The following is a 56,703-nucleotide window of genomic DNA, read 5'->3' as shown; positions in this document are numbered from 1 at the left end:
CGCCGAACGAATGAGAAGCGTCGGCGGCGAAGCGGAAACGAAGCTCTACGACCGTGTAAACCACCGCACGCTGATCGGCGCGTTTGCTCCTCCGTTGCGGTTCCTGGCGCCGGTTCTCGACGATGTCGCGGGTTTTGCGCTGAAGCATACCGATCAACAACTGCCTCCCGGCAGGCCGGCGGCGCAGGAAAGGAGCGCATGACCGCAGCGATCTTCGTTCTCGCATTGGCAGCTTGCGTCTCGGCGACGATGATCGGCGCCTGGCTTATTGCGCTTCGTACTGGCCGGTCGGGCTGGATCGATGCGATCTGGTCTTTCGCCACCGGCGCGTTTGGCGCGGCAGCGGCCCTTGTCCCGTTTGCTGATGCCGAGATCACAGTCCGTCAGGTGCTTGTTGCATTGCTGGCGCTCCTCTGGTCACTGCGACTTGGCATTCACATCGCGGCACGCACCGCTCGTGGCGGCGATGACCCCCGTTACAGCCAATTGCGTGAAGAGTGGGGGAAAGCCTTCAACACACGCCTGTTCTGGTTTCTGCAGATACAGGCGCTGGCCGCCCTGGTGCTCGCGCTGTCGATCATGCTCGCAGCCCATAATTCGGCGCCCGGTCTCAGATTTTTCGATTGGCTCGGCGTCGCCGTCCTGATCGTGGCAGTCGCCGGCGAGGCGCTTGCCGACCGACAGCTCTCGGATTTTCGCTCGGATCCTGCGAACAAGGGCAAGGTCTGCGACGTCGGGCTCTGGGGGGTCTCGCGACATCCGAACTATTTTTTCGAATGGTTGGGCTGGTCCGCCTACGCAATCATCGCAATCGATCTTTCAGGTGCCTACCCCTGGGGCTGGCTGGCGCTCGCCGGGCCATTATTGATGTACTGGCTCCTCGTTCACGCGTCCGGCATTCCCCCGCTCGAAGCTCATATGCTGCGCTCGCGAGGCGAGGCATTTCGCGACTATCAGCACCGCGTCAACGCGTTCTGGCCGGGCCCGCAACGCGCCGCAGACGCGAAACCCGATGGAGACATTCGATGAGCTTGATTGCCTCAGTGATCCGCGCCGCTGAACGCTCCCCGCTTCCCGACCCGTTGGCGCGAATCGGCATTGAGTTCCTGGTCGGGCGTACGAGACGAAAGCTCACCTTAGCATCGCAACGGGAGGAATGCGATTTCGCGCGCGCCATGAGCGAACACCAAATCGCCGAACATGCGGACGCTGCCAACGAGCAGCACTACGAATTGCCGCCCGAATTCTTCGCGCTCACGCTCGGCCCGCATCGCAAATATTCTTGCTGCCTTTATCCGACGGGTCAGGAAACGCTTGCGGAGGCTGAACGTCTGGCGCTGGAGGAGACGGTCGCGCACGCCGGTTTAGCCGATGGGCAGTCGATCCTTGAACTCGGCTGCGGCTGGGGCTCGCTCACGCTTTTCATGGCGGAGCGGTTTCCGCATTCGACCATTACCGCCGTCTCCAACTCCAGCCCGCAGCGGCTTCATATCGAAAGGCAGGCGGCGGCGCGCGGCCTTACCAACCTCCGTGTCCTCACCGCAGACATGAACGCCTTCGAAGCCAATGGCGGCTATGATAGAATCGTTTCCGTCGAAATGTTCGAGCACATGTCGAACTGGCGGGTTCTGCTCGAACGTATCAAGACGTGGCTTGCGCCCAATACGGGGCGGCTTTTCATTCACGTTTTCAGCCACAAGCACAGCCCGTATCGGTTCGATCATAAGAACGAGTCGGACTGGATCGCCCAGCATTTCTTTACCGGCGGTATCATGCCGAGCCACGGCCTTATCAGGCATTTTCCGGACTGCTTCATGGTTGAACGGGATTGGCGCTGGAGCGGGATTCACTATCAGAAGACGGCGATAGACTGGCTGGAGTGCTTCGATGCGAACCGTCAGCAGATAGATCGCATCCTCGGCGATGTTTACGGTGCCGACGCCGCGCTCTGGCGCCAGCGCTGGCGTCTCTTTTATCTGGCGACGGCAGGCCTGTTCGGGCACGCCAGCGGTGAGGAATGGGGCGTGAGCCACTACCTCCTGCGTCCAGCATGACGGGCGTGTTCATGAGATTTGTTCGCCACATTTGGGATCGCGTTGCCGCCTATGCCGCGCACGACGATCCTATGGTCGCGGCCTGCAATCTGGTTGCTTTGGTGGTGGCGTCCAACCAACCATTTTATCCTCTCTATGTTTATTGGGCTGTCAGCGACCATGTCTGGCCGACCTTCTTGACCTTCCTATCGACACCGTTTTTCCTGGCAGTGCCAGCCGTTGCCCGACGATATTCCAAGACAGGCCGAGCGCTTCTTCCCCTTGCCGGCATAGGCAACACGATCTTGAGCGCACAGGTATTTGGCCCCGCGTCGGGCGTGGAGATTTTTCTGATCCCGTGCGCCTTGATTGCGGCGACGTTTTTCAAAGCCTCGGAGAGGGTTATCGCATTTGTTTTGATCGGCGCGGCCTTGCTTGCCTACCTCGGGCTGGAAGGGAGGTACGGCGTACCAATGCACACCTATACCACTTCCGAATATCAGGCGTTTTTTCGGTTGAATTCCATGAGCGCTGGCACGCTTACTGTTTTCGTTGGGCTTATTGCGTCAGGCTTGATAAGCGAAATCAAAACGCGGACCTGATGGCGCGCGTGATGAGGAAGCCGGCCGTTGCGGCAACCGCGGTCACAAATGTTCCCCAGCAGAGATCAGCGATCGTCACGATGATAGGCCAATTCTTCAGTGTGGCCTGGTTGGTCAGGTCATAGGTCGCGTAGGCGAAAAGGCCAAGAAACGCGCCATATGATGAGGCTGTCATCCATCGATCGCTGGTAAGTGCTGGAGCGATCGCGAAAACGACGATGCCGGCAATATAGATGAGATAAAACAGCGCCGCTGGCGCCAGCCTGAAACCGTCGACCAACATGTCACCCATTAGCGGACGGTAGAGCCGTTGCGCAGCTAAGCTCAGCCAGATTGCATCAATGGCCAGAAACACCAAGCCGGTCGCGATGTAGGCAATTCCATATGTTTTCAAGGGTTGGCCTTTCTTTGACCGAGATTACTCCTGTTACGCCCTTGAGTGATCGTCGGATCACAAAGTGCTGCTCGTTATGGCGGCCAGGCTCCGAAAGCCGGCTCCATGCATGGGATGTGATCCAAACACGAGACTCCTGCGTAACCATCGTAATTGAAGTTAGAATTTTTGGGAGCCTGTGCCGTGATATTGCGTGTCGCAGCATTGTCGGTTGTGTCATTTATAGGTTGCACCGCGCTCGCCGCCCAGGAGCGTAATCCTGATGGGGTTTGGTTGCGCGATGACGGCAATGCCCGGGTCAGGATAGCGCCGTGTGGCTCGAAAATTTGCGCAACTAATCTCTGGATCAGGGACACGAGTAAGGGCGAGGAGGTCGGCGACCGACTGGTGATGACACTCAATCGTAAGTCGGATACGAAGCTTGCAGGAACCGCCTATGACCCGAAACGAGACAGGAGCTATGCTATAACGGTGATTGTCGGTCGCGACAGCTTAACCACACGCGGATGCATCCTAGGTGGACTGCTTTGTCGGGATGTGAATTGGGCACCGGCAGGCGGAGGTTGAAGGTTGTTGATTGCCTTTCCCCATCGTGAAATCCGAAATATAAAACGGTGCCCCTCTGTGCAGTTCATCCCTTGGCCCCAGTACCGGCAGCAGGCCACACTCTCGGTGAGACCAACACGGCATCGATGAACGAAATTCACTCTCGCCAAATTGGCCTAGCGCTGAACAATCCAAAAGGTATATCGCAGCGTATTGCCTATATTGAGAGCTATAGAACCAGAGGCTACGATGAAAATGCGTTTGGCGATGTTCCTGATTTCGATATTCGGCATGCTCGTAACCGTATCGCTCGCCGCCGAGCCAAATGTCGCAAAGGTCCCGTTAGGCCACTATAGCGGCACATGGCTGGAGATTGCTCGAAGACCGATGTGGATTACCGACGGCTGCGTTGCCGGATTTACAACCTATCGCACAGGCAATAGCCCCAAAGAGGTCGAGGTCCTCGACGGATGCCACGAAGGTACGCCTTCCGGCAGACTCAAGACGGTGAACGGCAAAGGTCATCTCCTGGACGCCGACACCAATCGCGCCAAGCTTCGCGTGCGATACCCGCTCTTCATTACTTACAATTATTGGGTTTTATACACATCGCCAGACAAGAGCTGGTTCATCAGCGCAGATTCCCGGCTCAAAAATCTTTGGATTTACGCGCGACGCCCTCCGACTAGCCATCAGCTATCAATCATGGTTCGCAAGGCTCGGTCGCTTGGCTATGACGTGAGCAAGTTGGAATTTCCTCCAGCCAAGTGAGAAGCGCGCTTAGAAGCCATCGCGCTGCTTCTACTGACCATGTCAATGGTGGAGCAAAACCAGGCCATTGGGCGGCGTAAAAGTAGGTCACTTGGCGCCTCAATCGGAGAACGTCGGAGCGCGTAACCCCAATAGAGTGTCACGCTTGAGCCGTTGGCGATTTTCGTAAGCGTTTTCAGGCCGCTTTTTGGGCGCCGTTTTGAGCGCAATAATAGCTTTCGCCCTTCATCTCAAGGATGTTTACATGATGAGTGACGCGATCGAGCAGTACGAGTTCAGTCGTTCCGATCTCAGTGTTTCGGCCCATTCGTCAAAGCGGAGATTGGTGGTGGTGAGGGTCGCGGCGTGCTCGCAACGTTGCGAGATCAGCTCAAACAGCAGTTCAGCCACGTTCCTGGACAGCGGCACGACGCCCAGAAAGTCGATAATGAGGAGCCTGTAGGCGGCCATCTTTTTCTGGAACCGAAGCAGACGTCGTTCGTCGAGGGCCCACATTATCTCGCTGAGGAGAGCGGCGGCGATTGTGAAGCCGACTGCCGGTCCCTTCTGGCACGCGGCCAACCTGAGATCGAGGGCGACATAGCTCTTGCATGTGCCGCTGGAACCGAATGCAGCAACATTCTCGTGCCGCTCGGTCCATTCGCAGCGTGCCAGTTCCAGGGCCTGCATCTTGTTGAGCCTCGGAGTGGCTGCGAAGTCGAAGCATTCGGGTTTTGACGACCGGGAACGTCGCCGCCTTGATCCGGCGATCAACTTTGCTGCGATCTCGCTCTATCATCTCTCGATCGGCGATGCGTGCAACTAACAGAGGTGGGTTCAATCCCGGCTCACTTCTCGGCGAAAATGAACCCCTGACCATTCTCTCAGTCTTTCAAATCGGCACAGTGGACCTTTACGGCCACTTCGTTGCGACGCAAGAAAGGTAATGTCCAAGGTGGGTCGTAGAACCACGCGACTGGCTCACCCGCCGACTGCCACTCGCTGCCGGCAAGCGCGGCCTTGAGCCTGGCGATCTGCGATTGCACGGCTGCGTCGTCCCGGCGGCCGGTAAAGCGCAGTACCGCGTAATCCTGTTCTGGAACGATGACGAGCTTGACCCTGCGATCTCGGGGCTCCGGCGCAGTGTCCACGGTCAAATCGCTAGGCAGAAAAAACTTCATAGTCCAGCCTTCGGCGGTCCGCTGCTGGCCGACGGGCGCGGTCATCTCGACCTGTTGCGATGACTGAGCTACTGGAGCCGTCATCGCGATTTTCGTTTTGGCCTTGTTGTTGCCGAAAATGTAATCTGCCAGAATTTGGAATGCGGCACGGCGGGTGTCTTCCATCGTCTTGCCTGATAAAGTCGTCTCGGCCGCAAGCCTTTGGTCGTATCGGCGAATTTCCAATTCGCCGCTATGCGCTACGATGGAATAAGGCGGCTCTTCGACGCCGGCGCGATAGCCGATCACCGCTAAGCCGGCTGCAAATAAGCCGGAAATCTTACCTGCCATGATGACGAATCTCCGGCAGTTATCGCTCTCGTTTCTTACGCGCCATGTTTGTCGCTGGATCAGTTCGCGAAGCAGATGATAGGGACGGACCACACACGGCGTAGCGTGGGAGCGCGCATTGGAGTGCCGAGAAATGTTGATGCAAAGCGCATTCCGTCCTCACACGCCAAGCTCATCGACGATTGTTCATGATGTCGAGTTTTGGTCGAAACCGGCCACCTGCGAATTCTTCGTCAGGAAATCGATCACCACCTGCAGTCTGCCGATTTAGTGACAGGTGAGCGACTCCTGCTCTCTACGAGATCGCGTACACTACGTTAGGCCGTACCAGTCTGCCGAGGACGTCAGCTCAATCCTCTCGTGCAAGGTCACCTCCTTCTGCACCAAGTGCTGCGTGAATCAGGGCATCGGATCGGGCGCGCAGCAGGTAGATGAGGATTTCGAGATCATTTAGAATATCGACCGGATCGCGCTCAAGTGCAGCCCGAAGCGCTTCTTTCAGCCACACGCTCATGCCCGGATGGGCCAGAATCCAAGCAATTCGAGCATCGGTTTCTTTCAAGCTAGCGTCATACCAAGACATCGAATTTACTCCTAGCGCGAGCAAGCATCTTCCACGGCTCCAACAGCCGGTTTGCGATCGGTTCCTGGTCGGTCACGCCGATCACGGATTGCATTCCGGGCAATGGCCAGGATCAGCATGGGTGCGCCCGTCGGGGCGGGGACGCATCTCGCGAAACTCGCAAGCGACACAACCGAAGATCTGATAACGAACCATGATGCTGGGGGCGCCGCACCATTCGCAGGGAAGCCCCGTCTCTACGTCGATTTGCCCGTAACCGGGGGCGCCGCAGGCCGGACACGGGGTCGCCAGCCGATCGCAAAGGGCACGCGCCAGGCGGCCAATGCTCGCCATACGCGTGGGATTCATGTGGGCGCGCATATCTGTCTGAATGAGCGCGCGGTTGTCGCGCGATCGCAAGGTTGAAGTTTCGAGTGCGCTTTCAAGCGCTTCAGCTGTGCGCAGCCCTTTGTGAATGAGAACGCTACCATCGTCGGGTTCATGAGGTCGTACGATCACGGCATGATCGGGGAAACGGATATGGTCGAGAAACGTCCTGAGATCGCCGATCTCGGCCGCGACGACGTGCTCGTAGACCGGGGCATCATCGATCAGATACTCGCTGACGACGATGCCGCGGCCGTCGTCCACGAGAACCATCAACTCGACCCCGCCGGGGATGAACGGCACATGCGGATGCGGACCGTAGCTGCCTTCGCTGGCGATGCCGATCGACAACCCCGTCGCCGCCATCCCAAGCCGCGCCTTGGCTATGGCCGCCTCGCGAATCGTGCCTGCGCGCGGGATCTCGCCTGTGAAGGTGCCCAGCGCGTCGGTGTCGATCGCGGACGGGGTCTCGACAGTAAGCTCGAGTCGCTCCTGGAAAGCCGGCACGATTGCCGCCTCTTTGCCATGCATGGTGGCCAGCACGGCGCGCTGGCGAGCATAAGGACCGGACAGCGGACACCCAATCGTGGCTTGCGAATGACCGTCGTTGCTCAAAAATAGCCCTCCCGTTTCTGACGCTCGAGCGAGCCATCGTCGCCGAGACGGCCGCGGCGCTCGGAGGTTTCGGCGCGCAGGGTTTCGAGCACGACAGCGGCGATGGTTTCTGCTTCGGAAGGCTGCGCCGCCGTCACCGGCCAGCATCCGAGCGTACGAAAGCGCACCTTCTCCGGCAGTGCGGTTTCGCCAGGCTGCCAGCGCATGCGGACCGGATCGTCGACGACGATCCGCATTCCCATTCGGGTGACGACCTTGCGCTCATGAGCGATGTAGAGAGGCGCGACTTCGAGCTCACGCATCAGGATATAGGTCCACAGGTCGTGCTCGGTCCAATTCGACAGCGGGAAAGCGCGGATAGTCTCGCCGGGCTTCATCCGCCAATTGAAACAGCGCCAGAGTTCGGGACGCTGCAGGCGAGGCTCCCAGGCATGGTTGGTGCTCCGTACCGAAACGATGCGCTCCTTGGCGCGGGTTGCTTCCTCGTCACGTCGGGCGCCGCCGAAGATGATGTCATAACCACCGACAGTCAGTGCCTGCCTGAGCGCATCAGTGCGCATGATGGTGGTGTAGAGATCGCCATGGTCGAACGGATTGATAGACTGTGTCCGTCCGTGCTCGTTGACTTGAACGATCAGCCGAAAGCCATGGCGGTCCGCGAAGGCGTCGCGGAAGGCGAGAACTTCAGCGAACTCCCATGTCGAGTCGATATGCAAGAGCGGGATCGGCGGCCTCGAAGGGAAGAAGGCGCGCAGCACGAGATGGGCAAGGACGGTCGAGTCCTTGCCGCCCGAAAACAGCACCACGGGGTTGCGCGCCTCCGACAATCCATTGCGCAAGACATGGATCGCCTCTGACTCCAAGGCCGCCAGATGGGCGGGCAACCCGTTCATGCGACCACCATCGTCCGTTCCGGTTCAACGTGCCCTTGGTCAAAGGCTTCCCAGCCAAGTTTGCCGGCGTACCGCCAAGCCGGGCGGCCCTGGTCATCGAGGGCAACAAGATGGAGCCATTTGTTGTCGACCAGCGCCCGCAGTTGATCGTGACGTTTGAGGATCGTGCTAATTGCCTCGCGGGGCGCCTCGACGAACACGGTCAGGCGCAGTGGTTCATGAGCTAGCCGTTCTCCGTCGTGAACCGATTGCCAGGGTAGCCCGGCACGTAAGAGCCCGCCATTGCCTTCGACCACGCCGATGCCGGCGGTAACGTTGTGCAGGAGCTTGTTGCCGGCTCCGAACACCGTTGGCGCGACAGTCGATCCGTAATACTGCAGGCTGATCCAGCTCGCGACCACGACCGGCGCTGTCAAGATCAGCTCCAGAACGCTAAACTGATCGTCCCGGCGCCAGTCATAGCCGTGCAGAAATGCACGTCCTTTGAGGTCGCGACCCGCAGTCCGATGGCGCGGCGCGGCGATGAAGGCCTGGCAACCGGCAAGCGCCCATTCCGGACGGACTTCGGCCCAGTCGCGGGCGCGGTGGAGGATGTCGCGCCCTCCCGACGCCCGGGGCAAGCGCAATGCGCGTTCGCTCCGTGCCAGAGCGCCGGCCGTCGCAAGCCAGGTTTTTACCTGTTTGACGCTCTCCTTGTGTAGCGCTGATGGAGAGTCTTCGCCGTAGATCGTCACACGATCAGTGGTTGTGTCGTGCAGCGCTCCGATAAACAGCGTGTCGTCCGGGATGGTGATCCCGCGCTCCGCGACGCCGGCGCGCACCTCGCGGTCATTGAGGAGCGTAGCGAGTAGCCGCGCGTTCACCTCGCCGGAATAGCCGCCGCAGGCGCCACAATGGAGCGCGCTGGCATGAGGATTGTTTATGACGTTGGCGCCATGGCCAGCGATAAGGACAAGCGGTGCAAAACGTTCGGTCAGCGACATCGCCTTCAGCACGCTTTCGGCTATGCCGATGCGAGCCTCGGGATCGAGCGCTGGTTCGAACCTTGGTGCCGGGTCATCCGGCATCCGGTTGCTGGCGCGTCCCAGACCATCGCGCACCAACTTGCCGACATAGATCGGCCCGGCCGCCTCGACGAAAGCGAATGAGGAGACAGCGGCGAGCTTGAAGCGCCCCCAGGCGCGCTTGGCACGCGCCAGGAGCCGAGCTGCTTGGTCCCGAGCCTCGACATCATGTGAATGCCCGCCCGAGCATGTTCGTACTTGCGGTGCAATAAGCACAGGCAAGCGTGCCTCCGCGACATCCGACGCGAAGCGACGATGCAAAATGCCGATGCCGAAAAACCCAGCGAAACCCAATGTCTCGATGCAGGGGTCGAGGCTTTCCAATGCCCGGCGGAACACCTCTGCGCGAACGTCGATGCAGAAGGCCATCTGCAATGCTGGACGCGCTTGCAATCTAGAGGGAGCCGGCGATCCGAGGAGCTTGCCCAGCTGCCGCTGCGCCGCGCGCTCGGTCGCCTCCTGCAAGATTGCATCGATTGCATCGTCCGGTGTCGGCTCGACCGGCGCGGCATAGGCGCAAAGCGCCTCTTTCCATTGGCAAGCGATGCGAAGCTTGTGTTGCTCAAACAGTGCTTGTTCCCAGACGAGACGAATTGTCAGAAGATCGGTGATCGTCTTGTCCGACCCGCCCGAGAGCTCGGCTTGCCAGAGCTTGTACCGGGCAAACTGCGCCCAGCCGCCAAGGCTCATCAGCAGCCGGTGCAAATAGCTTTCGAGCGCCGCCCCATAGAGTCCGAGCTTCTCGATCGACTGGATCAGGGCATCCTCAGCGCGCTCTGGGGCTTGAGCCACATGCATGGCAAAGCCCGTCAGCCCGAGAATCTCTGGGGTGAGATCGTGGGCGGCGGCCGAGCGCCACGCAGCATAGGCGCAGCCGCCCTGAGGCGCCGTCCACAAGGCTTGGCCCGCATCGAAATAGCCGGCCGCCCATTGACCGAAGCGCTCGGCGATCACGCCGGTCCAATCTATACCCGAGGCTTCGGCCGCGAGCTCCGCCATCGTCGGAAGCATAACGGGGGTCGGTGCGCTCGCTTCAATGGCTGACTTCAATGAAGCAAGGCTATCTGGCCGCCAGATCTCCGGTGCAGCCTCAAAGGCTGCCGTGAGATCCGCTTCGGCGATTTCGCCCGCGTGAATACGCTCGGCGTACCAGGCGCGGGGCATTGTGAGTGCGGCTCCCGCGACCCGTCTTAGGCGGGCGGCCACTGTCGATAGAGGCTCATGGATTTGTCCCAGGAATGGGTTGACCGCAACGCTTGAAGCCAGCGGCCAAAGCGGCGGGATGGCGAGCGCCGCCCTTTCGGCCGCGGCAATAATTGCCGCGACGTCGAGGGGTGGAGTGTTAGTCTTGATCATCAGCATTTGCGTGTTCCTTAGTGTCCGGCCGTCACGACGCCTTGCGGACGGACCAGCCGCCGAGCATTCGATCGAGTGTTGCGTTGATGTAGAGGCCGTTCGAGAGGTGAACGCGAAGACCGGCCGCGGCTGGGTGATGGGCCCAGAGCGGGAACAGAGCTTGCGCTACAGCCACCGTTCCGAAGGAGAGGATCGCCAGCACCATGAGCGTCCATTCAAGACGCCCCGGCGCAAGCGGTGCGGGAAGCACGCTTGCGGTTAGCCACTCGGCCAAGGTCTGCAGTGCGAAGTAGCCAGCCGCCGCCGCGACTGAGTACAGGGCCGTCTTACGTGTTAGAACCCGCGGCGCGGCGTCTGCCAGCCCCTGCGCCAGCAGATAGGCGACGCCAAAAATCAGGATTGCACCCAGCGCCAGAGATTGCGGCGACTTATGGTGGAACCCAAACATCATGCCGAAGGCCGCGCCGATCGCGGCATAGATCGCGATCGCCGCGAGGAAGGCCCACCCGACTGCCGCACCGTCGGGGATCGCCACCGGCCCTGGCCGCCGGATCGCGGCGACCTGGTCGACCGCGCCGCCCGAGGCGAGGAACGCGTGAGCTTTGTAAAACGAATGAGCCACGATATGCAGCAATGCCAGCGAAAACAGTCCCAATCCGCATTGCAAAGTCATGAAGCCCATCTGTGCCACCGTCGACCAGGCGAGTGACGTTTTGACCGCCGGCTGCGTCAGCATCACAAGCGCCCCGAAGAGCGCCGTGAAACCACCAAGCATAGCCAACGCGGCCAGCGTTCCGGGCGACAGCAACATCACGTCTGCGAAGCGAATGAGCAGGAAACCGCCGCCATTGATGACACCGGCATGCAGCAGGGCCGACACTGGCGTCGGCGCCTCCATCACCTCGGTAAGCCAGCCATGGGTCGGAAACTGCGCCGACTTCAGCAAGGCCGCCAGCGCGATCAAAACTGTTGCAAAAACAGCCAGCGACGAACCATCGCCTTCTCTCGCGGCGGCATTGATCGCCGCTATATCGGTTGTGCCATAGACGAATGTTAGGAGAACGGCGGCGATGATAAGGCTTGCCGCCCCTAGCCGGGTAAAAATGAGCTTCTTGCGCGCGGCGCGGCGCGCGGCGACCCGATCGGGATAGAAGAGCAACAGCCTGTGCAGGCAGAGACTGGTCGCGATCCACCCCGACACAAGCTGGGCGAGATTGCCCGCCTGAACGAGCAGCAGCACGGCGGCAAGGGTGGCGCACAGCCAGCCTGTGAACGCGCTCGCGCGCGCCTCGCCATCGAGATAGGTCCGAGCATAGCGCACAACGATCCAGCCGACGAACGCGACGAGCAGCAGCATCGAGGCGCTGACGGCGTCAAGGCGCACTGACAAGCCGATCCCGGCCATCCCGATGAGCGGGCTTTCGCCCGGACCGCTAAGGATAAGAATACCGAGCGAGCCAAACGCGGACGCTAACGCCAGAAGCGCAGCGATCTCGGCGAAGCCGGGGGCTAGTCGAGAGCGGCGTCCTGGCGAAACGAAGGATGCGATCGTGGAAACCACAAGAGCCAGCGGCGCAATGAGCGGAAGCAGATAATATGGCAAGGCAATCCCCAATGAAGGTTGTCATCACGAATGGGGTATCAGCCGCAATGCGGCGAATAAAATGCATTGTTTGTGCTATATCGTTCGCTATAATCGAACGTTATGAGCACGTTCAATTACAACCATCTGCGGTATTTTTGGGCGGTCGCCCACGACGGGAATCTGACACGCACGGCAGAGCGACTGAACCTCACGCAATCAGCATTGTCGGTGCAAATTCGCAAACTCGAAGCGCGATTTGGCCATGCTTTGTTCGAACGGCGCGGTCGACAGCTTCATCTGACAGAAGCTGGACGGATCGCGCTGGACCACGCCGATGCGATTTTCGCTGCGGGCGAAGAATTGATCGGCACTTTGCGTAACACGGGCGAGGTGCGGCGCGTTCTCAGGGTTGGCGCGCTGGCTACGCTTTCTCGCAATTTCCAAATGGCGTTTTTGAAACCCTTAATAGGGCGAAACGATATTGAGTTTGTTTTGCGGTCAGGCAGCAGCAGCGAGCTTCTTCAATCGCTCGAAGCGCTCAGTCTTGATGTTGTGCTTGTTAACCAGGCGCCTGCACGCGATGAACTAACACGCTTTGTCGCTCATCGCCTCGCTGAACAGCCTGTGAGCTTGATAGGAACAAGAGCTCGGCTTGGCAAAATTAGGAAAGACGACTTAGCCGAGAGGCTAAACTCACATCCGATCATCCTGCCGACGATGGATAGCAGCGTAAAGATCGGCTTTGATGCGCTTGTAGCTCGCCTGGGCATCCGTCCGCAAATCGTGGCAGAGGTAGAAGATATGGCGATGATGCGGCTTTTGGCGCGCGAAGATGTCGGCCTTGCCGTGCTTCCGCCGATCGTGGTGAAGGACGAGCTGGAATCTGGTGTTCTGGTCGAGGCCGACAGGTTGCCGGGCATAGCCGAAACCTTTTATGCCGTGACGATTGCGAGAAAATTTCCAAATCCGGTCCTAGGGTTATTGTTGGAAGGAAATTTGCTGACGCGTTAGGCCATACGGTCTCTCCAATGGCCCCAACTCGAGCATACACTACGATTGTTCTTTCGATACTGCTTTAGCATTGCAATCAGGCTGAAACTCCAGCGCAACAGGCGGTGTTGGCGATGTGCATGGCGACGGCCTCGGCGGCGCGCCCGGCATCGCCGTCGCGGAGCGCCGTGACGATCAGGCGGTGCTCGGCGATCGAACTGCGCATGCGCGCCGGGTCGGTGACCGCGATCGGCTGCATCTGCGTGGAATGGATGCGGTCGCGATTGGCGTCGTAGAGATCGACCAGCATCCGGTTGGGGCAGGCAGACACAATGATGCCGTGGAATTCGAAATCGGCCTCGGCGTTGCCGAGCAGGTCGCCGGCGGCCCAGCTCCGCTCCATCTGGTCGGTCAGGCGCGTCAGTTCATCGATCTGGCCAGCCGTGAGGACCGCTGCGCTGAGCCGGACGATCTGGCTTTCCAGCATGATGCGCGTCTCGAAGACGTCTTTCACCGAATAGTCTCTGTGGCGCCATGAGATCATGGTGCGCCCGCTGGACGACATTTCGGCCACGAACGTTCCGCGCCCCGGCTGGGTGACGATGAGGCCGATCGCCTCGAGCGTCAGCAGCGCCTCACGCAACGAAGCGCGGCTGAGCTTCAGCCTCACTGCCAGCTCGCGCTGAGACGGGATCTTCTGGCCCGGCCCCAGGCTCCCGTCGAGGATCATGGTTTGAATCTGCTTAGCCGCGGCATGGGTCACGGGGGTTCGATTGAGCACGGCCTGCACCTTCCTATTCCCTGACGGGGGCATCGTGACTTGACGCAGTCCGATCGGATCGCGCCGCATCGTTTTCCCTTCTTAGCATCCGGTGTGCGTTATGCGATCCGTTCCGCTGTCGATCGCTCCGCTTGCACCGCCCATCGATTTGTGATTGCATGGTAACTGGTCAGACCGGTCTAACCAGTTTTCTTACGGGAGGAAATCAAATGCAAGTCACAACTTTGCTGCGTCGGTTGCGCTGGGCGGGAGCGGCGGCGCTGGTGGTTTTCGCCGCATCGGCGCAAGGCGCGGAACTCAACGTCGGCGCCAATGTCGGCAACGTGCCGTGGGAATTCCAGGACGCCAGCGGCAAGATCGTCGGCTTCGAGGTCGACCTCATGACCGAGGTCGGCAAGCGCCTCGGCTCGGAGGTCAAGTTCACGAACATTCCGTTCGCGGGGCTTTTCGCGGCCGTGCAGTCCGGCCAGATCGACGCGGCCGTGTCGTCAATCACGATTACGCCGAAGCGCTTGCAATCGGTCAGCTTCGCCCAGCCCTACTACGACAGCGACCAGTCGCTGACGGTGAAGGCCGACAGCGGTATCACCGGCCTGGCGGGAATGGCGGGCAAGACGGTCGGTGTCGACACCGGCTCCACCGGCGACATCTGGGTCACAGCCCACATGGCGGAAACCAAGATCGCCAGCGTCAGCAAATACGAGGGCTTGCAGCCGGCCATGCTCGACCTCTCCGCCGGCCGCATTGACGGCTACATTTCCGACATTCCGGCGCTGCTCTACTACGTGAAGGACAAGCCGCAGTTCAAGGTGGTGGAGCGCATCAAGACGGGCGAGCAGTATTCGGTCATGTTCGCCAAGGACGCGCCGCTGGCCGCAAAGGTGAACGACGCCATCAGCGCCATGAAGAAGGACGGCACGATGGCCTCGATCTACAAGGCCTGGTTCGGCGCCGACCCGGAGAGCGGGCTGGCGACCGTCACCGTCATGGACATGCCGAAGCCCTGACCAACGCGGCCGCGCCGGTGCGCCCCGCGCGTCGGCACGGGACGCCGGAGCGCGCGCCCGCATGTCCGTCTTCGACACCTTCCTGAACCCCCGCGTCTTCGTGGAAACGCTGCCGCTCATCCTGAGCGGCCTGGCCACCACGCTTACGCTCGGCTTCACCTGCATCGTCATCGGCTTCCTCGCCGGCATCGCCGTCGCCATCTGCCGGCTCTATGCCGCGAGCCCGGTGCAGTGGGTGACCATCGCCTTCATCGACGTCTTTCGCTCGCTGCCGGTGCTGGTGCTGCTGTTCGTCATCTACTACGCGCTGCCCTTCGCCGGCGTCCGGCTGTCGTCGTTCGTGGCGGCGGCCAGCGCGATCTCGCTGGTGTCTGCCGCCTATTCGGCCGAGATCATCCGCGCCGGCATCGAGGCGGTGCCGCGCGGCCAGTTCGAGGCGGCGCGGGCGCTCGGTCTGCATTTCGTCCTGACGCTGCGCAAGGTGGTGTTGCCGCAGGCGATCCGCACCGTGCTGCCGCCGCTGACCTCCAACGCCATCAACGTCATGAAGGACACCGCGCTGGCCTCGGTCGTGGCGATGCCGGACCTGCTCAAACAGGCCAACCAGGCGCAGGCACTCGCCGCCAATCCAACCCCGCTGATCGCCGCCGCGGCGATCTATCTTCTCATACTGCTGCCGCTCGTCCGTGTCGTCGGCGTGCTGGAGCACAAGCTTTCGAGGACCCGCCATGCCGCTTGATCTCGACCATGTCCGCAACCAGTTCCCCGCGCTCGGCAGCGGCTGGGCCTATTTCGACAACGCCGGCGGCTCGCAGGCCCTGAAGTCGGTGGCGGACCGGATATCAGACTACCTGCTGACTACCAACGTGCAGACCGGCGCCAGCTACGAGACGTCCAGACACGCCACCGAACGGCTGGCCGAGGCGCGGGCGCGCATCGCGCTCTTGTTCAACGCACGACGCGCCGAAGAAGTGGTGTTCGGCGCCTCGACGACGATGCTGCTCAGGCTTCTCGCCACCGCCATGGCCGGCAGCCTCGCCCCCGGCGATGAGATCGTGGTGACGGAGTTCGACCACGAATCAAACATTGGCCCCTGGGTCGGCCTGCGGGAGCGCGGCGTCGTCGTAAAATTCTGGCCGCTGAACAAGCAAACGCTGAAGCCAGACCTCGCCGACCTGGAGGCGCTGATGGGGCCGCGCACCAAACTGGTTTGCGTGACCCACGCTTCCAACATCCTGGGCACGATCAACCCGATCCGCGAGATCGCCGATCTGGTCCATCGGTACGGCGCGCGCATCTGCGTCGACGGCGTGGCGCTCGCCCCTCACCGGGCTATCGACGTGCAGGCGCTTGATTGCGACTATTACGTCTTCTCGCTCTACAAGACCTACGGGCCGCACCTGGCGGTGCTGTATGGAAAGTACGACCACCTGCTCGAACTCGACGGCCTCTATCACTATTTCTACGGCCGCGACAAAGTGCCGATGAAGCTAGAGCCGGGCAACCCGGCTTATGAGCTTGCCTGGGGCAGCGCGGCCATCGTCGACTATCTGGAAGAGTTGGGTGGAACATCGGGACGGGCGTCGGTGGAGGCGGCTTTCGAGGCCGTCACCCAACAGGAGATGGCGCTGGCCGAGCACTTGCTCGCCTATTTGCGCGGCCGCAACACTGTCCGCGTCCTCGGCGACAGCCGTTCCGATGGCACGGTGCGCGTGCCGACCATCTCCTTCCTCCTCGAAGGCGCAGACCCGCTTGCCCTGATCGCCGCGACCGACGCACGCCACATCGGCATCCGCCACGGCGACTTCCATTCGCGACGGCTGGTGGAGTCGCTCGGCCTGCCGGCGCAGAACATCGTGCGCGCTTCGCTCGTCCACTATAACACGCTTGGAGAGGTGGACCGTTTCATCGACGTACTGGACCGGGCTACTTAGGCCACCTGCTATGACCGATGCGCCCACACGTTCTTCTCGGCAATCTGCATCGCAGCAGCCGTTGTCTTTTCGCTTCGGTCAATGAAGTCCTGACCCCCGGATGAACCCTTACACACTTGGCTCGAAGGCTTATAATGCGTTCTGGAGCTATTCGCGCCATTTATGCCAGCAACAATCTTTCGCGACGGACTGGCAATCACGCCGGAAACCTGCGCAAAAGCCAACAAAGATAGGCCAGACGAAAAACCACCGGACAACTGCGACTCTAATCTTAATGTGGAGCTGGACTACGCCAAATCGCCAATTGCTGGCTGCATAAAACACGGTCTCCGACCAGAATCTCGACCCCGTCGGGACAGATCCATTCGACCCCGCCGTAGTTGAACGCGAATGTCAGTCCGTCTCTGCGTCTCAGCCGCACGTGATCCGGCAGGGAACAGGTATCTAAGGCAGCGGACGTCGCGACCGCAGACAGGACGGACTGCGTCAACTCCCCATCCGGCCAACAAGCCAGCAGAAAGGACCGGCCGTTTGAGACGAGCGCCGGCAAGCCGTCATCAAATCGAGCGATGATCTCACCTTTTGCTTCCAGATGATCGCGCCAACGAATAGCGTGGCCGCTGACCGCGCCGGAGACGCGATGGCGCACGTTCGGGCGCAGGGACGAAGCCTCGATTGTCCGGGTGCCGGTGAGGTCTGCCAGCGGTCCCGGAGGAAGGTTGTCGGGGATGGCAAAGCTTGAAGTTCGCGATCCCGTGCGCGGGCCGAAAAGCAGAATTCCCGAAGCTTTGGCGAAGGCTTCGGTTGCGGCATCCGACACGATCGGCATCGATGGCACTAGCACGAGCCCGTAGCCTTGCAGCGATGCGCCCGGCGCCACGAAGTCGATGTCAAGGCCAAGTCTGCGCGCGGCTTCGTACCACCGAAAAACCAGTTCGTGGTAGCAGAAGTCCCGGCCCTGCGGCTGGATGCGCGTCACCCAGGAGGCCTGATAGTCGTAGACGATCGCCACCTGTGCGCGCGAGGCCGCACCAAGCGGCCCCACGACTTGCAACTCCGTTGAAACCGCTTCGGCTTCCCGGCCACCCTGGGACAGTTCGTGCAATCCGGGCAGGTTAAGGCCGGCATGGTTCTGCTCCTGCCCGAATGGCGCCTGTCGCCAGCGGAAGTAACTGACCACTTCCGCGCCGTGCGCAAACGCTTCCCAGGTCCAGAGGCGGACCATTCCAGGCTTCGGCACCGGGTTCCAGGATGCCCAGTTCACGGGACCAGGCTGCTGCTCCATGACCCAGAAGCGATCCTGGCCCACGCCCCGATAGAGGTCGTGATGGAACGGCGCAATGTCCGGGTGCGACGTCTCGGCCCAACGCCCGCGCTCTTGTTCAGAAAAGGGAAAACGCTCAACGAAGCCTATAGGGTAGGAATCCCAAGACGCCAGGTCTAGGTGGCGGCCCAGCTGCCAGTGGTCGAATTCGTTGAAGAAACCCATGAAGTTGTGCGTGACCCAACGTCCTGGAGAAAAGCGGCGGATGATATCGCACTGCATCCGGTCGTATGCGTTGACCTCCTCGGACTTGAACCGCCAGAAGTCCAGTCGCGCCGCCGGATTTGTCTCGGTGACGGCAAGTATGGGTAGCGATACCTCGTCGAAACTTTGGACCTCCATCGACCAGAATACGTTGCCCCAGGCCTCGTTGAGCTGGTCGGTCGTCTGGTAGTGCCGTCGCAACCACTTGCGAAAGGCTTTCAGGTCCTCGGGGCCCCACGAAAGCACGGTATCGTGGCATCCGTATTCGTTGTCCGTCTGCCAGCCGACGAGACCGGGATGCTCGCCGAAATGAGTGGCGATCGCTTCAACAATCGAACGGCTTTCACGCCACCAGCTCTCGGACGAAAACGTGTAGTGCCGGCGCGAACCGAAGCCGCGGACGCGGCCCTGCTCGTCGACAGGCGCAATGTCCGGATATTCGTCCATCAGCCATTTGGGCGGAGTCGCCGTCGGCGTGCCCAGCACGATCTTCAGACCCGCCCCGGCCAGCGTGTCCATGGCGCGCTCCAGCCAGGCAAAATCATAAGCGCCTCGCTTTGGTTCGAGCCTGGACCAGGCGAACTCGCCGATGCGTACGTAGGATATGCCAAGAGCGCGCATGCGGCGCGCGTCTTCGGCCCACCAGGCCTCCGGCCAGTGCTCTGGATAATAGCAGACGCCAAGCATTATCGCGTCAGGTCTCCATTGAGGATCGCCTCGCCCGCGTCATCGAAAAGATGGCAGGCAGCTGCGGGAATTCCGACCTTGAGCGACGATCCGATCTTGCTGCTCATCAACCCGTCGGCCTTGATCGTAAGCTCGGTTCCGTCGGCAAGCGTCAGGTAGAACATGGTTTCCGAGCCGAGATATTCGGCAAGGCGCACCTTGCCTTCCAGGCTCACCGAGCTCGATCCACCGATGGTCAGGTGTTCGGGACGCACTCCGAGCACCGCCGGCGGGCGCGTCGCCGCCGCCGAGCCGGCCACGTCGAGCGTCAATGCCACGCCGCCGGGGAGGTCGACGGCCAGCCGCGGCCCCACCCGCTCCGCCGATACCTTTATGAAATTCATCTTGGGCGAGCCGATGAAGCCGGCCACGAACATGTTTCGCGGCCGGTGGTAGAGCTCCAGGGGCGAGCCTGCCTGCTCGATGCGCCCAGCGCTCAGAACCACGATCTGGTCAGCCATGGTCATCGCCTCGACCTGGTCGTGCGTGACGTAGATCATGGTGACGCCGAGGTCCTGATGCAGCTTGGTGATCTCGGTTCGCATCTGCACGCGTAACGCGGCGTCGAGATTGGACAGTGGCTCGTCGAAGAGAAACACTTTCGGATCGCGCACGATGGCGCGACCGATGGCGACACGCTGCCGCTGCCCGCCCGACAATTGCGACGGCTTGCGCTGCAGCAGCGGCTCAAGTTGCAGCATGGCCGCCGCCCTGGCGGTGCGCCGCTCGATCTCGGCCTTCGGATGGCCCGTCATCCGCAGGCCAAACCCGACATTCTCGGCGACCGTCATATGCGGGTATAGTGCATAGGACTGGAACACCATGGCCACGCCCCGGTCGGACGGTCCGACATTGGTCATGTCGGCGCCTCCGATCCGCATAGTCCCGGACGAAATCTCCTCGAGCCCCGCGATCGAGCGCAGGAGCGTCGACTTTCCGCATCCCGAGGGGCCGACGAACACGCAGAATTCCCCGTCGGCAATCTCCAGATCGACGCCCTTGATGACGGCGACGTTGCCGAACTGCTTCTTCACCTCGCTCAGTATGACACCGGCCATGGTTCAGGCTCCTAAACGGGTTCGATTTCGAGGATGACGCCACTCTCGGGTCGTAGCATCGGTAGCGCCAGGCCGGCATGGCGCAACGTGTCCAGGCTGAAATCGCTTTCTCCGGCCAGAAGCGCCTGCTGCCCGGCGGATAAACGAACGAAGGCGGGCGCCGCGGGATGAACTGCTGCGATGCGCCAGCGTCGGGCTGTTGCCTGAGGCACGGCAACCTGCAGCGGCGGTGGCTGCTCCGCCAGCATCGTCGGCCCCTGCGCGACGAAAAGCGCGATTCGGTCCGGCAGTGCCGCGCCCCAGACATAGCGTCCGTCGACCGGATTGCCGGCGAAGGACGCCCTCGACGCGTGCAGCAGCGGCCGCAGACGCTTGTGCAGCGCGATCCACTGAGCCAACTCGCGGCGCTTGTCGGGCGCGAGCGTCAGTGGATCGAGTTCGACGCCGAGATGATAGGCCAGCGCCACGACGGCGCGGAAGGCGAGCGAATGGCGGCGCCCCGTCTGATGGTTCGGCGAGCCGGATATGTGGGCGCCCAGGATCGAGGGCGGAAAGAAATGCGTGGCGCCGCGCTGAATCTCCAGCCGTTCCAGGGCATCGGTGCAATCCGACGTCCAGATGCGGTGTGTATGTCGCAGCACGCCATAGTTGGCGCGGCCGCCACCCGAGGCGCAGCTCTCGATCTCGACCGCGGGATGGCGCTTGCGCACGCGGTCCATCAGCGCGTGCACTGCGCGCGTCTGGCTTGCCGTCACGGCTCGTCCGTCGAAGCCGCCTGCATTGGTCAAGTCACGGTTCATATCCCATTTGACGTAGGAGATGCGGTGCGCCCCAAGCATCGCGTCGATCCGGTCGAACAGGTAGTCGCTGACCTCCTGGCGCGTCAGGTCGAGCACCAGCTGTTGACGCGAGAGAGGGCGCGGCCTGCCGGCGATCCCCAGCGCCCAATCCGGATGCGCCCGATAGAGGTCGGAATCGGGACTGACCATCTCGGGCTCGAACCACAGGCCGAATTCCATGCCGAGTCCGATGACGTGGTCGATCAGTGGCTCGAGTCCCGAGGGATACTTCCTGTGGTCGACGCTCCAGTCTCCGAGCGAGGACGTGTCGTCGTCGCGTCGGCCGAACCAGCCGTCGTCGAGGACGAAGCGCTCGACGCCAAGCTCGGCCGCAACCTCGGCCTGCGCCTTGAGGGCGTCCAGCCGATGATCGAAATAGGAGCCTTCCCAGGTGTTGAGCGTGACGGGGCGAGGCGGCGCCTTGGCGTCGGGCCAATCCAGTATCGCTTCGTCTACGACAGCGCGCAATCTCGAGGCTGCGCAGGCGACCCCGTCGAAAGATGCGGTGAGATATGCCTGCGGGCTATGGTAGCTTTGCCCGGCCTCCAGCAATACCTCGCCCGGCTCGAACAGCTCTCCGCCATGCACGAGGCGGCGGCCGTCATCGATGAGATCGACGGCGAGCTGGTGGTTGCCGCTGGCGCCGACATGGATGGCGTATGTGGTTCGTCCGGTCGTCAGAAAAAGACCCGGGAACCGGTCGTGCGAGGTACGGCCGCGCCTGCTCTCCTGCATCCACAGGCTGCGGCCGAGAGGCTCGGACGAAAGGCGGAACTCCCGCCCCCACATACCGGACAAGCTCGTCAGCACTGCCGGGCCGTCGCCCACCGCCATGGTCGCGGCCATGCACCGGTCTAGTGTGTATGTTTCGGTTCCGTGGTTGGTAACGGTGACCGCGGTGGCGACGACGCCGCAGTCGTGGATAGCAAGCTCGAAGGCAACGGCGATCGCGGCAACCCGGTCGAGACCGCGAAGCACCACGCCCATTGTCGTGTGCTCGACCTGCCAGTCCTGGAAATTCAGCAGGAAGTCACGGCCGTTGCGATGCCCGGCCAGCGCCGGCCAGCCGAAGAAGCCAAGGCCGCCGACAGGCAACAGCACCGCGCTCGGCACCGACACGTCCATGCCGTTGATACGGCTCGCGCGCTCGGCGGAAAGAGAGATTTCTTCACCGGGGCACCCGGGGCCAAAATACACCATCTCGGGCATGCCCTCGTCCTGCAGTGCAAGGACAAGCGATAGCCGTTCGTTTCCGATCGAGACGAGGCGTCTCATCCCTTGGTGGCTCCGAGAGTAAGGCCGGCGATGAAATGTCGCTGCATCAGGAAGAACATGATCACGGGCGGCAGGGCGGCGACGATGGCGCCCGCCGACACCAGATGCCAGGCGGCGACCCATTGACCGTTGAGAGAATAAAGGCCGGCCGTCACGGGCATGGCGTTCTGGCTCTGCACCAAGACGGTTGCCCAAAAATAATCGTTCCACACGAAGGTGAAGATCAGGACCGCGAGCGCGGCGATGGCTGGTCGCATCAATGGCAGCACCACATGCCGAAAGATCTTCCATTCCGATACGCCCTCGACGCGCGCCGATTCGATCAGGGCGAAGGGAAGGCCCTTGATGAAGTTGCGCATGAACAGCGTACAGAAGCCGATCTGGAAGGCGACATGGAACAGGACCAGCCCCAGCGTGGTGTCGTAAAGGCCGATCTTGAGCGTCATGTCGCGGACGGGCACCATCAATATCTGAAAAGGAATGAAATTACCCGCCACGAAGAGAAAGAAGATCAGAAGGTTGGCCCGGAACTTGTAGACCGCGAGCGCGAAGCCGGTCAGGCAGGAAAGAGCGACCGCGCCGACAACCGTGGGGATGGTGACCTTGAAGGAATTGAGAATGTACCAGCCGATAGGCGAGTCCCTGAAGACGGCGGTGTAGTTCTCCACCCCTGCAAAGCCGGATGGGATGCCAAAATAGTTGCCCGCGGCCAGATCGCCGGCGGGACGAACGGAGGTGACCGCCACTCCGATCAGTGGTAGCAGCCAGACCGCCAGGGCCACCGGAAGACCGACCTGGTAGCCGACCCTTACCCACGGCCGAGCCTTTTGAACGGGTGTCGGAAACATTACGTGTTCCTCTCCTGCCTCAGCATCCGGAAGATGAAAAACGTGATGAAGATCATCATGATGGCAAATAAGACGACCGCTATCGCCGCGCCGTAGCCCATCCGGTAGCCGTATTCCGACAAAGCCTCCTCGTACATGTAGAAGGACAGGACGCGGCTCGAGCCATAGGGACCGCCGTCCGTCATGATCGACACCAGGTCGAACGAACGCAGCGCGCCGATGACCGTCACCACGACCGCGATGAAAGTGGCTGGCCTGAGTTGCGGGATGACGATGTTCCACAGCATCGACCACCCCTTGGCGCCGTCCATGCGCGCCGCCTCGACCTGTTCGGGATTGATGTTGTTCAAGCCGGTCAGGTAGAGGATCATGCAGTACGCGATCTGCGGCCAGAGACCGGCGGCAATGATGCCAAAGGTGACGAAGCGCTCGTCGCCGAGAATTGCGATCTGCTGGCCGGTGATGTCTTCGATCAGCTTGGAAAAGAGACCGAAGTTTGGCGCGTAAAACCACGTGAAGATCAGGCCGACGACCACCTGGCTGATCACGAACGGAAAGAAGAAGAGCGACTTGTAGAGGCGGATACCGGTGACGGTCTGGTTCAGGAAAAGGGCAACGCCGAGACCGGCCGGCACGGCAAGAAGATACAAGACCAGCCAAAGAATGTTGTTGTAGAGCGACGTGTAGAAGGCGTCGTCACTCAGAAGCTCCCGATAGTTGGCGACACCGATCCAGGTGGCAGCCGACAATCCGTCCCACTCGTAGAAGCTTATCCAGATCGACCGGAAGATCGGAACTACGACGTATACCGCAAAGAACAGGAGCCCGGGGGCCAGAAAAAGCCAAGGGGCCAGACGTTTGCGCCAGCCCTTTGCGGCCCTGGCGAATGAATGTTGATATACGCTCATGGCGCCTACCGTTGCGATACCGGTTGAAAAAGGAGCCGGGCAAGGGAGAGAGATGCCCGGCTCCCGCCGATCAGGCGCTATTTGTAGATTTTTTGTCGCGCCTTCTCGAGACGATCCAGGATGGCGTCAATCTTGTCGGGCTTGACCATGAACTCCTGGAAGCCTTCCATTCCGGCCTTTGCCATTTCGGCCGGCGCGTCGCGGTCATAGAACTGCGCCAGACCGTGCGCGTTTGACAGCATGATAAAACCGGCTTCAAGGAACGGATCGCTCGGTTTCGCCGACGTGTTGTTGACCGGAAGCTGGCCAAGAATGTCGTTCATTTTGGTCTGAGCGCCCGGCGAGGCCAGGAAGGCCAGGAATTTCCGGGCGTCGTCCTTGTTCTTGGCACCTGAGGGAATATGAAAGGTATCGGTCGGCGCGTCTTCCGCCATCGGCAGTCCGGCCGTTATCTCGGGGAACTGCAGGAAGCCGATCTGGTCTTCTTTCAAGCCGCCGTCCTTCATCGGCGCAACCGCGAAATTGCCCATGAGATACATTGCCGCCTTGCCCTGTACGAATTGCGGGATTGCGTCCTGCCAGTCGAGCGCGGCGTGATTCTCCAGGAAATAACCCGGCTTCACCAACTCAGCCCACTTCGCGAAGACTGCCTTCACCTTGGGATCGGTGTAGGGCACCTTGCCGGCGGTCAGGTCCATGTGGAACTCATAGCCGTTGACGCGCAGGTCCAGATAGTCGAACCACCCGCCGGTCGGCCACAGGGCCTTGGTGCCGATGGCGAAAGGCGTGATGCCGTCCGCCTTCAGCTTGGCGCATGCCGCCATCAGCTCTTCCCAGTTCTTTGGAGGCGTTATGCCTTCTTTGGCAAAGACATCCTTCCGGTAGTAGATGCCCCACTGATAGTAAGTGTAGGGGACGCCCCACTTCTTGCCGTCGATGGTCAAGGCCGAGGCGGCGGACTTCAACTGGTCGTCCAGCCCATTGGCGGTCCAGACGTCGGTGACGTCCTCGAACAGCCCGGCCTTGACGAAGGGCGCCATTCGGTTGCCGGCGTACCAGGCCGCGACGTCGGGCGGATCGGCGGTCAGGAAGTTACGGATTGCCGCCTTGTAGCCTTCGTGGTCGAAATTGTTCCATTTCACTGTAACGCCGGGATTGGCTTTTTCGAAATCTGCAATCAACTGCTCCATTGCCTTCTTCGGCGCTGGATCTGACTGGTCCGAATTCAGCACGATCTCGCCGGCGACCGCCGGCGCGCAAGTCATGGCGACGCCGAGCACCAGCCCAGCCAAGCTTTTCAAGCTGTTCATGTTGTTCCTCCCTTGAAGCGGCGACTGTTTCAGACGCCGCCAGCCTCACGCGTCATTTTGGCGACGTAGCGTGAGCGGCTTGAATCTGACCGTGAATGCCGTAAGCTTCTACCGAGTTTTTTGAGCATTCTTCCGGTTTTCTAAGGTAGGCCCGGCGTCGAGATGCGGTCTCCTCAAGACGAAAGCGTTCCGGCGCATCCGGAACTGAATCCGGCACATCCGCTGGTGGTGTTCGGCGATCACAGATTTTGCGCTGGGTCGAGCGATCGTGTGATGCGCATGCCTGGCCCCCACATGCACAGCCAGATCGAATTCAACTTCGTGCTCGACGGCCGTATGACCTACTGGTTCGACGGACGTGAACTGACGGTGTCTGCCGGCCGTCTGGTGCTGTTTTGGGGCATGATCCCGCATCAGGTCATCGAACTCGACGAGCCGACGCATTTTGTCTGCCTCTATGTTCCGATGTCGGTTTTTTTGGGCTTGCCGAGCCTCAGCAGCTTTCGCGAGGCGGTGTTTCGTGGAGCCATGATCGAGGCGCTCGATATCAAAAGCTACGACCATGATATTTTCAGGCGCTGGCGAGACGAGCTCCTTTCGAGGGACACCGCGCTGGAGCAGATCGTGCGCGACGAATTGACAGCCCGTGTTCGCCGCCTTGATCGGGAAGGGTGGCGCGATCTGAGACAGGTGGGCGAGGCCATGAATGTGGCTCACCACGGCGACGGCGAAAGGATAGTCCACGTCGAACGTATGGCCCGCTTCATTAGCGAGAACGCGTTGGAGGCCATCACAGTCGAGCATGTTGCGCGCTCAGTTAATCTACATACCAACTACGCGATGACTATCTACAAGCGCGCAGTCGGCCTGACGATCAACCAGTCGATCGTGCGCCAGCGGCTCGATACGGCGCAGTCCTTGCTGATCGCAACCGACATGCCGATCGCAAATGTTGCATTTGAGTCGGGTTTCGGGTCCCTTTCACGCTTCTACGAAGCTTTTGCGCAGCGTTTTGGCAGCCAGCCGGGAGCTTTCCGGCGGCGTCTGGCGCAAGCCTCAAGGCAAATCGATACTGGCCGGTCGAATTTCTCCCGCAAATAGATTGTCGAACGCACTGGCGAGCGATTGGAATCGTAGCACTCCTCAGACTACGCCGTTCCGCAAACCGTAGATCATCACACGTCATATCAGATTGACGCCACACCCTCATTAATCAACATTCGCGGCGCTTAGATTGAAGCTCTTGAGGGAAAAAACTTTGTGAGCCGGATGTCGGCCGTCCTTGCATGACCCTCCATGCCTTCCAGCCGCGAAATTCGCGCCGTGGCCTCCGCCAAGGGGCGTGCTGCGGCACGGGTTGCCCGTTGCCACGTCACGGTTTTCATGAACTTGTGCACCGACAGCCCACCAGTGTAGCGCGCGGCCCCGGAGGTGGGCAGGACATGGTTGGGGCCCGATGTTTTGTCCCCGAAGGCCACCGTGGTCTCCTCGCCGAGAAAGAGCGACCCATATGCGCGCAGGCGATTGAGCCACCAGTCGAGATCGTCGGCCTGGACATGCAAATGCTCGGGCGCGTAGTCATCTGCGACTGTAGCCATCTCCTCAGCGTCCGCGCATAGGATGATTTCAGCGAAATCGGCCCATGCCGCCCGGGCGCTGTCTCGGTTCGGTTGGGGTAGCGCCTCGATCAGCTCGGGCACGAGGGTCATCACGCGCGCGGCAAGCGCCGCATCTGAAGAAACGAGCCAGACCGGCGAATTCCAGCCGTGCTCGGCCTGCCCAATCAGATCCGCGGCGACCAGTTCGGCGTCGGCTGTCGTGTCGGCGATCACCATGCTGTCCGTCGGACCGGCGACCATGTCGATACCGATCTGGCCAAATAGGATGCGCTTAGCCTCCGCGACATATTGGTTGCCCGGGCCGACGAGAATATCAGCCTTCCTGACGCCGAACAGGCCGTTCGCGATTGCGGCGACGCCCTGCACGCCGCCCATATTCAGGATGATATCGGCGCCGCACAGATCCATCGTGTAGACAATCGCAGCCGGGATCCCAACACCCGGGCGCGGCGGTGAACAAGCGGCAATATGGGACACGCCCGCAACCTTCGCCGTGGTGATCGTCATGATCGCGCTCGCCACGTGACTATAGCGGCCGCCTGGGACATAGCAGCCCGCTGAAGAAACCGGGATTTGCTTCTGCCCCGCCGTCAAACCCGGCAGGATTTCCACCGCGAAATCCGTGGCGGTTGCTAGCTGCGCCTCGGCGAAGCGGCGGACATTGTCATGGGCGAAGTGGATATCGGCCTTTAGCTGATCTGGCAGGAAGGCCGCTGCCGCCTTACGCTGTTCTTGCGAAATAACGATTTCGCCGTCCCATTTATCGAACTCCTTGGCGTAGCAGCGTGCGGCTGCTTCGCCATTGATCTTGATCTCCGACAATATTTTCTGGACAGCGGCGCTAACGTCAGATTGATCCGCTTCCGCCGTTCGCGCGGCTCTTTTAAGATATTTCATAGGGGTTTGGCTTTCCGGTTACATCCTGCCCTTCCAGGGCACGAGACGTCGTTCAAGGAACCGCATCAAAAGGTCGAAGGCAAAAGCGATGATGGCGATAATGAAGATGCCCAGGATAACGACCGGCGTCTGCAGGAACTGGCTCGCGGACAGCACCATGTAGCCGAGGCCCTTGGTGGCAGCGACCATCTCTGCGGCGACGAGTGTGGTCCAACCGAAACCGATACCGATCCTCATAGCGGTCAGTATCTCTGGCAATGCAGACGGCAGAATGACGTAGCGCATCACCTGCCAGCGCGTCGCTCCGAAGGAATAGGCTGCGTGGATCTGCTCGATCGCCGCGGAACGCACGCCAGAGCGGGCGCCGAGCACGACCGGTGCGAACACTGATAGAAAAATCAGCAGCACCTTCGACATTTCGCCAATGCCGAACCAGATGATCATCAGTGGGAGGTAGGCCAGCGGCGGGATCGGCCGGTAAAACTCGATAGGAGGGTCGAAGATGCCACGCACCACCGGGCTCATTCCCATCGCAAGCCCGAGCGGTAGGCCGATCGCGCAGGCCAGCAAGAACGCGCCGAACACGCGCGCGGTCGATATAAGCACATGCTCAACGAACGGCGTGCCGGTGAAGCCGCTGTTCCAGATCTCGAAGAATTTCCTGACAATCGAGACTGGCGAGGGTACGAACAGCGGTCTGACCCAGCCCATTTCCGTGACCAGCCACCAGACGGCGAAGAAAAAAGCGATCGACAAGGCCGAGAGCCAAAGTGTATTACCTTGCCCGGGCACCCCGTAAATTTCTCCGGGCTTTGTGGGGCGCGCTCGCGAAATCCTTCCAAACATCCCTTTGGCGATCGGCGATTCCAGATCGGCTTGTTCGCTCATGTCGCCACCGCCTCCTCGTCTGCGAAAATGATCTTCAGAACCTGTTCACGCAAATTGATGAACTCCGGCGAAGCTTTGACACCCCTTGCAGGAGAGCCGGCAAGAAATTGCCGGGAAAAGGGCAGGTCGAATGCATGGGTTATGCGCCCTGGCCGTGGCGACATCACGATCAGTTTGGTCCCCATAAAAAGGGCCTCCTCGACGCTGTGGGTGATGAAGAAGACTGATTTGTTGGACTCATTCCAGATGCTGAGGATTAACTCCTGCGCCTTCTCGCGCGTGAGAGCGTCGAGCGCGCCCAAAGGCTCGTCCATGAGAAGGATTTTCGGATCGCAAGTCAGCGCGCGCGCGATTCCCACGCGTTGCTGCATGCCGCCAGATAGCTTGTAGACTGGCGATTTCTGAAAGCCATCCAGTCCGAGGAGTTCGATAAAGCGGTTGGCCGTCTCATAGCGGGCGGCCAAGGCTACACCCTGGACCTGAAGGCCGAAGGCAACGTTGTCCAGGACGTCAAACCAAGGCAATAAGGCATGCTTTTGGAAAACGACCGCGCGGTCCGCGCCTGGTCCTCTCACGGGCGCGTCATCAAGCGTCAATCGTCCCGATGTGGGGGCGAGAAAGCCCGCAATCAGGTTAAGCAAGGTCGATTTGCCACAGCCCGATGCGCCGAGCGCGACAACAAATTCGCTGTCACCGATCTCCAGCATGATCTTGCTGAGCGCAGCGACCGGTGGTCGTCCGTCGGACGCGGGATAGACTACAGAGACGTCGTCGATGTTCAGGCGCAATGGCTCCTCCCAGGTCAGCGCGCCGTCCCGCCCGGTGTGGCCGGGCGGGACAGTCGGACTATTTAGCTGCTTCTTGCGCTATCGTGCTGGTGACAAACTTTGAATAGTCGTCTGCGGTAGCGTCGATCCGACCTGCGGATTTGAGGAAATCGGCCGTCGCCTTGAGTGCCATCGGCGCATTACCCAGCCATTTGGCAGTCACCTGCTCCTGCAACGGGATGAAGGTGTAGCCTTTCAGTATATCGGGAATCTGTTCGGCAGTGGCTCCGGTCACGCTGGCAATCTGCTTGACTTTCTCGTTTTCCGGCGTCCAAGCAGCGGGGTCTTTGAGATAGGCCATGTTTGCCGCGTTCATCGCCTTCGCGAACGCGACAACCTCCTTCTCGTGCGAGGCGAGGAAGTCCGAGTTGACCGTCCAGGCGTTGAACGTCGGATATCCCCACTCAGCCGTATCCTTGGCCGAGACGATGCGCTTTCCCGTCTTGAGGATCTCGGTCTGCGCCGGTGGCCAAATAAAGGCTGCGTCGATCGTGCCCTGGCCCCAGGCTGCCGCGATCTGATCGGGCTTCATCGTCATCACGGTCACATCGCCGGGCTGCAAACCAGCATGAGCTATCGCGCCCATCAGCGAGAAGTGAGCGGTCGAGCCGACCGGAACCGCCAGGCGCTTGCCCTTGATGTCGGCCAGCGTCTCGATCCCCGAACCATTGCGCGCGATCAGGCTCTCGGAATCGCCGATCGCGTAGGAGAACATGAACATCTTCAAATCGACGCCCTGTGTGGCCGCGATCGCGAGAGGCGAGGAGCCGAGCTCGGCCACCTTCACATCGCCCGACGCCATCGCCGCGATGACATCGGTTCCCGAATCGAAGACGCGCCAGTCGATCGTCCAGCCGGTGGCCTTCTCAAAATCGTGCTGAGCGCGGGCGGCGTTCATGGGCGTCGGATCGCTGAAAGTAGCGATCGTCAGGGTTTCCGCCTGAACCAAACTCGAAGATACCATGATCGCGGTCGTTGCCAGCAGGATCGTCTTCCCGAAAATCGATGTCATTGTCATTCCTCCATTGTTGGTATCGGTTGGCGTTTCGCTCTTGTTATTGTTTTTGAAGGCAGTTAAAGCGCGTTAGCGCGTTTATTGGGCCCGATGCGGCAAAGGCGACAATTGCCTGCACCAGACAGTCAAGCGTGTCCAAGGCCGTGACACGATCGGCCACTGCATTGCCGATCAGAGAGAATTCGGTGCAAGCGATCATTTGCACGCACGCCCCGCGCGCTGCCAGACCGGTCGAGGCGTTGCGGAGCGCCTGGCGTGCCGCGTGGCAAGGCCCCTCGGCCTTGATGCGGCGGATTGCGGCCAGCAGGGCCTCATCGTCATCGGCATAAAGTGGCGTCAGTCGTCGTGCGGTCAGCGGCGTATCGAACAGGGCCACTTTGCGCACCGCGGGTGAAGCAAGGATGCCCACGCGACCTCCAGAGCCGGCCAATTCCGCCGCACGATCGGCCGCCAGCGCAACCATATCCAGGAACGGCACGTCGACGGCGGCAAGGATCGCAGGCGCATAATGGTGCGCGGTGTTGCAAGGCATGGCAAGTGCCTCGGCCCCGCCTGCGACCAGACGGCGGGCCATGTCTGCCAAAACTGGCGCGGGGTCAACGCCGACGCCTTCGATCAGATGGCGGATGCGCGAAGGCACTTGGGGGTTCTGGTCGACGATCAGCGGTATATGGCCTGCATCGTCGTCGGCGTGGACGGCGGCCAGAACCTTTTGCATGACAAGGACCGTCGCCTCCGGACCCATGCCTCCGAGAATGCCGACGCGGCGCATCATGCCTCGACTTTCGGCGCGACGGCCGTCACGGCATCGAGGATGTGGTCGGCAATCAGCTCGCAATCGTCGAGGCTGAAGGTGAGCGGTAGTCGCATGTCGAAGAGACTTGCCAGGATTGCATCGGTGCGCGGCAGATCCTGCGCGCCTGCGTAGCGCCAACTATGGTGGTCCGATGTGAAACCTGCGGGCGCTTTTGCCCCAAACCATTTTACCTCGACCCCCATATCGGCAAGAAGTCTCAGCAGGACGCGCGCGGACTTCGCCGAAATCACCGGGATCATAAACTGAATAGAGGATCCGACATATCGTTCGGCAGCGGGCCGGTGCGGTATGCGGATCTCAGGGTTAGCGGCCAGCCTTGCGGCCAACAGATCGTGCCGCGCGTTCCAGGCGCAGATGGCCTGTTCGATGCCTTGCAGTTGTGGGCGCAGTAGGGCCGCGCGCAAATTGTCCATGCGAGCCGACATGTTTGGCGTGTCCAGCCGGATATTGGTATACGTGTCTGGATTCGGTCCCGCGCCATGTCGCTCGTAGAGCATATAAGAGCCCGACAGGATTGTGGCGCGAGCAATGAATTCGGCGTCGTCCGAGGTCAGCAATCCGCCCTCACCCGAATTCAAATGCTTGTAGGTCTGGGTGCTGAAACAGCCAGCAAGCCCAAAGGAACCTGAGCGGCGCCCATTCCAAGTCGCACCCATGGTGTGGGCGCAATCCTCGATTACCGTCAGATCGATCTCTGTGGCGACTGCCAGAAGCGCCTCCATGTCACACATATGGCCGCGCATGTGCGACAGAAGCAGGTAGCGTGCGCCGGTGCGCTTTGCCTTGCTCGACAGATCGTCGAGATCGATAACGAGATCCTCGGTTGTTTCGACAAATACCGGCTTGGCGCCGACCGCTGCGATAGCCCCGGGCACGGGAGCAAGAGTAAAGGCATTGGTCAGAACCGTTTCGCCGGCACGGACGCCGGCCGCACGCAACGCGATCTGCATCGCTTGTCCGCCCGACGCGACTGCAAGGCAGAAACGCGCGCCCTGCCAGGCCGCATATTCGCGTTCCAAGGCCATCGCCTCGCTCTCGTCGCCGCCGGCGATATTGTAGCGATGCAGTCGGCCCGAACGCATTACGGCGGCAGCTGCGGTGATGCCCTCGTCAGGGATTGGAAGCTGCTGCGTGAAGCTGCCGGTGAACCGCTGTCGCGCCATGGCTATTCCGCCGCGAGCTTGGTCTGGTCTTCCGCGAAGGCAGCGTTGTAGCCGAAGAGAGCCGCCGAACCGCCGGTATGCAGGAAGACCACTCGCTCTCCCTTATTGAACTTGCTCTTGCGGCAATAGTCGATCAGGCCCGCCGCGCCCTTGCCCGAGTATACGGGATCGAGAAGAATACCCTCAAGCTGAGCGAACATGCGGATCGCCTCCAACGTGTCCTCACGCGGAATGCCATAGCCTTGCCCAACATAGTTGCTGTCGGCGACCACGTCCGACCGCGCAACGACATTGAAGCAGCCGAGCTTTTCGGCTGTCTGAAGAGCTAACTTGTAAACGCTCTCTTCCTGTTTTTCCTTCGGCGCGCGCACGCCGATGCCGGTCAGCGGAATATTGGCGTTGATAGCCTTCAGCCCTGTGACGAGGCCGGCCTGCGTGCCAGCGCTGCCGGTTGCGGTAACAATATGATCGATCACAAGGCTCCTGTCGTTAGCTTGCGACAACAGTTCGAATGCGCAGTTGACATAGCCTAGCGCGCCTGTGGCATTCGAGCCGCCACCGGGAATAACATAGACTTTACGACCCTCTCCGCGTAGTTTCTCGGCCACGCTTTCCATCTCGGTCTGCATGTCGGCCCCGCCCGCACGTTTCGATGTGGTCGCTCCGTGCAGATGGTCGAGCAGCACATTGCCATTGCTGTTGTAATTCAAGTCATTCGAACCGGTACGATCCTCAAGCAGGATATGACAGCCCATCCCAAGCTTTGCCGCGAAAGCCGCCGTCTGGCGCGCGTGGTTAGATTGCGTCGCGCCCTGTGTCATCACCGTGTCGGCGCCCATGGCTTGAGCTTCGGCCATCAGGAATTCCAGCTTGCGGGTCTTGTTGCCGCCAGTCGACAGCCCGGTGCAGTCGTCGCGCTTTATCCAGATCTCCGGTCCGCCAAGCTCCCGGCTGAGCCGGTCGAGCTTTTCGAGAGGCGTCGGCAGATGGGCCAGGAAGACGCGTGGAAAGCGAGCGAGATGCATATGATAAACCTTCCGAAACTTGAGCAAAGTGACACTCGCACGTCAAAATGACTCGTGCAAATTCGAAATTATCCACCTAAGATGCACATATTGCATCTTATGGAGCCGTCATGCGCCTCGAATGGCTTGAGGATCTCCTTGCTGTCGCCGAGACCGGATCGTTCCATGAAGCGGCGGAGCGGCGGTTTCTCACGCAATCAGCCTTTTCCAGGCGAATACAGAACATCGAAGATCATGTCGGAACCGAACTGTTCGACCGGACCCGAAAGCCGGTGCAGGTACGCCCGACAATGGCCGACAAGCGCGATCAAATCCAAAAGCTTGCCGTAGATCTGCGTCAGCTTGTCGTGGATCTCAAACTCGACGCTCGCGTCGCCTCGAATCGCGTCGTCCTTGCAAGCCAGCATTCACTGACGACGGCGTTGACGCCGCACCTTCTCAAGAAGTTGCGGCAGCAAAACGAGACGATCCATGTCCGCCTTCGCTCGGCCAATCTCGATGAATGCGTCGGCCTTCTGCTCTCACGCCAAGCCGATATCGCCGTTATCTACCGTGTGCCGGGAGAGGATCATCCCGTTAATGCCGGGTATGTCGAATCGGCTACTATCGGCTTCGACCGGCTCATCCCGGTCTTCGATGCCGGTGCGCTTGACGATTTGGCTCTGAGAATTGCGGGGGACGAGGTTCCCTATATCGCTTATCCAGGTAACGTGTTTTTTGGCAGCATGATGGGAAGACTGATCCTGCCGCGCCTGAGCGGTGCAACAAGGCTCATGCCGATCGCAGAAACGGCGCTCACACTTGCCGCGCTCGAGATGGCGGCAGTCGGCATAGCGGTGGCCTGGGTGCCCGAATCGCTTGCCAAGCAACGCATCAGAGACGGCGTTGTCGTGGACATCTCTGAGATGCTGCTTTCCTGCCCGCTGGAAATTACGGCTGTCAGGTTGTTGGGAACGTCAGGACCGGTCGCCAGTGAAGTCTGGTCGCAAATTGCGCAGCCACCGCCTCAACGTGAGCCTCCGACGATCGGGAGCACCGATACCGTCAGCGCGCCTCGTCGATGAGGTTCAGCAACGCTTCGGCCGCGCGGGTGCGGTGGCGCGCGGGATGGGTCAGGACAGCAAAGCTGCGTTCGGGCCTTGGTGCCCATGTGACGGAGCGTATCCGCACGACTCCCTGCGACACCGCTCCCTCGACCGCGCGGCGTGACAGCATGCTGATACAACGTCCGCCAGCAACAGCGGCCAGAATTGCCTCGTTCGAGGGCAGTTCGAGCGCGATATCGAGATCATCGATCGACAGCCTCATGGCGCTCAGATGCGCCTCAAATTCCGACCGCGTACCGGACCCGAGTTCGCGCAGGACCCAGCTTGTCCGTCCGTAATCCAGCGCACCGAGCGAGCGAGATTTTGCCAAAAGATGGTCGGGCGACATCACGAATACAAGTTCATCGCGAGCAACGACGCGACGCCTGAGATCGTTCTGGGTCACGTCACCTTCCACAAAGCCTAGGTCTGCCGCACCATTTGTCACAGCCTGCGCCACCTGAGCAGTATTGCCGACCATAAGTGCCATATCCAGGCCGGCATGGCGTTCATGTAGCGTTATCAGAAATGGCGGCAGCCAATAGCTTGCCACTGTTTGACTCGCATGGATGCGCAACCGCCCCCGGACGTCCTGCGCCAGATCCGCAAGCACAAGTCGCGCTGTCTCTGCCTCAGCCATGACGGCCTGCGCCGCACCCATGAAAGTGCGACCGGCTTCCGTGATCTCGATGCCGCGACCGATCCGGTCGAAAAGCCGCACCCCATGCTGCGCCTTAAGCGTAGAGATCGCGGCGGAGACCGCTGATTGCGTGAGGTTTAGCACGCGCGCCGCCCTGGTGACGTGCCCGCGCTCTGCCACGGCGAGGAAGATACGAAGCTGTTCGAGTGTCATGCAAAATTGATAAGCGTTGTCGAATAGAATAATAGAAATAATCTAATATTAAGATCATTGGTAATGCATCATGGTGCGGGCAAATTTCTCCCGGAGGTCGATGCGCGCTTCAAGAACGGCGTGCTGACCGTGACCTTACCCAAGACCGAGAAGGCGCAGTCGCAGGTCAAGCGTATTGTCACCAAGAACTGACGCATGGTAGGCGCCGGCGGCGGTCTTGTCGCCGCCGGCAGGATCCTTCGCCAAAGAGGGAGGGATGAGCGGGTCAGACGGGGTCCTAACAGGGGCGCGAGCACATCGAAGGCGAACGCTTCAGCTAAGCCAAAGCAAACCGCCCGCCTTCAGCTTGAATGGAGTGAGCGCGACGGTTCTCCTGTCGTTCCGCCTAAGGACGCGGCCTCGGATCGCGGCTCTTGGCAAAGGGCAATCCGCAGTGCCACGCATGACTACTTTATCAAAACGCCGCGGCCAACCAAGATCGCGGCCGGCTCGTGCAAGGTTGCAGTTCATTCATTCGTCGAAGGCGGTGTCTGCGAGCCCTGGCATGATATCGCCGGCCAGCAGCTTTTCCTTGCTGAGCAAGCCGGCGTCCTCCAGCGCCTCGAAGTCGGGCAGGTCGCGCAGGGTATCGAGGCCGAACTCAAGCAGGAACTCTTTCGTCGTGACATAGGTGTAAGGCGCTCCGGACGTCGGGCTGCGCGGTCCCGAGGCGATCAGGCCAGCGCCGCGCAGACGGCCGATCAGATCGCGCGAAATCTCCTTGCCGAAGAAGCTGGACAGCTCGGTGCGGGTGATCGGCTGGAAGTAAGCAATACACATCAGCACCAGGATTTCGGACTGGGTGAGGTCGACCGATCGTTCGTTGCCTCCGACAGCCGTACGGATGGCGTCGGCATAGGCCGGCCGGGTCAGGTGCTTCCAGCCGCCGGCGACGGAAACCAGGTCGTACGGCCGCCCGCGCAACTCATCCCGGATGTCGTCGATCAACAGGTCGATGCTGCAGTCCTTGCCGACGATGCGCGCCAGTACCTCGCGGCCGACCGGCTCGCTGGCGGCGAAGATCGTTGCCTCGACACGCATCATCCATTCGCGCCAGCGCATCTGCGGCGGCAGATGATCCAGCTCCCGATCAAACAGCTGGTCAGCTGATCGACCGTCATTTGGCCGACCGTCGCCTGATCGCTGGTCAGCTGATCGACCTGCGCCGCCCTGCCCTCCCCGTCGCCGCGTGGTTGCGCTCTCCGTCATGGTCACAGCCCGTAGATGCGGAAGGCCGGGCGGCCGGACAGCTCACGCACGGCGCCGAGTGTTTGCAGCCGATCGAACAGGCGCCGGCTGGCCCAGCGCGACAGGTTTTTGGTGGTCAACGTTCCCGATACCGCATCGTCGCCGCGCAGCTGGTCGACGACCTCGCCGGCCGCCTTCGACCGCAGTTTTGGCACGGCCGCCCGCAGCCGTTCGGCCTGCGCCGCCATATCCGCCGCGAGGCGGCAGGCATCGGCGGCGCCGAGGGCCGCGGCAATGAAGGCGGCCCGCTCGAACCCGTCGCCGCCCGGTCGCGCGCGCCGGCCTTCAAAGCCTGAACGCAGCTGCGGCGCATGAATCTGAAGACCGAGGATCGGCACGGCATGCGTCCAGCCCATGCGCCACGACAGCGCGCAATCGGCCAGCCACCAGGAAAAAATTTCGGCTTGTCGGTCCTCCCGCATGACGGCGGCGGCGGTGCGCGCGGCGACGACCGGGGCTGGCGCGCCGCTGCGCACCTCTTCCCTTGTGACGTCGATCAGGTTGCAAAAACCGTCCGACCAGCCGACGCCGAGCAGGGCGACGACCGTCCGCAATTCCTCAACGCTCGGCGGCAGCGAGCGCCCGGCGAGACGCCGCCATGCGGCGAGCACGTTGCCGGCAGGGCCTGGCTCGTCGCCGGTGTGGCGCAGCAACCAGGCGTCCCGCAAGGCCGCTTCATCCTCGCTACGGCCGATCAGCGTCACGCATGCGGCTGCGGCTTTCAGCGCCAGTCGATGCCGCCACGCGGCGCTCCATTCGGGCTCTGCCCTTACGAGATTGTCGAGCGAGTTCAAGGCACTGCCGGCCATGAAGGCGGCCTCGACCGGATTCTCGCTACGGCCGCGCGGCGTCGCCCACGCCGGCGCGCGGGGAACCGGGCAGGAGGTTTGCAAGGCGGGTGTAGGCTGCCGACTCATCGCGGACAGCGTAAACGCGATGTGCGGTTTATGCGAGCGAAAACGCCTCTATCCGCACGGCATGTCGATGTGATAAAATGATCGATAAAATTGCATTATCCGTCGTTATCTGCTCTACTGACGAAATGGCCTCTCTCGTCGAGCAAAACCCCGAAAATCGCACTCGGCACGGCTCCGCTCGATCACAGGAAACGCCCGCTGGTGTCGACCAAACTACGCCGGCGGCTTCGGCCGAGGACGACGTGCCGGTCGCCGACGATCTGCCCGACATCGTCGACGTCGTCCTGGAGATGGGTCGCGCGCCGGATGTGCCGCCGGCCCAAGCCCCCTCCCCTGCCCTTCCGGTCGTCTCGGCCCCGCGCCTGCCGGCGCATCTCGACGCGCTGGCCGATCGGGCTCGCGACTATGTCGAGGCGGCGAGCTCAGGCAACACACGCCGCGCCTACGCCTCCGACTGGAAGCATTTTTCCTCCTGGTGCCGGCGCCAGGGGTTTGCGACGCTGCCGCCCGATCCTCAGGCGGTGGGACTCTACATCACCGCGCTTGCCTCCGGCAGCGCAACAGACACTGTCTCAGGGGACAAGAAATCCGTGGCGACGATCGAGCGCCGGCTCTCGGCGCTAACCTGGAATTTTTCGCAGCGCGGCCAGCCGCTCGACAGGAAAGACCGCGCCATCGCCACCGTCATGGCCGGTATCCGCAACAAGCACGCCGCCCCGCCCCGCCAGAAGGAAGCGGTGCTGCCCGAGGATCTGATCGCCATGCTCGAAACACTCGACCGCGGCACCCTGCGTGGCCTGCGCGATCGCGCGATGCTGCTGCTCGGCTTTGCCGGCGGCCTGCGCCGCTCCGAGGTCGTCGGGCTCGATGTCGGCCGCGACCAGACCGAGGATGCTTCGGGCTGGGTGGAAATCCTCGACAAGGGCATGCTGTTGCGCCTGCGCGGTAAGACCGGATGGCGCGAGGTCGAGGTCGGGCGCGGCTCGTCCGACGCCACCTGCCCTGTCGTGGCGCTGGAGACCTGGCTCAAGCTCGCCCGTATCGCGCATGGCCCGCTGTTTCGGCGCGTCACTGGCCAGGGAAAAGCGGTCGGCGCCGACCGGCTCAACGACCAGGAGGTCGCCCGGCTCGTCAAACGCACAGTGCTGGCGGCCGGCGTGCGCGGCGATCTGCCCGAAGGCGAACGCGGCGTGGTGTTTGCCGGCCATTCGCTGCGCGCCGGCCTTGCCTCCTCGGCCGAGGTCGACGAGCGTTACGTCCAGAAGCAGCTCGGCCACGCGAGCGCGGAGATGACGCGAAAATATCAGCGGCGTCGCGATCGTTTCCGCGTCAATCTCACCAAGGCGTCGGGGCTCTAAGAAAAGCCCCCTCCCCTGCCCGTTTGGATTGCTGGGCGAAGTGCGAGGCGGTTAGCGCGTTGCGGGCGATACCAGCACCTCGTCGAGCACAGCCAGTGCCGTGTCCAGACTATCGGCGGCCGATGCCTCGTAGTCCGGCATGATCATTAGCTGTGCAATGGTGAGGCGGACAAATTCCGGATTCAACTTTTCCAGCTGCGCCTTCGTCCGGGAAACCTGCACCGGGAACGCGTGCAGGGCATTGACCATGTCTCCGAGATGCGAACGAGCAGCGGCGGCGATGTCGAAAATGTCCCGTGGCTTGGCTTCAGATCCCCGATAGTAGACCTTCTTGGCGATGATCTCGGGGATCGTCTCGAGCCGCACCGCCCTACCCTCCACTTCCCGTGTCACGAAAGGGGCTTCTGTCAGCGGCCCGGCAACGATGAAATCGATCTCGCCGATGTCCTCGAAAGCGAATTTCTGAAAGTGAAGCCCATCGCCCAGATAGTCAGTCGGCGCTATGTTGAAGTGCAAGCCGCTTCTGGACGGGTCGATAAACCCGAGCAATTGAGGGTCATCGAGAAAAATATCGATATCATGGCTTTCGCGATGGGCGATCTGGATCATCATGGCTGTGCCGCCGCCAAACGACCATTCGAAGTCGTAACCACCCACCTTTGCGCGGAGCTAGTCGATGAGGTCGACTGCGATGCGGAAAAGCTGTCGCCATTCGGACGGGCACCGGGTTTTGCTTTTGGCCATTACGCAGCGAGCGGGTAGCTCTCGCCGGACCAGGCAGAGAACTCGACGGCAAAGGCCTTCAGGGCGGGGACCGCAAGGTCGTGGGCAGCGGCGAACTCGACCTGCTGTGCGAGGGGAACCTCGCTGAAAAACGCACTGACATGGCCCGGATGTTGTTTGGCCAAGTCGAGGTCCGCAAGGCAATGCGCCAGTGCCGCCCCGTCCAGCTGATCACTGTAGGGTGCGTTCACGGTCGTCAGAACTGAAGCCAAATGCGTATTCATAGTGCTTTTAAGTTAGTCTCTTCGGCCCAACGACACAAGTTGCCTTCGCTTACGGTCGAGCGACGGCGGGTCAGCCTTCGAGAGACCTTCGCTCTTCTCCCTTGTATTTGTAGTTTGGGCAAGCCGCGGCCCGGAAGAGACTCGCATGGCGTCGGACACGCAAAGTCGAACTTCCAGTGGATGGCAGGGGCGCCTAATCGGCTATAGCCGCGTCCCAACCGGCGAGCAGGCAACCGAAGCGCAAGAGATAGAACTATGCGCAGCGGGTTGGGCGGTGGTCATCCCAGGAGCAATACTCTGACGTCGCCGCCGTGCGGTACGCATCAGGCCGCGCTTTTTGATCCGGTCGGCCAGCCAATACTCGAATTCCTCGTAGGGCAGGTGATCCATCACCTACGGCGGCGGCGGTTTTCACGACATCGAACGCGCTGCGCATTCGGGTTCGTATTCGTTTTGAAAGGCCTTCCGGTCAGCCAGATGCTGCCTGAAGTGCTCGATGCCGGGTTCGATCCGCGGTGCTCCGCTAGGTAAATGATGTCGGCGGCCATGCTTGACATGCGTGAATTCCTTCTCTGGTGTCGAAGGCTGCCGGGCTCTTTGCTGGTGTCTGTGATTCCAAGTTGCTTCGCTTGAACCGCCCTTTGTGGGGCTCCGATATAAGTTGGCCGCGGCCAACTCTGTCCTTATTGTTGTCATCTCGTTGGGTGAGTCGTCCGTTCCGCAAGTTGGCCGCGGCCAACTTTGCTCAGATGCCTGACGGATCCCCTTGATTTCAAAGGGTTCTTGGCATGGTTACCGAATCATGTCATTTTCGATACGCTTTTTTAGCATCTGCGGCCTAAAAAGCGCATCGAAAGGGAAAATCGATGTTGCAGAATTCAAACGTATCAACGGCCGTTTCGTCGGACGCCCGCATCGCTCAGCATGCGCGACAGTTGTCTAAACAGCTGCAGTTGCTCGGAGAGCGTCTTTTCCCGCCGTCGTCTCAGAAGTCCATGAAGACTTTCACGTCTGGGGAAGCCGCGCAGCTCCTGGGAGTGTCCGACGGGTATCTCCGCCAGCTATCGCTCGATGGCAAAGGCCCCTCGCCTGACGTGTCGGCCACCGGACGGCGCTCCTACACACTCGAGCAGATTAACGAACTCCGTCATCACATCGCTGCCGTTAAGCCGAAGGACGCGGTCTCTCACCTTCCGTGGCGTCGGCGGGGAGAAAAGTTGCAGACGATTGCCGTTGCCAACTTTAAGGGTGGATCGGCAAAGACGACGACGACAGTTTACCTTGCTCAGTTTCTGGCTCTGCAAGGATATCGTGTTCTGGCCATCGACCTCGACCCTCAGGCCTCGCTGTCCTCTATGCTCGGCGTTCAGCCAGAATTTGACCTGCAGGAAGGTGACACGCTGTATGGTGCGATCCGCTACGACGACAAGCGGCGACCGCTGAAGGAGATCGTCCGCAAGACATACTTCGCAGGGCTCGACCTCGTTCCAGGTAATCTAGAACTGATGGAGTTCGAGCACGAGACGCCTACCGCGCTAATTGAGCGGAAGACCAGCAATCAGGATATATTCTTCAAGCGTGTCGGCAACGCCATCGCCGAGGTTGAGGCTAACTATGATGTTGTCGTCATCGATTGCCCGCCGCAACTCGGCTACCTGACTTTGGGCGCAGTTTGCGCTGCCACTAGTCTTCTGATCACCATCCACCCGCAGATGGTCGACGTCGCATCGATGTCGCAGTTTCTATTGATGACGTCAGACTTGCTGTCGGTTGTCCGTAGAGCCGGCGGTGATCTCAACCACGATTTCATCCGCTACGTGGTCACTCGTCACGAACCGCATGACGGTCCGCAGGCTCAGATTGTTGGGCTTCTCCGTAGTCTTTTCGGCGACGAAGTCCTCGCCGCCACTGTCCTGAAGTCCACGGCGATCGCAGATGCAGGTCTTACTAAGCAGACCCTTTACGAGATCGAGCGTGGCCAGGTCCGCCGCTCGACCTATGATCGCGTAATTGAATCCCTCGACGCTGTGAATGGGGAAATCCTGAACGGCATGATGCGCGTGTGGGGGCGCTCATGAGCAGACGAGATAAATTGACGGGCATTTTTGCCGACACAAGCCGGGAGTTGGCCGCGGCCAACTTTGAGGAAGGCGAGGGCGGTAGAGTTCTTGCTGGCCCTGTTCGGACCATGGGCTTGGCCCTCGATCGCATGGATCAGGAGACGAAGGCCCTGCAAGAAGCCCTTGCTTCGGGAGAGAGGGTCGTCGAACTCGATCCGGCTCTGATCGATGGTTCGTTCATTCGAGACCGATTTGACGTCGAAGCAAGCAAAGACGATGAACTCGTTCAATCCATCCAGAACAACGGGCAGGAGGTTCCGATCCTTGTCCGGCAGCATCCCGATCTTGAAGGCCGTTACCAAGTAGCCTACGGCCATAGAAGGCTGAATGCCGCTCGATATCTCAAGCTGAAGGTGAGGGCGGTTGTCCGCCCTATGACGGATGATCAACTCATCGTTGCGCAGGGTGTCGAGAACACGGCGCGTAGGGATTTGAGCTACATCGAGAGAGCGGCCTTTGCTGCGTCACTTGAGAACCACGGCTTCAAGCGAGACGTCATTATGGAAGCGTTGTCGACGGACAAAACAGAGCTGTCGAAACTGTTGTCTGTTGCCAAGGCTATCCCCGTCTCCATCGTCAGGGCCGTTGGCTCCGCACCGTCTGCAGGTCGGCGCCGCTGGATGGAGGTCGCTGACAAGCTTGCAGACGGGAAGGCGCTGTTGGCCGTCAAGGAAGCGATTCAGAAGGCCAATTTCGAAACCCTGAGCTCGGACGAGCGCTTCATGGCAGTTTTGGCAGCGGCGAACAAGAAGCCGAAGGCAGAGACCGCCGCCCCACAATGGAAACCAACGGGCACCAAGGTCGCCGCTCAGGTCAAAGACAACGGCAAGGCGCTCGTGCTTTCGCTGAAGGCGTCAGGTTCCGACGCTGACTTTGGCAGATATCTAGCAGATCGGCTGGACGATCTCTACGCCGATTGGAAGTCGAAACAGGAGAACTGAAACCGCAAAAGAAAAAGGCCCCCGAACGTCACCGTCGCGGAAGCCCTTCTCATCTCTGGACAAGCTGAGAATCTCATTTCCGCGAATCACTGTCAAGAGTCTTAGGCGTCGATTCGGCGAGCAGAGTTCTTTTGCCCAATGAGAGGGTGAAGGAAAGACATGGGAACGGGCATTGCAACGACGCCTTTTGGGCGGCGGCCAATGTCGCTTGCCTTACTGGCGGCGCAAAACGAGGCAAATGAGATCCCTCACGGCAAGGCCGTCGACAAGTGGCAGGCTTACCGAGATCTCTGCGAAGGCAAATCTGTCGTCGGTATAGGCGATCGCGCTCTCGCGGTCCTGGCGGCCTTGCTGTCGTTCTATCCCGACGACGAGCTGTCGGAGGAAAACGGCCTGGTCGTATTCCCGTCGAACCGGCAGTTGATCCTGCGGGCGCACGGAATGTCGGAACCGACCTTGCGGCGGCACCTAGCGGCCTTGGTCGACAACCGCCTGATCATCCGGCGGGACAGCCCCAACGGCAAACGATACGCCCGTAAGGGCAGGGGAGGGGCCTTCGAGGAAGCCTTTGGTTTCTCACTAGCACCTATGCTCGTGCGCGCTGTCGAATTCTCAGAGGCCGCAGAGCGAGTCCGTGCGGGTAATCGGGCGCTGAAGCTCATGCGGGAACGCATCACGCTGCACCGCAGGGACATCAGCAAGCTGATCGAGGCGGCCGTCGAGGAAGACGTTCCAGGCGACTGGGGCGGTCTCTGGAGGCGTTTTCGGGCCATTGTGGATGCGATTCCGCGCCGCGCGGCCACCTCTGATCTGGAGCCGATTGTGAGTGATCTGGCCGCTATCCGCGACGAGGTCGATATCCTGCTGAATTCTCACATGAATGTCGAAGATTCAATCGGCAATGACGATCGAACTGAGCGGCAGCAGTCTGATTCAAATACCGACTCTCTTCTTGAATTTGAACCTGCTTTCGAAAAAAGCGGGGCGACGGTCGAGCCTAGACGAGAACCGCAGAAGCCGCCGAAAGGCTATCCGCTTGGATTTGTGCTGAAGGCTTGCCCAGAAATCATCGACTACGCCGCCGACGGGATCGGGAGTTGGCGAGATTTAATGGCCGTCGCCGCCCAGGTGAGGGGGTATCTGGGGGTCTCGCCATCGGCGTATGAGGATGCCTGCCATGTCATGGGGCCGGAAACCGCGGCGATCGTCGTTGCCTGTATCCTGCAGCGCGCTCAGCACATCAATTCGGCTGGCGGCTACCTGCGGGCGCTTACCGAAAAGGCAAGGGCAGGGGAGTTCACCGTCGGGCCGATGCTGATGGCGGCGTTCAAATCGAACGGTTCCACTGCGAGGATGGCAGGATGACTGGGTTCGGAGAGTTGGGCTGCTCGCGCGATGAGGCAATGGTTTCCTGGACAAAAAAGTCACCCCTGCCGTTGCCGGGCCGCTAGTTCAAATGAGATGATCTCCGCCGGCGGACGAGGGCTCGCATATTCCTCGGTCATAATGGCGCCGATGAGGAGATCGATCGCGCGGCGCGATTTCCAGCTCGTTTCGTCATCGCCAGACAGCTCCAGTTTGGCCTTGGCGAGGAGTTCGCGCGCGTGTGCAAAGTTCGATGCCATCGTTGATCCTCATGTCGGCCGCAGCTCACCCTAGATCTCGTGCCAGCGGCTTGGAAAGGACCCGTTAACCGTAACGAAGGCTTTTGCATTAAATGGTAGCTATCACGCCACAGGCTGGTTGGGGGCTGTTCGGTTGGAATAGAGGCGGGTGCTGCGCGTGCGGGGCCGACACAATTTCCGATCTCCCGGCTCGAATTGTCGAGTCCACGAGACTCCGAGAGCGTCATCGAACACAAGATTATCGTTCGTTTTGAGTTGTCGACAAGCTGTGCGTTTTTGGTCGAAATTGATGGCGCAAAGCACACCAGCATCTTACGCTCGAAACCATGATTCTTCTCGATCGCGCAACCACCACTCCGTCCGTGCCGCCGACCGTCTCCTCCTGGGTGCTGGCCGCCGGCGGTGGGCCGAGCGACGCCGCTTTCCAGGCCGGAGCCGCATTGGCTTCGCTTGACACGCTGGCCCGGGCGCAAGTCATCCGCAGAAGGTGGAGCCACGTCACCAACACCTTGAAACTTCTGAAGCTACCGGACGTGGTTCACGATATGTTGGTCAGCGGGGCCTTGTCCGCAGGGCGCGCCCGCACGCTGGTTACCTCCTATGACCCCGCTGAGGTTGCGCGTCACATCGTCGAGAACGGTCTGTCCGTGTGACAGGCAGAAGCCCTCGCGCGGACGCCTGCGGTCGAGAGGCCATCGGTATCGCGTCCAGCTGCTTCGGAGAACGATGCCGACTTGCTCTTGCTGGAATAGCGGCTTGCCGATGCAATTGGTATGAATGTGACGATTGCACTTAAAGGCAAGGTCAAAGGGGGGACGATTGTCTGTCGTCCACTCGAATCCCTTGAAGAACTCACCAGGCGTCTCGGGCCGGGATAGTAGTCGACCGCGGTACCGGAATGAGCAAGCCAGATCACGCAAGCCTGCCCTTTCTCGGAGGGGCAGGGACATACTGGACGTGGACCAAATTATACGAGAGTATCATTTTAGAGATCAAGAACGTTACGTTGGCGTGGTCAGCGGAAAGCGAATTTTCGTTCCCGTAGGCCAGCCCAGGCATCGCTCGGGAGAACCGCTTGCGGCAAGAAAGACAGTTCAAAGCGCGACCGTCTGTAAGCCCGCAGGGTAACTTGTGCGCTATACAGGCGTTCTTGGCGCACGGGCGTAACCCGTGGGGCACATCGCCTCAGCCGACACGTGCAGCGGTTGCTCAGCTCAGCTATGTTGATCCGCCATGAGGATCGTCCTCAGAGGTAGGCCTGACTACCCCGTCGACGTGATTTCCACGGAGGAAGCCGAGGCCTTGCGGTCATGGTACGCGCATTCGTCATCCAGCGAGCAGGACGCAATCGCCCTCGCAGTCATTCGCCAGGCGAAGCTCCGCGACGGCTGGATTGAATGCGATTGCATCGGCGGTGCGCATAAGCCACTGCTCGCCCCCCAGCAACAGGAACGGACGTTTACCTTGCGCCGGCTCTCCCCGGCCGACGGAGATCCCCATACTCGCATAGATCGGCCGAACCATGCTGACGATTGCCCGTTCCATGTCGATCGAGCCTTCGACCCGCCTGCTCACGATCGCGCCTTCAATCTGCGGCCGGTGCCGCGCCGCGAGACCACCTATGTCGATGCGCTCCCGGCTATTCCGACTCAACTCGCGGATCCAGATCCTAATCCGCCCGATCCTGACCGCGAACGAAACGACCGCCCTTCCAGGCTTTCTATTGTGCTTTGGAGGCTTATGGACAGCGCCGGCATCAATGTTCTCAGGCCGCTTCAGGATTGGCCCCCGCAATACCAACTGAAAAGTCAGCTCGAGGCCCTGCGCAACGCCGGCGCTAAAATGCGCGTCACACGTACCTGGCGCTTCGGGGCCTTGTCGACGATCTGGGCTGGTGACTACGGCGACAAGAACTCGCGGTTTCAGCGTTTGCTGCGCAAGTCACGGCCGGATTGGGCGCCGAACCAGCGTCGGACCGGTTTCATGATCCTGTTTTCGACGAGCGTCACCCAAACGTCTATCTATCCCGCCGCGACGTCGACGCCGATCGAGGTCCTATCTCGGGTGCGGCAGCCGCTGCGCGGGGATCCCCGACACCGCGGGCCGTATCTCGTGATCGCAAACGCTGACTTCGGCGATGATGACGATGGCGATCTACGTGCCGTGCAGGCCTATGCGCAGCCCGTGTTCAATGGCGAGACGCTTTACCCTGTCGAATCGGGATTCGAACGCGACGTAACGAATTTGCTGATCTGGCTGCAGACATCGCTTTTTGAAGCTGCGCCGCGACTGCGGATCACAATTAGAAGGCCGCTGTTCGCCATCGCGACCCCGAAAGGCTTATGCCGACCGGATTTCGTGCTTGAAACAGTGTTTGCGGACCACCGGCCGATGCACCTTGTCATCGAAGCCATGGGCATGGACACCGAACAATATCGCGCCGCCAAGGCAAGGACATTGCCGCGGATGAAGGAAATCGGCCCGACTTATGAGATCCATCCCGTTGACATCCGGCCGGCCAACGCACAAGCCCTCGGCGAGGACCTGCAGCGATGGGTGCTGGCCCACGCGGCGCATAGGCGACTTCGTTTCGTCAACGGCTGAACTGGCCCGAGAGACGTTGCCATGTTCACGCCAACGACAGCAATGCGGCCACAAGATCATCGGGCCTCATGCACTCAGGATCAGCGTCGATCAGTTCGGCCAGATACACCGCCTTTGCCCGACGATCGTCGGCTGACGCGACGGCCATCTCTGCGACTGCGCTCAAAGCCAGTTGCTCGTCTCGCGACAAACGTTCCATTTGTCTCGCGGAGAATTGGTCGGTGTGGAAATTGTTGTCGCAGTCGCGAGTAAAATTCACCAGGTCACGCATTTTGCGGCGATGGACGGATATTGCTGCGAAAACGCCTCCATCTGCATTCTCTGATGAATTCGGGCAAGTAGTTTCGAGTCGCATGATTGGCGTCCTTCGGTCACAGCGTGTTTGGCCCCCGACGCCCTGCTCTCTCCTGCCGATCGCCCTGGTCCGCTCCTATGCAGGGCAAAATCGAACTGATAGAAACTTTGATTGGGGACGAGGGCACGATACGATACGAAGACAAGCGAAGCGATACGAACCCATCGCCTGTAAGAGTTTGATAAAAAACGGAAAATATTTTCTCCCATCGCCACCTGAGGGGAGTGATTTCAAAGAGCTGTTCAGGCGATTTGCTGCGGCGGGCGCTGGACGGCCAATGGGCGCAGATGGTTTTCCCGCCGGACCATGGACGCCCGAACTTCTTGCCGAGGCGATCTCACAGATTGATTCCAACCGGATTGGAGTCGACCTGCGGACAGTACAGCTTTGGTTTCAGGAGAACGACAAAGGGATTAGCGCCGCTAACATTCGTTGGTTGGCAAGGGTTTTCGGGTGCGATGATCCAATCGCAACTGGGGAATGGCAGGTGGCGCTCAGTGCCGCGCAATCGCGACTGACGGCCAAGCGGCGCGAATCGAAGAGAACGGGAATCGATGATGCGCTCCCGGGTCCAAATCCAGCGCCTTTCAGCACTTCCGCAGCCGCGACAGAGCCCCGGGCGGAACTGGCACGGGATACGGACGCAGCGGAAGCGACCAGACGTCTTAGTCTAGCGAGGAGATCGGAAGCGCTTTTTAGCCACGGCTCCCCCTTGAATCTGCCAGCCTCGGTGTTCGCAGGCATCTCCGCACTTGGATTTTTGTCGTTTATGCTCGGCATTCACAACGTGAAATATGCGCGTGCGGACGGCATCGTTAAGCAAGTTGGATTCCTGTGGGCCGCGAACTGGACGTTCGTGTTCATGGTGTTCCTGCCTCTCTTCCTGGCCTTCGTGTCTGAACTCGTGACCTCGTGGAAATACGAAGAGCGACCAAAGCTTGTAGGATCCGGCAATCTGGGTGAAAGCTTCCATACTTGGGAAGCCGTCATAGACGCGTCATCTTATTCTTTCTGGGCGGTTTTTCTGATCTGTGTGTTGTTCGCCGGACTTTTCCAGTGGATCGGCGTGTGTCTGATCCCGTTGATCAAAGGCGGCGGCAACTATGCTATAGACTGGGGAAAGTTGGCGATCATACGCCCGGAGGCCATATCGGTGCCGACGGAGATCGCGTTCACAGGGGTCGCCTACGTATATATGTGCCTGTGCTTCTATCTGTTCTTCGCTGGTCTCATTTTGCTCTATTCGGTCATCGACGACCTGCGGAAAATTCGCGAGGCATCGAAATTTCGATCGGACATCCAACGTGATCCAGATCTAGATGAAGCCGGCTTCAGAGTGATGCGGTGGGTGTTCCGGTGCACAATTTTGGGCGTCCTGATCGCCACGGTCATGAAGCTTCAAAGCTCGTACCTCGCATCCGACGGAACGAATATCGTAACCTGGTTGGTCGGCGATCTATCGTCGGCCGTGTATGAGCGCGCTCATGCGGGCAACAGATTCAGCTATAGATTGCCGACGCATTTCAGCAGTCTTCTCATCGCAATTTCGGCCTGTGTCGTTTTTCTGCATGGCGCGATCCGTTTGGGCGTCGGACGTCAATCCCAAGTCCCTTTGTGGAAGATGTCGGCGGTCGTGACACTGCTCGTTGCCAGCTACTTGTTGCTCGATACATTTTCAGGCTTCTCGATCCTCCTCGGCGTTGGAGTGCTGCTCGCAACATACGGCCTGGTCGACCCGGGGTTCGGCCAAGGGAGCGCGAGTAAGTTGGGAAACGATCAAAGTGTATCATAGATGGCTTGATCGCTGGGACGAACGGCGGGCACGTCGCGGTGAGGAAGGGAAGAAGGCAACCGCTTTCATCCTCGACGCCGATCGCGCCTTCCCAGGCGAAAAGCAGGCAGGAACTATCGAGGAGTTTTGTGTCCTGGCCGACCAAGCCGTGGCCGACCCAGCCTTTTTCAATGAGACGGGCGGCAACGGCCAGGGTTTTGAAAGACAGGGCGAATGGCTCAAATTTCCATCGGACATTTCGACTGACGTCGAAGAAAACGATGTGGTCTGGGCAAAAATCACCGACAGCGGATCGTGCGATCAGGCGTTGGTGATTTTTCATCATTGGAATGCGAGCTCCTGGAATCGCCAGATTGCCAGCTTTTTCTCCAAACGCGGCATCACGGTTGTCGAGCTCGCAATGCCCTATCATTTCCAGCGCAGCCGTCTCGATTCCTCGCATGCGGACTATATGCTCAGCGCCAACCTTGGTCGAACGATCCAATCCATGAGGCAGGCCGTATTGGACGGCCGAAAGCTCATTCGCTGGTTGAAGCGCGAAGGCTATAGGGACATTTCAGTTCTCGGTATGAGCCTGGGTTCCTGGGTCGCTGGATTGGTCGCGGCGCATGACCTGGCCGTGTCGAGAGCTTCGTTGTTTCTGACGGCGGGAAGCCTGGCCGATATGGTTTGGACAGGTCGCGCAACGCGAGCGATACGCCATAGCCTTGAACCTGAGATCGATCTGACTGATCTCAGGCGGGCATGGGGTCCGCTTAATCTGGAGAACTATGTTCATCGTCTGGCACGGACGGATCTTGCCCTGCACGTCGTATTGGCCAAGAGAGACAAGGTGGTTTTGCCGGAACTGTCGGCAAGCTTCATGCGGAAGCTGAAGGACACCGGCGCCAGACCCAACGTTCTTGAGTTGAACTGCGGCCACTATTCGCTGGCAATGCCGCCCTACGTTTTGTTGGCGGGTTTAAGCCTGAAGCGGTTTCTTTCGAGAACTGATCGGCCGACCCCGCTAAGATGACCGGCGTAAGCTGCTCGGATCATCAGCAAGGTCTCGGGTCTCCGTGCTGTTCACATGCGGCGACATACAAAGACTGTGCCCCTATTCGGTAGCGGCTGTGCGTGGCCGGGTCGTTTTCCTTCGCCGCCGCCGCAACTTCGCCTCGCCCCATTTATCTTCCAGCAGTTCGAATGCTTCAATGTCGAACGCCTTCGAAATCCGGTTCAGCATCGACAGACGAACGTCACGGCGTCCATTGAATACCTGGGACATATAGCTTTCGGTCACATCAAGACGTTCTGCCATTTCCTTGCTGGTCAGGCCGTATACATCGCGAATCCGGATAAGCGCATTGCTCAAACGCTTGTGCAGACGCTCGGCATCGTCCCAATCCGGCGCCAATCCGGCCGCGTGCTTTCCAGCTTTTGGATGCTGCGGCATCAAAACTCACCTTCTAGTATCCCTGGGCGTTATGCCTCGAACCGCTATTCGATGTAAGTCCTTTGGAGACAAATCCCCAAAGTGGAAACGCGTCTTCTGGTCGTTCGAAGTCGGTGAAAATAGAGGTTTTGCCAACCAAGACGTGACACGCGCTCGCGATGGCGCTCGCAAGAGTTCGGGCCGAATAGTGCCAGTTTCACGGACGCCCTCGGGTTACATTTGGACTGCCCCTATCGCGGTGGGCAAGCCCCGCCTACGCTGGCGCACCGTGTTGCGCACCTGATCGTGAAGGGTGCCGATCCCCGACGCAGCCTGCTCATGACCCTCTCACGCCGGGCCGCCTCGAGATGACGCGCCGTGTCGAGCGTATCGCTGCCAAGGTGCTTGGCGACCAGACGGACACCGAGTTCGGCATCCTGCCGAGCGCGGAGATCGATGTCGACGAGGTCAAGACCCTCGCGGAGGGAATCGCTTCGACGGCGGGCCGGCTCATTGAGGCGGCCCTTTTCCTTCCGGCGGTGCCGCTTGCGAGCTGCGGCGGCAAGGGAAGCTGCGCCGCGGCTGGCACGGATCGGCCGGTGCGCGCTCATACTCTCCTCAGCTGGTGCCAGCCGCGCCCTTGCCCCCTTTGCTCTTCGCGGCGTCCGGAAGGGGCTCCGCGAGGTGCGGGGAAAGGAAAAGAAGGAAAGGCGGCCGCAAGTGCGGGCCGGCAAAGCTATGGAAAAGAATGAACTGATAGAATTGCGTGACCAGGTGCCGTGCGCGGCCGTGCTGGAAAAGGCTGGTTTCGCCATCGACTTGAAGGAAAGCACGCGCAGAGCCGTCAAATACCGCCGCGACCGCGAGATCGTCATAGTGATCCACGGGGGCCGGGGATGGTTCGATCCGCTGTCGGACGCCAAGGGCGATGTTTTCAGCCTGGTCGAACATCTCGACCGCGTTCCCTTCGTTGAAGTTCTAGAACGCGTCGCTTCGCTTATCGGCTTTGTCCCCCAGGATCCGGATTGGTCGCGACCACTGCGCAAGATAGAGCCGGCCGCCCCGATTCCCGACCGATGGACGAGGCGCCGCAAGCCGTGGCCCGGATCGATGACCTGGTGCTATCTTCACGGCGAACGGGTCCTGCCCGATGCCATCATCCGCACCGCAATCCGAAATGACGTGCTCCGCGAGGGTCCGCGCGGCAGCATGTGGGCGGCACACCGGGATTGCTGTGGACGCATCACAGGCTGGGAGGAGCGCGGCCCCGAGTGGCGCGGCTTCTCGACAGGAGGCGCGAAGGTCCTCTTCCAGTTCGGCCCGGTCCACGCCCTTCGTCTTTGCGTTACCGAAGCGGCCATCGACGCCATGAGCCTCGCCGCGCTCGAATACGAGCGCGCAGACAGCCTGTATCTCAGCACCGGCGGCGGCTGGTCGCCGGCAACCGACGAAGCAATCCGCAGGCTCGCGGCGCGTGACAACACGCTCTTGGTCGCCGCCACCGACGACAACGCCCAAGGGGACCGATATGCAGACCGCCTGGAAGATGCGTCGATGAAGATGGGATGCGGCTTCGTCCGTCTTCGGCCACGCATTGTCGACTGGAACGCCGACCTGAAGGCGAGGGTGGAGGGTGAAGAAGAAAGGAGGAGAGGAAACTCGGCTGCCGCATGCCCGCCGGCCGCGTCAAGGGTAAAGCTTCGCCCGGCTGCGCCGGCCCTTCACCCGGCCGGGCGGAGAGGCGGCCGCGGGGGAGGGGTCTGAAGGGCCGAAGAGGATGGACATCCAGAGAGGATGAGCCGCGCTCCGGCCCGACGAGGCCAAAGGAGCCCGCACATGACCTCTTCTCCGATCCGCAAGATCTATCAGGGCATCGCCGATCGCCGGCAGATGTTCCGCATGTTCGATCGCCATGCACAGCGACCGAGCCGCTTCGAGGATGACGCAGCCCCCCTTTACCGGGGCGAGTGGTTCGAGGTTTCGCAGGCCGATCACAACTACATGTTCGAGCTCCTGCCGCCGCTCTGGATGCGCTACGGCATGTTCGCGATGCGGGAGTTCCTGACCGGCAATGTGACGAGCGTCTTCTTCACGTTGAGGGTCGATGACCGCATCCGGTATTTCCACGGCTATTGCGACCTGAACGACAGGCGCTCGCCCGACCTGATGCGCGATATCATCGTCGAGCGCGAGTCGCGGCCGGTTCGGGCGATGACGCGCGAGGAGCGCATCGAGCACATCTGGTCGAGCACTCACGACGACTATCGCGGCTACGCAGACTGGCGCTTTCCGATCACCCTGCGAGGGAAGCGCGTCGTCATCGTCTATCTCTCTGGTCAAGCCCATCCCTTCAAACTGCTAGACCAACTCACGGATGACGAGGTCGCGTCCAAGCTGCCGGTGCATCTGCGCCACCTCCCTCACGCGATTGCAGCGTGATGGAGGGGACGATGTTCACATTCCCCATCCTTGCGGTTCGCAAGGTCATCGAACGCGGCATTGCCGACGCCAAGGCCAACGGCGGTTTTCGCAATCCATACTACGGAACCAGGCCCGGCGAAGGCGAGAAACCCGGTCTCTGGCTGGTAGGCGACGAGGGCGTCTACATCATGTCCAATGGCAAGCTCGCCGAGGGCGAGCGTGCCCTCGTCCTCTATTCCGAGCAATGCCACCCGGTCGGCAACCGCGACTGGTGGCACTACAAGCGTCGCCATTTCGGCGGCGATGACGGCGTCGAATTCATCGCAGCCGAACAGCTGATCCCGCTCTTCGACCGCAATCGTCGCGCCACGCATATCAACATGGATCTCACCGAGGACGAAATCGTGTTCTCGCTGATTACTCGCTGATTCCCCTTCAACCGCGGCAACCATCGAGCGGCCAGCCTGCCTGGCCGGTCGATCGCGTGCGCCTTCATCACAGGAGAAATCCCGATGTCTAATGACGATCCTTTCACCATCGACCTCTTCGGCAACACCGCGCTATCGTCCGGCCTCGGGCTTGGCGTCACCGCCTTCGCGGGCGACTTCGATCCCGACGACGATCCCGATCCCTCGACACCGGCGCCGGCTGTGCCGGAACCGAAAGCCGCGAAGCCGGAGCCGTCAGTCTCCCGGTCCCGTGGATCGAACTTCTATCTTGGCGGAGATCGCGGGCTGGCGCGTGGCTGGAAGGAGCGGGCTCGAGACAATATCGCCGCTATCCGCCTTGCCGCCGAGATCGAGGCGGCCGAGCGGCCTGCCACGCGTGAGGAGCAGGAGACGCTGATCCGCTTTATCGGCTTCGGCGCATCCGACCTTGCGAACCACGTCTTCCGGCGACCCGGCGAGATCGAGTTCCGCAAGGGCTGGGACGAGATCGGCTCGGCGCTTGAGGACGCCGTCGGCGAGACCGACTACGCTTCGCTCGCGCGCTGCACGCAATATGCCCATTTCACGCCCGCGTTCATCGTGCGGGCGATCTGGTCCGGCCTCCAGCGTATGGGATGGCGGGGCGGTCGCGTGCTGGAGCCGGGAATCGGCACGGGACTGTTCGCGGCGCTGATGCCCGAAGGCCTGCGCGATGTCTCCCACGTCACCGGCATCGAACTCGATCCCGTCACAGCGCGCATCGCCCGTCTGTTACAGCCGTGGGCAAGGGTCCTCACTGGTGATTTCGCTCGTACCGAGCTGCCGACGAGCTTCGACCTCGCCATCGGCAATCCACCCTTCTCCGACCGCACCGTGCGGTCGGACCGGGCATACCGCTCACTCGGTCTTCGTCTGCACGACTATTTCATCGCGCGAGCGATAGACCTGTTGAAGCCGGGAGCGTTTGCCGCCTTCGTCACCAGCTCCGGAACCATGGACAAGGCAGATTGTGCGGCGCGCGAGCATATCGCGAAGTCGGCCGACCTGATCGCCGCCATTCGCCTGCCCGAGGGTAGTTTCCGCGCCGACGCCGGCACGGACGTGGTCGTCGACATCCTCTTCTTCCGCAAGCGCAAGATCGGCGAGCCGGAAGGCAACCAGTCCTGGCTCGACGTCGAGGAGGTCCGGCCGGCGACAGAGGACGAGGGCGCGATCCGGACCAACCGTTGGTTCGCCCGCCATCCGGATTTCGTGCTTGGCACGCACGCACTGACCTCGGGTCCGTTCGGCGAGACCTACACATGCCTGCCGCGGAAGGGCGAGGACCTGGCGGCCGCGCTCGACGTGGCCATCTCCCTGCTCCCGGAACACCGCTATGACGGCGAGCCCACCGAGATCGATTTCGGTCTGGAGGATGCGGTCGACAACGCGCCGATCGATCTTCCTACCGAACGCCATGTCCGTGAGGGCAGCTTCTTCGTCGACAATGCCAAGGGCCTGATGCAGTTCATCGACGGCGAACCTGCTGCTGTGAAGGTTCGCAAGGGTCGCAGCGCCGAGGGCATGCCGGAGAAGCATGTCCGCATCGTCCAGAAGCTGATCCCCGTTCGCAATGCCGTGCGCGAGGTGCTGAAGGCCCAGGAGCTCGACCAGCCCTGGAAAGAGCTTCAGGTCAAGTTGCGCATCGCCTGGTCGAGCTTCGTGCGCGATTTCGGCCCGATCAACCACACCACCGTCTCGATCGCTGAAGATGACGAGACCGGCGAGGTGCGCGAGACGCACCGCCGCCCCAACCTCGCGCCGTTCCTCGACGATCCCGATTGCTGGCTCGTAGCTGCAATAGAAGACTACGATCTAGAGAACGATACGGCGAGGCCCGGACCGATCTTCTCCGAGCGCGTGATCTCGCCGCCGGCCCCGCCGGTGATCGCAAGTGCGGCCGATGCGCTGGTTGTCGTGCTGAACGAACGCGGCCGCGTCGACCTCGACCATATCGCGGAGCTTCTGCACCGCGATCCGGACGACGTCGTGGCAGAACTGGGCAGCGCCATTTTCCGCGACCCCGCCGAGGGCTCGTGGCAGATGGCCGATGCCTATCTGTCCGGGCCTGTCCGTGACAAGCTGCAGGCGGCGGAGGCGGCCGCCGCGCTCGATCCCGCCTACGAACGCAACGTTGCGGCCCTTCAGGCCGTGCAGCCGGTCGATCTTCGGCCCTCCGACATCACCGCCCGTCTTGGCGCACCGTGGATTCCTGCCGCCGACGTCGTCGCCTTTGTCAAGGAGACGATGGGCGCCGACATCAAGATCCACCACATGCCGGAACTGGCGTCGTGGACGGTACGGGCCGGTCAGCTCGCCTATCTCGCGGCCGGCACGTCCGAGTGGGGTACCAATCGCCGGCACGCCGGCGAGTTGCTGACCGATGCGCTCAACAGCCGCGTGCCGCAGATCTTCGACACGGTCCAGGAGAACGGCAAGGAGCGCCGCGTCCTCAACGTGGTCGACACCGAGGGGGCGAAGGAAAAACTCCAGAAGATCAAGGACGCCTTCCAGCGCTGGATATGGTCCGACGCGGATCGGACCGACCGGCTGGCGCGCGTCTACAACGACCGCTTCAACAATATCGCGCCACGCAAGTTTGACGGTTCGCACCTTCAACTGCCGGGCGCCAGCGGAGCGTTCACGCTCTATCCGCACCAGAAGCGCGGCATCTGGAGGATCATCGCTTCGGGCTCGACATATC

The 56,703-nt window shown here is 60.9% G+C and carries 53 protein-coding genes and 3 pseudogenes (2 of these 56 running past the window's edge); 26 read left to right on the top strand and 30 right to left on the bottom strand.

Features of this window, described 5'->3' with window-relative positions; all coding sequences use genetic code 11:
- The 4 genes in view from QFZ88_RS28015 to QFZ88_RS28000 are tightly spaced (each overlapping or abutting the next) and all read left to right on the top strand, a layout consistent with a single transcriptional unit that may run on beyond the window.
- Window positions 1-202: the 3' end of an alpha/beta hydrolase gene (locus QFZ88_RS28015; RefSeq protein WP_065996816.1), read on the top strand. 656 nt of this gene lie to the left of the window's left edge; the window shows 202 of its 858 coding nt (coding positions 657-858); its start codon lies off the left edge, out of view; the stop codon is at window positions 200-202.
- A complete protein-coding gene (locus QFZ88_RS28010; RefSeq protein WP_065996817.1) occupies window positions 199-1,029 on the top strand; it encodes a DUF1295 domain-containing protein in 831 nt (276 codons plus the stop codon). Before QFZ88_RS28015 ends, QFZ88_RS28010 begins: the two co-directional genes overlap by 4 nt.
- Window positions 1,026-2,054, top strand: coding sequence for an SAM-dependent methyltransferase (locus QFZ88_RS28005; RefSeq protein WP_065996818.1), 1,029 nt, complete (start codon window positions 1,026-1,028; stop codon window positions 2,052-2,054). The genes QFZ88_RS28010 and QFZ88_RS28005 overlap by 4 nt, the downstream gene beginning before the upstream one ends.
- On the top strand, window positions 2,051-2,635 hold the full coding sequence (locus tag QFZ88_RS28000; RefSeq protein WP_245317422.1) for a hypothetical protein: 585 nt from the start codon (window positions 2,051-2,053) through the stop codon (window positions 2,633-2,635). The genes QFZ88_RS28005 and QFZ88_RS28000 overlap by 4 nt, the downstream gene beginning before the upstream one ends.
- Here QFZ88_RS28000 and QFZ88_RS27995 read toward each other — a convergent pair.
- Window positions 2,619-3,029, bottom strand: a complete 411-nt coding sequence (locus QFZ88_RS27995) for a DUF2177 family protein (protein WP_065996819.1) — start codon at window positions 3,027-3,029, stop codon at window positions 2,619-2,621. The two genes, QFZ88_RS28000 and QFZ88_RS27995, sit on opposite strands and share 17 nt — an antisense overlap.
- Before the next feature lie 183 nt (window positions 3,030-3,212).
- Between QFZ88_RS27995 and QFZ88_RS27990 the strand changes: the two genes are divergently transcribed.
- Together QFZ88_RS27990 and QFZ88_RS27985 are read left to right on the top strand one after the other, a co-directional pair.
- On the top strand, window positions 3,213-3,596 hold the full coding sequence (locus tag QFZ88_RS27990) for a DUF2147 domain-containing protein (protein ID WP_083237632.1): 384 nt from the start codon (window positions 3,213-3,215) through the stop codon (window positions 3,594-3,596).
- Window positions 3,597-3,824: 228 nt separating this feature from the next.
- The gene (locus QFZ88_RS27985) at window positions 3,825-4,346 is read left to right on the top strand and encodes a lipocalin family protein (RefSeq protein WP_065996820.1); all 522 of its coding nucleotides are present in this window, start codon (window positions 3,825-3,827) and stop codon (window positions 4,344-4,346) included.
- A 175-nt stretch (window positions 4,347-4,521) separates the two neighbouring features.
- On the opposite strand, the pseudogene QFZ88_RS27980 reads toward QFZ88_RS27985, so the two are convergent.
- From QFZ88_RS27980 to QFZ88_RS27950, 7 genes and pseudogenes are all read right to left on the bottom strand, one after another.
- Window positions 4,522-5,142: pseudogene (locus QFZ88_RS27980) on the bottom strand (ATP-binding protein); the annotation flags it as partial.
- 67 nt (window positions 5,143-5,209) lie between these two features.
- A complete protein-coding gene (locus tag QFZ88_RS27975) occupies window positions 5,210-5,836 on the bottom strand; it encodes an SOUL family heme-binding protein (RefSeq protein WP_065996821.1) in 627 nt (208 codons plus the stop codon).
- 349 nt (window positions 5,837-6,185) lie between these two features.
- Window positions 6,186-6,419, bottom strand: a complete 234-nt coding sequence (locus QFZ88_RS27970) for a hypothetical protein (protein WP_065996822.1) — start codon at window positions 6,417-6,419, stop codon at window positions 6,186-6,188.
- Between the two features lie 81 nt (window positions 6,420-6,500).
- Window positions 6,501-7,400: a DUF6671 family protein gene (locus QFZ88_RS27965; RefSeq protein WP_245317425.1), complete on the bottom strand. Its 900-nt coding sequence runs from the start codon at window positions 7,398-7,400 to the stop codon at window positions 6,501-6,503.
- The gene (gene cysD / locus QFZ88_RS27960; protein ID WP_065996823.1) at window positions 7,397-8,293 is read right to left on the bottom strand and encodes a sulfate adenylyltransferase subunit CysD; all 897 of its coding nucleotides are present in this window, start codon (window positions 8,291-8,293) and stop codon (window positions 7,397-7,399) included. The genes QFZ88_RS27965 and cysD overlap by 4 nt, the downstream gene beginning before the upstream one ends.
- Entirely contained in the window at window positions 8,290-10,719 is a 2,430-nt protein-coding gene (locus QFZ88_RS27955; protein WP_065996824.1) for a YbcC family protein, read from the bottom strand. Before QFZ88_RS27955 ends, cysD begins: the two co-directional genes overlap by 4 nt.
- A 25-nt stretch (window positions 10,720-10,744) precedes the next feature.
- Window positions 10,745-12,316, bottom strand: coding sequence for a proton-conducting transporter membrane subunit (locus QFZ88_RS27950; protein WP_139116432.1), 1,572 nt, complete (start codon window positions 12,314-12,316; stop codon window positions 10,745-10,747).
- Window positions 12,317-12,418: 102 nt separating this feature from the next.
- On the opposite strand from QFZ88_RS27950, the gene QFZ88_RS27945 reads away from it, so the two are divergent.
- Window positions 12,419-13,309, top strand: coding sequence for a LysR family transcriptional regulator (locus QFZ88_RS27945; RefSeq protein ID WP_065996825.1), 891 nt, complete (start codon window positions 12,419-12,421; stop codon window positions 13,307-13,309).
- Window positions 13,310-13,385: 76 nt separating this feature from the next.
- On the opposite strand, the gene QFZ88_RS27940 is transcribed toward QFZ88_RS27945, so the two are convergent.
- Complete coding sequence (locus tag QFZ88_RS27940; protein WP_210271221.1) at window positions 13,386-14,102, bottom strand: FadR/GntR family transcriptional regulator; 717 nt, start codon at window positions 14,100-14,102, stop codon at window positions 13,386-13,388.
- A gap of 176 nt (window positions 14,103-14,278) precedes the next feature.
- On the opposite strand from QFZ88_RS27940, the gene QFZ88_RS27935 reads away from it, so the two are divergent.
- From QFZ88_RS27935 to QFZ88_RS27925, 3 genes are all read left to right on the top strand, one after another.
- Complete coding sequence (locus tag QFZ88_RS27935; RefSeq protein WP_065996826.1) at window positions 14,279-15,076, top strand: transporter substrate-binding domain-containing protein; 798 nt, start codon at window positions 14,279-14,281, stop codon at window positions 15,074-15,076.
- Window positions 15,077-15,137: 61 nt separating this feature from the next.
- Window positions 15,138-15,815, top strand: a complete 678-nt coding sequence (locus tag QFZ88_RS27930) for an amino acid ABC transporter permease (protein WP_065996827.1) — start codon at window positions 15,138-15,140, stop codon at window positions 15,813-15,815.
- On the top strand, window positions 15,805-17,010 hold the full coding sequence (locus tag QFZ88_RS27925; protein ID WP_065996828.1) for a cysteine desulfurase-like protein: 1,206 nt from the start codon (window positions 15,805-15,807) through the stop codon (window positions 17,008-17,010). The genes QFZ88_RS27930 and QFZ88_RS27925 overlap by 11 nt, the downstream gene beginning before the upstream one ends.
- A 271-nt stretch (window positions 17,011-17,281) precedes the next feature.
- Here QFZ88_RS27925 and QFZ88_RS27920 read toward each other — a convergent pair whose 3' ends face one another.
- From QFZ88_RS27920 to QFZ88_RS27895, 6 genes are all read right to left on the bottom strand, one after another.
- Window positions 17,282-19,225 (bottom strand): beta-galactosidase, encoded by a 1,944-nt coding sequence (locus QFZ88_RS27920; RefSeq protein ID WP_065996829.1) that lies wholly within the window; start codon window positions 19,223-19,225, stop codon window positions 17,282-17,284.
- Complete coding sequence (locus QFZ88_RS27915) at window positions 19,225-20,322, bottom strand: ABC transporter ATP-binding protein (RefSeq protein ID WP_065996830.1); 1,098 nt, start codon at window positions 20,320-20,322, stop codon at window positions 19,225-19,227. The genes QFZ88_RS27920 and QFZ88_RS27915 overlap by 1 nt, the downstream gene beginning before the upstream one ends.
- Window positions 20,323-20,333: 11 nt before the next feature.
- A complete protein-coding gene (locus QFZ88_RS27910; RefSeq protein WP_065996831.1) occupies window positions 20,334-22,436 on the bottom strand; it encodes an alpha-galactosidase in 2,103 nt (700 codons plus the stop codon).
- Window positions 22,433-23,284, bottom strand: coding sequence for a carbohydrate ABC transporter permease (locus QFZ88_RS27905; RefSeq protein WP_065996832.1), 852 nt, complete (start codon window positions 23,282-23,284; stop codon window positions 22,433-22,435). The genes QFZ88_RS27910 and QFZ88_RS27905 overlap by 4 nt, the downstream gene beginning before the upstream one ends.
- Window positions 23,284-24,192 carry a carbohydrate ABC transporter permease gene (locus QFZ88_RS27900; protein ID WP_083237633.1) on the bottom strand — a complete coding sequence of 303 codons (909 nt, stop codon included), beginning with the start codon at window positions 24,190-24,192 and terminating at the stop codon, window positions 23,284-23,286. The genes QFZ88_RS27905 and QFZ88_RS27900 overlap by 1 nt, the downstream gene beginning before the upstream one ends.
- A 77-nt stretch (window positions 24,193-24,269) precedes the next feature.
- Entirely contained in the window at window positions 24,270-25,502 is a 1,233-nt protein-coding gene (locus QFZ88_RS27895) for an ABC transporter substrate-binding protein (RefSeq protein ID WP_065996833.1), read from the bottom strand.
- A 162-nt stretch (window positions 25,503-25,664) separates the two neighbouring features.
- Between QFZ88_RS27895 and QFZ88_RS27890 the strand changes: the two genes are divergently transcribed.
- A complete protein-coding gene (locus QFZ88_RS27890; RefSeq protein WP_083237634.1) occupies window positions 25,665-26,603 on the top strand; it encodes a helix-turn-helix domain-containing protein in 939 nt (312 codons plus the stop codon).
- A 128-nt stretch (window positions 26,604-26,731) separates the two neighbouring features.
- Here the strand turns inward: QFZ88_RS27890 and hisD are convergent, their stop codons facing one another.
- The 7 genes from hisD to QFZ88_RS27855 are packed head-to-tail and all read right to left on the bottom strand — an operon-like array spanning window position 26,732 to window position 33,753.
- Window positions 26,732-28,018: a histidinol dehydrogenase gene (gene hisD / locus QFZ88_RS27885; protein WP_065996834.1), complete on the bottom strand. Its 1,287-nt coding sequence runs from the start codon at window positions 28,016-28,018 to the stop codon at window positions 26,732-26,734.
- An 18-nt stretch (window positions 28,019-28,036) separates the two neighbouring features.
- Window positions 28,037-28,864, bottom strand: coding sequence for an ABC transporter permease subunit (locus QFZ88_RS27880; RefSeq protein ID WP_210184644.1), 828 nt, complete (start codon window positions 28,862-28,864; stop codon window positions 28,037-28,039).
- A gap of 38 nt (window positions 28,865-28,902) precedes the next feature.
- Window positions 28,903-29,694 (bottom strand): taurine ABC transporter ATP-binding protein, encoded by a 792-nt coding sequence (locus QFZ88_RS27875; protein WP_065996836.1) that lies wholly within the window; start codon window positions 29,692-29,694, stop codon window positions 28,903-28,905.
- 58 nt (window positions 29,695-29,752) lie between these two features.
- The gene (tauA, locus tag QFZ88_RS27870; protein ID WP_065996837.1) at window positions 29,753-30,745 is read right to left on the bottom strand and encodes a taurine ABC transporter substrate-binding protein; all 993 of its coding nucleotides are present in this window, start codon (window positions 30,743-30,745) and stop codon (window positions 29,753-29,755) included.
- A gap of 43 nt (window positions 30,746-30,788) precedes the next feature.
- Entirely contained in the window at window positions 30,789-31,523 is a 735-nt protein-coding gene (locus QFZ88_RS27865) for an aspartate/glutamate racemase family protein (protein ID WP_065996838.1), read from the bottom strand.
- The gene (locus QFZ88_RS27860) at window positions 31,520-32,728 is read right to left on the bottom strand and encodes a DegT/DnrJ/EryC1/StrS family aminotransferase (protein WP_065996839.1); all 1,209 of its coding nucleotides are present in this window, start codon (window positions 32,726-32,728) and stop codon (window positions 31,520-31,522) included. The genes QFZ88_RS27865 and QFZ88_RS27860 overlap by 4 nt, the downstream gene beginning before the upstream one ends.
- Window positions 32,729-32,730: 2 nt before the next feature.
- Complete coding sequence (locus QFZ88_RS27855) at window positions 32,731-33,753, bottom strand: D-cysteine desulfhydrase (RefSeq protein ID WP_065996840.1); 1,023 nt, start codon at window positions 33,751-33,753, stop codon at window positions 32,731-32,733.
- Window positions 33,754-33,863: 110 nt separating this feature from the next.
- On the opposite strand from QFZ88_RS27855, the gene QFZ88_RS27850 reads away from it, so the two are divergent.
- Entirely contained in the window at window positions 33,864-34,817 is a 954-nt protein-coding gene (locus QFZ88_RS27850; RefSeq protein ID WP_065996841.1) for a LysR family transcriptional regulator, read from the top strand.
- Here the strand turns inward: QFZ88_RS27850 and QFZ88_RS27845 are convergent.
- The gene (locus tag QFZ88_RS27845; protein WP_065996842.1) at window positions 34,798-35,691 is read right to left on the bottom strand and encodes a LysR substrate-binding domain-containing protein; all 894 of its coding nucleotides are present in this window, start codon (window positions 35,689-35,691) and stop codon (window positions 34,798-34,800) included. The two genes, QFZ88_RS27850 and QFZ88_RS27845, sit on opposite strands and share 20 nt — an antisense overlap.
- A 93-nt stretch (window positions 35,692-35,784) precedes the next feature.
- On the opposite strand from QFZ88_RS27845, the pseudogene QFZ88_RS27840 reads away from it, so the two are divergent.
- A pseudogene (locus tag QFZ88_RS27840) lies at window positions 35,785-35,883 on the top strand (Hsp20 family protein); the annotation flags it as partial.
- 318 nt (window positions 35,884-36,201) lie between these two features.
- On the opposite strand, the gene QFZ88_RS27835 reads toward QFZ88_RS27840, so the two are convergent.
- Together QFZ88_RS27835 and QFZ88_RS27830 are read right to left on the bottom strand one after the other, a co-directional pair.
- Window positions 36,202-36,792 (bottom strand): SMC-Scp complex subunit ScpB, encoded by a 591-nt coding sequence (locus tag QFZ88_RS27835; RefSeq protein ID WP_246192410.1) that lies wholly within the window; start codon window positions 36,790-36,792, stop codon window positions 36,202-36,204.
- A gap of 149 nt (window positions 36,793-36,941) precedes the next feature.
- A complete protein-coding gene (locus QFZ88_RS27830; protein ID WP_065996843.1) occupies window positions 36,942-37,895 on the bottom strand; it encodes a DUF1403 family protein in 954 nt (317 codons plus the stop codon).
- A 125-nt stretch (window positions 37,896-38,020) separates the two neighbouring features.
- On the opposite strand from QFZ88_RS27830, the gene QFZ88_RS27825 reads away from it, so the two are divergent.
- Entirely contained in the window at window positions 38,021-39,253 is a 1,233-nt protein-coding gene (locus QFZ88_RS27825; protein ID WP_065996844.1) for a site-specific integrase, read from the top strand.
- 51 nt (window positions 39,254-39,304) lie between these two features.
- Here the strand turns inward: QFZ88_RS27825 and QFZ88_RS27820 are convergent, their stop codons facing one another.
- The gene (locus QFZ88_RS27820) at window positions 39,305-39,910 is read right to left on the bottom strand and encodes a nucleotidyl transferase AbiEii/AbiGii toxin family protein (RefSeq protein WP_065996845.1); all 606 of its coding nucleotides are present in this window, start codon (window positions 39,908-39,910) and stop codon (window positions 39,305-39,307) included.
- Window positions 39,911-39,996: 86 nt separating this feature from the next.
- Window positions 39,997-40,260, bottom strand: coding sequence for a hypothetical protein (locus tag QFZ88_RS27815; RefSeq protein WP_065996846.1), 264 nt, complete (start codon window positions 40,258-40,260; stop codon window positions 39,997-39,999).
- Window positions 40,261-41,129: 869 nt separating this feature from the next.
- Here QFZ88_RS27815 and repA point away from each other — a divergent pair.
- From repA to repC, 3 genes are all read left to right on the top strand, one after another.
- On the top strand, window positions 41,130-42,338 hold the full coding sequence (repA, locus tag QFZ88_RS27810; RefSeq protein WP_065996998.1) for a plasmid partitioning protein RepA: 1,209 nt from the start codon (window positions 41,130-41,132) through the stop codon (window positions 42,336-42,338).
- Window positions 42,335-43,321, top strand: coding sequence for a plasmid partitioning protein RepB (repB, locus tag QFZ88_RS27805; RefSeq protein ID WP_065996999.1), 987 nt, complete (start codon window positions 42,335-42,337; stop codon window positions 43,319-43,321). Before repA ends, repB begins: the two co-directional genes overlap by 4 nt.
- A 159-nt stretch (window positions 43,322-43,480) precedes the next feature.
- Window positions 43,481-44,686, top strand: coding sequence for a plasmid replication protein RepC (gene repC, locus QFZ88_RS27800; protein WP_065996847.1), 1,206 nt, complete (start codon window positions 43,481-43,483; stop codon window positions 44,684-44,686).
- A 59-nt stretch (window positions 44,687-44,745) separates the two neighbouring features.
- Here repC and QFZ88_RS27795 read toward each other — a convergent pair whose 3' ends face one another.
- Window positions 44,746-44,946 (bottom strand): hypothetical protein, encoded by a 201-nt coding sequence (locus QFZ88_RS27795; protein WP_065996848.1) that lies wholly within the window; start codon window positions 44,944-44,946, stop codon window positions 44,746-44,748.
- Between the two features lie 326 nt (window positions 44,947-45,272).
- On the opposite strand from QFZ88_RS27795, the gene QFZ88_RS27790 reads away from it, so the two are divergent.
- Both QFZ88_RS27790 and QFZ88_RS27785 read left to right on the top strand, forming a co-directional pair.
- Window positions 45,273-45,599, top strand: a complete 327-nt coding sequence (locus QFZ88_RS27790; RefSeq protein ID WP_065996849.1) for a hypothetical protein — start codon at window positions 45,273-45,275, stop codon at window positions 45,597-45,599.
- Between the two features lie 580 nt (window positions 45,600-46,179).
- Entirely contained in the window at window positions 46,180-47,550 is a 1,371-nt protein-coding gene (locus QFZ88_RS27785; RefSeq protein WP_065996850.1) for a hypothetical protein, read from the top strand.
- Between the two features lie 25 nt (window positions 47,551-47,575).
- Here the strand turns inward: QFZ88_RS27785 and QFZ88_RS27780 are convergent, their stop codons facing one another.
- The gene (locus tag QFZ88_RS27780) at window positions 47,576-47,905 is read right to left on the bottom strand and encodes a hypothetical protein (RefSeq protein ID WP_139116434.1); all 330 of its coding nucleotides are present in this window, start codon (window positions 47,903-47,905) and stop codon (window positions 47,576-47,578) included.
- A 178-nt stretch (window positions 47,906-48,083) separates the two neighbouring features.
- On the opposite strand from QFZ88_RS27780, the gene QFZ88_RS27775 reads away from it, so the two are divergent.
- Window positions 48,084-49,697, top strand: a complete 1,614-nt coding sequence (locus tag QFZ88_RS27775; protein WP_065996852.1) for an RcgA family putative transporter — start codon at window positions 48,084-48,086, stop codon at window positions 49,695-49,697.
- A complete protein-coding gene (locus QFZ88_RS27770) occupies window positions 49,687-50,712 on the top strand; it encodes an alpha/beta fold hydrolase (RefSeq protein ID WP_065996854.1) in 1,026 nt (341 codons plus the stop codon). Before QFZ88_RS27775 ends, QFZ88_RS27770 begins: the two co-directional genes overlap by 11 nt.
- Window positions 50,713-50,793: 81 nt before the next feature.
- On the opposite strand, the gene QFZ88_RS27765 is transcribed toward QFZ88_RS27770, so the two are convergent.
- Window positions 50,794-51,132 (bottom strand): helix-turn-helix transcriptional regulator, encoded by a 339-nt coding sequence (locus QFZ88_RS27765; protein WP_083237635.1) that lies wholly within the window; start codon window positions 51,130-51,132, stop codon window positions 50,794-50,796.
- 255 nt (window positions 51,133-51,387) lie between these two features.
- On the opposite strand from QFZ88_RS27765, the pseudogene QFZ88_RS27760 reads away from it, so the two are divergent.
- From QFZ88_RS27760 to QFZ88_RS27740, 5 genes and pseudogenes are all read left to right on the top strand, one after another.
- A pseudogene (locus QFZ88_RS27760) lies at window positions 51,388-51,521 on the top strand (UvrD-helicase domain-containing protein); the annotation flags it as partial.
- A gap of 328 nt (window positions 51,522-51,849) precedes the next feature.
- The gene (locus tag QFZ88_RS27755; RefSeq protein ID WP_083237636.1) at window positions 51,850-52,875 is read left to right on the top strand and encodes a DUF3991 and toprim domain-containing protein; all 1,026 of its coding nucleotides are present in this window, start codon (window positions 51,850-51,852) and stop codon (window positions 52,873-52,875) included.
- Between the two features lie 72 nt (window positions 52,876-52,947).
- Window positions 52,948-53,550 (top strand): DUF1419 domain-containing protein, encoded by a 603-nt coding sequence (locus QFZ88_RS27750; RefSeq protein ID WP_065996859.1) that lies wholly within the window; start codon window positions 52,948-52,950, stop codon window positions 53,548-53,550.
- 11 nt (window positions 53,551-53,561) lie between these two features.
- Window positions 53,562-53,960, top strand: coding sequence for a DUF3085 domain-containing protein (locus tag QFZ88_RS27745; RefSeq protein ID WP_065996860.1), 399 nt, complete (start codon window positions 53,562-53,564; stop codon window positions 53,958-53,960).
- 84 nt (window positions 53,961-54,044) lie between these two features.
- A protein-coding gene (locus QFZ88_RS27740) for a lactate dehydrogenase (RefSeq protein ID WP_065996861.1) crosses the window boundary here: on the top strand, window positions 54,045-56,703 show its 5' portion. Its footprint extends 2,438 nt past the window's final position; the window shows 2,659 of its 5,097 coding nt (coding positions 1-2,659); it begins with the start codon at window positions 54,045-54,047; its stop codon lies off the right edge, out of view.

The sequence above is a fragment of the Mesorhizobium sp. YL-MeA3-2017 genome (assembly GCF_030814575.1).
Classification (GTDB): Bacteria; Pseudomonadota; Alphaproteobacteria; order Rhizobiales; family Rhizobiaceae; genus Mesorhizobium; species Mesorhizobium terrae.
This window is presented reverse-complemented; position numbering and strand designations above follow the sequence as displayed.

Coding starts and splice junctions, on each gene's coding strand:
- QFZ88_RS28010 (WP_065996817.1), top strand. CDS start 199: ATGACCGCAGCGATCTTCGTTCTCGCATTGGCAGCTTGCGTCTCGGCG.
- QFZ88_RS28005 (WP_065996818.1), top strand. CDS start 1,026: ATGAGCTTGATTGCCTCAGTGATCCGCGCCGCTGAACGCTCCCCGCTT.
- QFZ88_RS28000 (WP_245317422.1), top strand. CDS start 2,051: ATGACGGGCGTGTTCATGAGATTTGTTCGCCACATTTGGGATCGCGTT.
- QFZ88_RS27985 (WP_065996820.1), top strand. CDS start 3,825: ATGAAAATGCGTTTGGCGATGTTCCTGATTTCGATATTCGGCATGCTC.
- QFZ88_RS27975 (WP_065996821.1), bottom strand. CDS start 5,836: ATGGCAGGTAAGATTTCCGGCTTATTTGCAGCCGGCTTAGCGGTGATC.
- QFZ88_RS27970 (WP_065996822.1), bottom strand. CDS start 6,419: ATGTCTTGGTATGACGCTAGCTTGAAAGAAACCGATGCTCGAATTGCT.
- cysD (WP_065996823.1), bottom strand. CDS start 8,293: ATGAACGGGTTGCCCGCCCATCTGGCGGCCTTGGAGTCAGAGGCGATC.
- QFZ88_RS27955 (WP_065996824.1), bottom strand. CDS start 10,719: ATGCTGATGATCAAGACTAACACTCCACCCCTCGACGTCGCGGCAATT.
- QFZ88_RS27945 (WP_065996825.1), top strand. CDS start 12,419: ATGAGCACGTTCAATTACAACCATCTGCGGTATTTTTGGGCGGTCGCC.
- QFZ88_RS27940 (WP_210271221.1), bottom strand. CDS start 14,102: ATGCCCCCGTCAGGGAATAGGAAGGTGCAGGCCGTGCTCAATCGAACC.
- QFZ88_RS27935 (WP_065996826.1), top strand. CDS start 14,279: ATGCAAGTCACAACTTTGCTGCGTCGGTTGCGCTGGGCGGGAGCGGCG.
- QFZ88_RS27930 (WP_065996827.1), top strand. CDS start 15,138: ATGTCCGTCTTCGACACCTTCCTGAACCCCCGCGTCTTCGTGGAAACG.
- QFZ88_RS27925 (WP_065996828.1), top strand. CDS start 15,805: ATGCCGCTTGATCTCGACCATGTCCGCAACCAGTTCCCCGCGCTCGGC.
- QFZ88_RS27920 (WP_065996829.1), bottom strand. CDS start 19,225: ATGCTTGGCGTCTGCTATTATCCAGAGCACTGGCCGGAGGCCTGGTGG.
- QFZ88_RS27915 (WP_065996830.1), bottom strand. CDS start 20,322: ATGGCCGGTGTCATACTGAGCGAGGTGAAGAAGCAGTTCGGCAACGTC.
- QFZ88_RS27910 (WP_065996831.1), bottom strand. CDS start 22,436: ATGAGACGCCTCGTCTCGATCGGAAACGAACGGCTATCGCTTGTCCTT.
- QFZ88_RS27905 (WP_065996832.1), bottom strand. CDS start 23,284: ATGTTTCCGACACCCGTTCAAAAGGCTCGGCCGTGGGTAAGGGTCGGC.
- QFZ88_RS27900 (WP_083237633.1), bottom strand. CDS start 24,192: ATGAGCGTATATCAACATTCATTCGCCAGGGCCGCAAAGGGCTGGCGC.
- QFZ88_RS27895 (WP_065996833.1), bottom strand. CDS start 25,502: ATGAACAGCTTGAAAAGCTTGGCTGGGCTGGTGCTCGGCGTCGCCATG.
- QFZ88_RS27890 (WP_083237634.1), top strand. CDS start 25,665: ATGCGGTCTCCTCAAGACGAAAGCGTTCCGGCGCATCCGGAACTGAAT.
- hisD (WP_065996834.1), bottom strand. CDS start 28,018: ATGAAATATCTTAAAAGAGCCGCGCGAACGGCGGAAGCGGATCAATCT.
- QFZ88_RS27880 (WP_210184644.1), bottom strand. CDS start 28,864: ATGTTTGGAAGGATTTCGCGAGCGCGCCCCACAAAGCCCGGAGAAATT.
- tauA (WP_065996837.1), bottom strand. CDS start 30,745: ATGACATCGATTTTCGGGAAGACGATCCTGCTGGCAACGACCGCGATC.
- QFZ88_RS27865 (WP_065996838.1), bottom strand. CDS start 31,523: ATGATGCGCCGCGTCGGCATTCTCGGAGGCATGGGTCCGGAGGCGACG.
- QFZ88_RS27860 (WP_065996839.1), bottom strand. CDS start 32,728: ATGGCGCGACAGCGGTTCACCGGCAGCTTCACGCAGCAGCTTCCAATC.
- QFZ88_RS27855 (WP_065996840.1), bottom strand. CDS start 33,753: ATGCATCTCGCTCGCTTTCCACGCGTCTTCCTGGCCCATCTGCCGACG.
- QFZ88_RS27850 (WP_065996841.1), top strand. CDS start 33,864: ATGCGCCTCGAATGGCTTGAGGATCTCCTTGCTGTCGCCGAGACCGGA.
- QFZ88_RS27845 (WP_065996842.1), bottom strand. CDS start 35,691: ATGACACTCGAACAGCTTCGTATCTTCCTCGCCGTGGCAGAGCGCGGG.
- QFZ88_RS27835 (WP_246192410.1), bottom strand. CDS start 36,792: ATGCGCTGGCGCGAATGGATGATGCGTGTCGAGGCAACGATCTTCGCC.
- QFZ88_RS27830 (WP_065996843.1), bottom strand. CDS start 37,895: ATGAGTCGGCAGCCTACACCCGCCTTGCAAACCTCCTGCCCGGTTCCC.
- QFZ88_RS27825 (WP_065996844.1), top strand. CDS start 38,021: ATGGCCTCTCTCGTCGAGCAAAACCCCGAAAATCGCACTCGGCACGGC.
- QFZ88_RS27815 (WP_065996846.1), bottom strand. CDS start 40,260: ATGAATACGCATTTGGCTTCAGTTCTGACGACCGTGAACGCACCCTAC.
- repB (WP_065996999.1), top strand. CDS start 42,335: ATGAGCAGACGAGATAAATTGACGGGCATTTTTGCCGACACAAGCCGG.
- repC (WP_065996847.1), top strand. CDS start 43,481: ATGGGAACGGGCATTGCAACGACGCCTTTTGGGCGGCGGCCAATGTCG.
- QFZ88_RS27795 (WP_065996848.1), bottom strand. CDS start 44,946: ATGGCATCGAACTTTGCACACGCGCGCGAACTCCTCGCCAAGGCCAAA.
- QFZ88_RS27790 (WP_065996849.1), top strand. CDS start 45,273: ATGATTCTTCTCGATCGCGCAACCACCACTCCGTCCGTGCCGCCGACC.
- QFZ88_RS27785 (WP_065996850.1), top strand. CDS start 46,180: ATGAGGATCGTCCTCAGAGGTAGGCCTGACTACCCCGTCGACGTGATT.
- QFZ88_RS27780 (WP_139116434.1), bottom strand. CDS start 47,905: ATGCGACTCGAAACTACTTGCCCGAATTCATCAGAGAATGCAGATGGA.
- QFZ88_RS27765 (WP_083237635.1), bottom strand. CDS start 51,132: ATGCCGCAGCATCCAAAAGCTGGAAAGCACGCGGCCGGATTGGCGCCG.
- QFZ88_RS27755 (WP_083237636.1), top strand. CDS start 51,850: ATGGAAAAGAATGAACTGATAGAATTGCGTGACCAGGTGCCGTGCGCG.
- QFZ88_RS27750 (WP_065996859.1), top strand. CDS start 52,948: ATGACCTCTTCTCCGATCCGCAAGATCTATCAGGGCATCGCCGATCGC.
- QFZ88_RS27745 (WP_065996860.1), top strand. CDS start 53,562: ATGTTCACATTCCCCATCCTTGCGGTTCGCAAGGTCATCGAACGCGGC.